A 57671-nucleotide genomic window follows, 5' to 3' on the forward strand; every position below is an offset into this window, starting at 1 on the left:
ATGTCCTCAGACACCCTGGCCGGATCGGCCCCACCCGCAGACCCGGAACAGCCGCGTGACGCGGCGCTGCCGCCGGCTCTTGTCATCGTCGGGGCCGGTCCGCGGGGGACCGGCCTCCTGGAGCGGATCGTGGCCAACGCGTCCGAGCTGTACGGGGAATCGGGCCTCGACATCCACCTTGTCGACCCCTATCCGCCGGGCGGCGGCCGGATCTGGCGCGAGGAGCAGTCCCCGCTGCTGTGGATGAACTCGCAGGCCCAGGACGTCACCATGTTCACCGACGAGACGGTGGCCATGGCGGGCCCGGTGCGCCCCGGCCCCACGCTGCACGAGTGGGCGGACATCGACGGCCGTGTCTTCTCGGACCGCCGGCGCCTCGGCGCCTACCTGAACTGGGTGTACGAGGACACGCTGGCCGCCCTGCCGCCCGGCATCCGCGTCCAGCACCACGTCGGGCGTGCCCTGCGGGTCGGCGGGCCGCGTGAGGGACGCCAGCAGGTGTGGCTGGAGGGGCGCGCCCGGCCACTGCACGCCGACCTCGTCGTACTGACACTCGGGCACCTCGACGCCGAACTCGACGACGAGCAGAGCGAGTTGGCCGCCTATGCGCGGGCCAACGAGCTGGTTCACCTGCCGCCCGACTTCACCGCCGACAGTGACCTGTCCGCGCTGCGGCCCGGTGAACCCGTCCTCGTGCGGGGTTTCGGGCTCGCCTTCGTCGACCTGATGGTGCTCCTCACGGAGGGGCGCGGCGGGCGCTATGAAGAAGATGCCGAGGGGGAGTTGGTCTACCGGCCGTCCGGGCGGGAGCCCGTGCTGTACGTGGGCTCTCGGCGCGGGGTGCCGTACCACTCGAAGATCGGCTACGACTGGACCGGTGAACGGCCGCCCCTGCCACGGTTCTTCGGGCCAGGCGAGGTGGACGCCCTGCTCGCGCGTCCGGACGGCTTCGACTTCAGGCGGGACGTATGGCCGCTGGTGGAGAAGGAGTTGGGGTTCGCGCACTACCACCGGCTGTTCACCGTCCACCCGGAGCGCACCAGCGGCACCTGGACGGACTTCGAGGAGAGGTACGCCGCCGCTGACCGGGCGGAGCGCGAGGTGCTGGTCGCCTCCACCGTGCCCGATCCGGCCGACCGGCTCGACCTCGGTGCCCTCGACCGTCCGCTGGAGGGGGTGCGCTATCCGTCGTACGAAGCGCTCCAGGAGGGGTTGCGAGGGTACATACGGGACGATCTGACCCGGCGTCACGATCCTTCGTACAGCCCGGACCTGGCTGTCTTTCTCGGGCTGCTCTCCGTCTACGGGCAGCTGGTGCGGCTCGGTGACATCGGGTCCTGGTGGCACGGTTTCTTCAGCTATCTCGCCTCCGGGCCGCCCGGGCCGCGGATGCGGCAGATGCTCGCGCTGTCCCGGGCCGGCATCCTCAACTTCCTGGGCGCCGACGCGACCGTCACCGCCGAGGGCGGGGTCTTCCGGGCGAGCGGTGCCAGTGTGCCCGGTGCCTCGGTGGAGGCCCGCGCGCTTGTCGAGGCTCGGCTGCCGGAACCCACCCTGGAGCGCGCCCGCGACACCCTGTTGCGCGAGCTGTACAACGACGGGACCGGTGTGACCCCCGAGGGGCTGCTCGCCGTGGACCCCGGTGACGGGCGGCTCCTGGACCGGGACGGGCGGCCGCATCCACGCCGCTTCGCCCTCGGGCCGCACACCGAGGCGCGGGGCTCCGGCGCGTTCACCCGGCCGCGCACGGGCGGTCCCGCCTTCCGGCAGAACGACGCGACCGCGCGCGCCGCGCTGACCTTTCTGGGCGCGCTGGACGTTCGCCGGCGCGATGCCGAACACCGTGAGTACGGCGAACACCGTGAGTACGGCGAGTACGGCGAACACCGTGAGTACGGCGAGTACGGCGAACACCGTGAGTACGGCGAGTACGGCGAGGACCGTGATGCCGGACACCTCGACGATCGCGATGCCGGGCACCTCGACGCGCGGGTTGCCGATCGTGTTTCCGAGCGCGTTGCCGAACCGGTGGCCGATCACGGCACCGCCGCATGAAGCCTCCCTTGCGACGCGGGTGCTGTGACGCACCGACGAAAGGTTCACCCTCATGACCTCAACGCACGGCCGGGGGCTGCTGCACCTGGCCGCCGCCGTCGATCAGACCGTGGCCGGCCAACAGGCCCTGTACGACGCCGACCGGTACGTCGAGTCGGCGCGGCTCGCCGAGAGTGGCGGCCTCGACTTCGTGACGCTCGGTGACTCCTTCGCGCGCCCCGGCCCTGACGCGCTCGGCGTGCTCGCCAGGGTCGCGCCCGCCACCGCGCGGATCGGTCTGGTCCCCACCGTGACCACCACGCACACCGAGCCCTTCCACGTCCAGGCGGCGGTGGCGACCCTCGACTGGGTCAGCGGCGGCCGGGCGGGCTGGCAGCTCGACGTGTCGGCGACCGAGGACGAGGCCCGGCTCTTCGGCCGCCGCCGCACCGCACCCGGCGACGAGCTGTGGCGGGAGGCCGGTGAAGTCGCCGACGTGGCGGCCCGGTTGTGGGACAGCAGGGAGGACGACGCCGAGACATGGGACGTGGCGGCCGGCCGCTTCGTCGACCGGGACAAGCTGCACCACGTCGACTTCGAGGGTGCCACCTTCTCCGTCAAGGGCCCGTCCGTCGTGCCCCGGCCGCCGCAGGGCCACCCCGTCCGCGTCGTCGACGCCACCGAGGGACAGGCCCGGCAGACCGCGGCCCGGTACGCCGACGTGGTGCTCGTCCGGGCGGTGAGCGCCGAGCAGGCGGGGGCCGTACGGGACGAACTGCGGGTTGCCGCGAAGGACTTGGGGCGTGACCCGGACGAGCTGCGGGTCCTCGCGAGCCTTGTCGTCGACCTGGGCGGCGGCGAGCACGCGGCCGAGCCGGGGCACGGGGGCGGTGGTCCCCGGCCGAGCGCGCACGGGCCGCTGTACCGGGGCGGGCCCGTCGACCTCGCCGACCTGATCACCGCCTGGCACACGTCCGGTGCCGTCGACGGTTTCCATCTCGTCCCGGTCGAGCCGCGCCGCGACCTGGAGCGGCTCGTCAACGGAACGGTGGCGCTGCTCCAGCACCGAAGCCTGTTCCGCGCCTTCTACCCGGGCCGCACCCTCCGGGAGCACCTGGGGCTGGCCCGGCCGGCCAACCAGTACGCGGGCCGGTCGTGACCGCTGGGGGCGCGTCATGACCGTACGGGCGCCAGGGCGTGGGCAGATGCACCTCGCGGCGTGTTTTCCGGGTGTCGACGGCACAGCCGTGCGGGCCGGTCGGAGGGCGGGTTCGCAGGGCGGGTTCTCCTCCTGCGAGCGGCTCGCCCGGACCGCCGAGCGCGGGCTGTTCGACTTCTTCCTCCTCGCGGAGGGGCTGTGGCCGCACGACCACCTGGGCCGGGTCCATGACCTGGACGTGGTCGGGCAGCCCGAGCCGATCACTGTCCTGGACGCGCTCGCCGCCGTCACCGAGCGGATCGGGCTCGCCGCCACGGTCGACGCGACCTTCAGCGAACCGTACGAACTGGCCCGTGGATTCGCCACGTTGGACCATCTCAGCGGTGGCCGGGCGGCCTGGCACGTGGTGACCTCCTCCGACGCCTCCACCGGCGAGAACTTCCGGCGCGGCGGCTTTCTCGACCCGGCCGATCGGTACCCGCGCGCGGCCGAATTCCTCGACGCGGTACGAGAGTTGTGGGACTCCTGGACACCGGACGGGGTGTCCAGGCCCTTCGCGTACCGAGGCCGGCACTTCGACATCGCGGGCGAGTTCGGCGTACCGCGCTCACCGCAGGTGCATCCGGTGGTGATCCGGACGGGGGACTCGGAACAGGGGCGGGAGTTCGCCGCGTCGAGGGCCGACGTGGTCCTCACGCGGTACGGGAGCCCGGAAGCCGGGCGCGCCTTCCGCGCCGACGTCAAGGGGCGGCTCGCGAAGTACGGGCGGGCGCCCGGGGACCTGAAGATCATGCCCGGGGTGACCTTCGTGCTCGGGGACACCGCCGCCGAGGCGCGGGAGAAGGCCGCCTGGATCCGACGGCAACGGGTCTCGCCGCAGCAGGCCATCCTCGCCGTTGAGCAGATCTGGGGCACCGATCTCTCCTCCTACGACCCCGACGGTCCGCTTCCCGACTTCGACCCGGTGCCGGAGCCCGCGCTCGCGCAGGGGTGGGTCAGGGCCGCCGACCCGGTGAAGGTGGCCGAACAGTGGCGGGCCCTGTCCCGGACCAGGGGGCTGTCGATCCGGCAGACCGTCGCCGAGGCGAGCGGCCGGCACTCCTTCGTCGGCACCCCGCAATCGGTCGCCGACGCCATCGAGGCCTTCGTACGGGAGGGCGCGGCCGACGGGTTCGTCCTCGTCCCGTATCTCACCCCGGGCGCCCTGGACGAGTTCGTGGACCGGGTCGTGCCGCTGCTCCAGGAACGTGGCGCGTTCCGTACGGAATACGCGGGGACCACGCTGCGCTCGCACCTCGGGCTGGGCGAACCCGTATGGACGGGCTGACTGAGCGCCGCACTTACAAAGATGACATACAGGTTGTGTACGGGCCGCGCGCGGAACGCGTGGTCCGGGGCGTGTGCCGAAGGCGGCGCGCGGTGGGTTTCCAGGGAGTGAGCCGGCGTGGGTTCTGGAGTGGGTTCATGACGGCGGACGGGTCCGAGGCGTGGCAGAAGTGGCACGAACGGCGCATCGAGACGGTGTCGGCGCCCTACGGACCCCTCGCACTCGTCGGTACGCACTGGCTCGAGGACTTTCCGGACGGTCGGCTTCCGGCCATCCCCGGCCGGTGGACGGCCGACGGTGACGTGATCGTCCTGGCCGCCGGGGCCGAGGACGGGCTGACGCTCGACGGCGAGCCCTTCGCCGGGGAGGCCCGGCTGACCGCCGACGCCGGTCCGGCGGGCGCGGCCCGGGTCGGTTTCGGCGAACGGCGCCTGGTCGTACTGGTGCGCGAGGGCAGCTGGGGTGTGCGCGACTTCGACCCCGACGCCCAGACGCGCACGGCGTTCAAGGGCGTCGAGGTGACCCCGTACGACCCGCGCTGGTCGGTACCCGGCCGGTTCACGCCGTACGACGGGCGGCGCACTGTGCGTGTCGCGAACGCGGACGGGCGGGAGCGCGGGCTCGGGCTCGGCGGTGAACTGGCGTTCTCGCTCGACGGGCAGGAGCAGACGCTGCGCGTGGCCGTCGAGGAGGGCGGCACGCTGTGGGCCGTCTTCGCCGACTCGACCAGCGGTGACGGCAGTTACCGCTTCCGGTTCCTGCGCCCCGGGGCCCCGGATGCCGAGGGGCGCACAACGGTGGACTTCAACCGGTCCCTGCTCCCACCGTGTGCGTTCGCCGACCATTTCGTCTGCCCCTTTCCGCCGCCGGGCAATACCCTGGGCGTCGCGATAGCCGCAGGGGAACGCGACCTTCTCCAGGGCGCCGTGGTTCCTTGATCAACTTCTGCGAGCCGTATGGGGGTTGAACAACGTGAGGCCGAAAGGCGCCCTTGCGTCGACCGGTCGAGCGGCCGAATACTCCCACCCAGCGCTTGTCAGGGTCACAGCATGTTCGGAATTCGGGCGGAGTGGACCCTGACTGCGCCTCACGGGCCCCGACCCCACGCGGGCCCCCGACTTCCCATGTGGAGGAACGACAAGTGAGGATCAAGCGCACCACCCCCCGCAGTGGCATCACGAGACGGACCCGGCTGATCGCCGTCAGCACCGGACTCGTGGCCGCGGCCGCCATCGCGATCCCCAATGCGACCGCCGCCGACGTCAACACCTTCAGCACCGCCCAGCTCACCAAGGCGAGCGGCTCGGTGCTCAAGGCCGACATCCCGGGCACCGCCTGGGCCGTCGACGCCAAGACGAACCGCGTTGTCGTCACCGTCGACAGCACGGTCTCCAAGGCGGAGATCGCGAAGATCAAGCGACAGGCGGGCACCACCGCCGACGCCATCACCATCAAGAAGACCCCGGGCAAGTTCAGCAAACTGATCTCCGGCGGCGACGCGGTCTATGCGAGTAGCTGGCGCTGCTCCCTGGGCTTCAACGTCCGCAGCGGCTCCACCTACTACTTCCTGACCGCCGGTCACTGCACCGACGGCGCGGGCAGCTGGTGGTCCAACTCCGCTCATACGACTCTGCTCGGTGCGACCTACGGCTCCAGCTTCCCGACCAACGACTACGGGATCGTCAAGTACGCGAGCACCTACCCCGTCAGCTCGATCTCGGGCACCGTCGGCAGCGTCGACATCACCAGCGCCGCCACCCCGTCCGTGAACACCACGGTCTACCGCCGCGGTTCCACCACCGGCATCCACAGCGGCCGGGTCACCGCGCTGAACGCGACCGTCAACTACGGCGGCGGCGACGTCGTCTACGGCATGATCCAGACCACGGTCTGCGCCGAGCCCGGCGACTCCGGCGGCCCGCTCTACTCCAACGGCGGCGTCGCCTACGGTCTGACCTCGGGCGGCAGCGGCAACTGCTCCTCCGGTGGTACGACCTTCTTCCAGCCCGTCACGGAGGCACTGAGCGCCTACGGCGTCAGCGTCTTCTAGGGCAGGCCACGGCACCATCGGTTTCCGCACGGTCTGACCTGCAGCCGGCAGCAGCAGGAGAGCCCTCGTACGCAACTCGTGTGCGGGGGCTCGCCCTTGTCCGCCTGGCGGAGTTACCTTCGGAGTACAGGAAGAAGTACGGAAAGTATCGGCAGGACGAGAAGCACCCGCCGAACGAGAAGTACACGCGGTACGGGAAGTACACGCGGTACGGGAAGTCTCCCCTGCATACGCCCACTTCGGACCCTGGGGGGCCGGCATGGTCGAGGAGCTGGTGACGGCGGGAGTCGCTGTCGCGTCCGCCGGAGTGCTGTACGTGGCGGCTGCGGCGCGGGTCGTCAAACAGTACGAGCGGGGCGTGGTGTTCCGGCTCGGGCGGCTCTTGTCGAATGTGCGCGGACCCGGGTTCACCGTGATCGTGCCCTTCGTGGACAAGATCCGAAAAGTCAACATGCAGATCGTGACGATGCCTGTGCCCGCGCAGGAGGGCATCACGCGGGACAACGTCACGGTCCGGGTCGACGCGGTCGTCTACTTCAAGGTGGTCGACGCGGCCGAGGCGGTCGTCCAGGTCGAGGACTACCGGTTCGCGGTCTCGCAGATGGCGCAGACCTCGCTGCGGTCGATCATCGGCAAGAGCGACCTGGACGAGCTGCTGTCCAACCGTGAAAAGCTCAACCAGGGGCTGGAGCTGATGATCGACAGCCCGGCGATCGGCTGGGGTGTGCAGATCGACCGGGTCGAGATCAAGGACGTCTCCCTGCCGGAGACCATGAAGCGCTCGATGGCCCGGCAGGCCGAGGCCGACCGTGAACGCCGGGCGCGGATCATCAACGCGGACGCCGAGTTGCAGGCGTCGAAGAAGCTCGCGGAGGCCGCCGGAGTGATGTCCGAGCAGCCCGCCGCGCTCCAACTCCGGCTGCTCCAGACGGTGGTGGCGGTCGCGGCGGAGAAGAACTCGACGCTCGTCCTGCCCTTCCCGGTGGAACTGCTCCGCTTCCTGGAACGGGCCCAGCAGCCGGCCGCGCCGCCGGTCGCACCAGCGGCGGCACAGCCGGTCGCGCCCTCGGCAGCGCCGGCGCCGGTGGAGATCGCCGAGCGAACCGAGCGATCCGAGCAATCGGTGCGGGAGCAACTGCCGTCCGCCGCATCCCTGTTGGATTCGAACTCCGAAAGGGCGAGTTCAAGGCAGGACTAGACCTCACGGTCCGCTCACTCGTTGCTCACGCGTGGTGTTCGCAGTGCGGGTGTCACCGTGGTGGGTGCGGGCATCACCGTACTCGTCGCCGCGGGAGTGACCTTCCGGAGTGCGAACGCGAGTGAGGCCGTGACCGCGGGACTGCGGCTCGGGCGGGGAGACCTGCTTCCAGCCGGTCACGGAGGCGCTGTCGGCCATCGATAAGCAGATCGACGCAGATCGGCTGAGGCTTCTCCTTCCACGCATCACCCCTTTCCCGGGCCGATTGGTCCGGGACGGTCCCGTCCCTGGTTTCCGGGAGGCGGGATTTCGTCGTTCGCGAGGCCGAACGGAGGGAGCAGGGAGGGGGCAGGGATGGGGCAGGAGCGGGCTGTGGCGGTGCCGACCGCCTCGGGTCGCCCACCGTCGCCCTTGATCAGGTCGCTGACCGGGGCCGATGGGGCTAGAGTGAACGAATCAATCGAACGGAAGTGCGAATCGGTGTGAGTCGATTATCGAACTGGTGATCGATTAAGTGGCTGAAAAGGGGTGGAGTGATGGAGGTGCGGCATGACGGGCTTCGCTCATCTGCACGTCGCGTCCGGTTACTCCGCCCGCTATGGCGCCGCCCACCCCGAGCAGCTCGCCCGGCGGGCCGCCGAACGTGGCATGGGGACGCTGGCCCTCACCGACCGGGACACGGTCACCGGCGCCGTACGGTTCGCCCGGGCCTGTGCGAAGGAAGGGGTGCGGCCGGTCTTCGGCGTCGACCTGGCGGTGGCCGCCCTCGCGCCGCCGCCCCCGGACCGGCGGCGCCGTACCCCGGTGCGCGGCGGCGCCCATGTGGTCGAGCCGCCGCTGCGGTTCACGCTGCTCGCGCAGGACGGGGCCGGATGGGCGCGGCTGTGCCGGATCACGTCGGCCGCGCATGTCGGTACGGCGTCCGGCGCGGCGCCTGTGGTGGTGCCGTGGGAGGCGCTGCGTGAGTACGGCGGCCCCGGTCTGACCGTACTGCTCGGCCCGCTCTCGGAGCCGGTGCGGGCGCTGGCGGTGGGCCGGGAGGATGTCGCGGTGCGGCTGCTGGCGCCGTGGAAGGAGATCTTCGGGAAGGGGGTCCGGTTGGAAGCCGTTGCGCAGAAACGTTTCGCCACGGGTCCGGGATCCCTGCGCCTCGCCGCCCGCACCCTCGCCCTGGCCGACCGCACCCGCACCCCCGCCGTCCTCACCAACGCCGTCCGCTACACCGACCCGGGCCAGCACCGCCTCGCCGACGTCCTGGACGCCGCCCGGCTGCTGCGCCCGATCGACCGGAACCGCCTCGACACCGGACAGCGGTGGCTCAAGGGCGAGAGAGAAATGGCGGTCGTCGCGCGGATGGTCACCGAGTGCGCCGGAGCGGACGTCCGAAGGGCCCGCCGTCTGATGGCGGACACCGTGGACACGGCGGCCTCGTGCCGCCTCGACCCGGCGTCGGACCTCGGGCTCGGCACCCGGCACTTCCCGGAACCCTCGCTCTTCGGCGCCGAGCATCGAGCGCATCAAGGGCATCGAGCGGACGGAGCCGCACAACTGCTGCGCCGGCAGTGCGAGGAGGGCCTGGCCCGACACGGCCTCGACCACGACCGGGAGGCGCTCGACCGGCTGGCCGAAGAGCTCAGGGTGATCTCCGCGCTGGAGTACGACTCGTACTTCCTCGCCGTCGGCCAGGTCGTCGCCGACATCCGGGCCAGGGGCATCCGCGTCGCGGCCCGCGGTTCGGGGGCCGGCTCGCTGGTCTGCCACGCCCTGGACATCGCCACCGCGAACCCGCTCGACCACCGCCTGCTGTTCGAACGCTTCCTGAGCGTGCGCCGCAGGTCGCTGCCCGACATCGACATCGACGTGGAATCCGCCCGGCGCCTGGAGTGCTACGACGCGATCTTCGAACGCTTCGGCAAGGAACGGGTCGCGGTCACCGCGATGCCCGAGACCTACCGGGCACGCAGGGCTCTACGAGACACCGGCCTCGCGCTCGGCATCGCACCCGCGGACGTCGACCGGATCGCCAAGAGCTTCCCGCACCTGCGCGCCTCCGACATCACCGGCGCCCTCGCCGAACTGCCCGAACTGCGTCAACTGGCAGCCGAGGCGCACCGGTTCGGACCACTGTGGGAGCTGGCGGAAGGCCTCGACTCCCTGGTCCACGGCATGGCCATGCACCCCTGCGGCGTGGTCATCAGCGACGCCACCCTGCTGGACCGGCTGCCGGTGCAGCCCACGCCCCAGGGCGACTACCCCATGGCGATGGCGGCGAAGGAGGAGATCGAGGAACTGGGCAACATCAAGCTCGACGTCCTGGGCGTGCGGATGCAGTCCGCGATGGCCCACGCCGTCACCGAGATCGAACGCACCACCGGCAACCACATCGACCTCGACGACCCCCAACAGGTCCCGCTCGACGACGTCTTCGCGTTCAAACTCATCCAGGAGAGCCGGACCCTGGGTCTCTTCCAGCTGGAGTCGCCCGGCCAGCAGGACCTGCTCTCCCGGCTCCAGCCGCGCGACCCGCAGGACGTCATCGCCGACATCAGCCTCTTCCGCCCCGGCCCGGTCGCGGGCGGCATGCCGGAGCGGTACATCGCCGCCCGGCACGGCGGCACACCGGCGTACGCCCACCCGGACCTGGAACCGGTGCTCGCCGACACCTACGGCGTGACCATCTGGCACGAGCAGATCATCGAGACGCTGCATGTGATGACCGGCTGCGACCTGGCCCTCGCGGAGATCGCCCGGCGCGCGCTCGGAGACAAGGACAGGCTGCCCGCGATCAGGGACTGGTTCCACGGCCTGGCACGCCCGCGTGGCTACAGCGCGGCCGTCCGGGACGAGGTCTGGAGGACCGTCGAGGCCTTCGGCGCCTATGGCTTCTGCCGGGCCCACGCGGTCGCCTTCGCCGTGCCTGCACTGCAGAGCGCCTGGCTCAAGGCCCACTATCCGGCGTTCCTGCTGGCCGGCCTGCTCGAACACGACCCCGGTATGTGGCCCAAGCACGTCCTCGTCGCCGACGCCCGCCGGGGCGGCGTACAGGTCCTGCCCGTCGACATCAACCGCTCCCGGGTGAGGCACACCGTGGAGAAGACCGACGGAGAGCGGTGGGGTGTGCGGCTCGCGCTGTCCGGGGTGCACGGCATCGGTGAGGAGGAGTGCGCCAGGATCGAGGAGGGGCAGCCCTACGGATCGCTGTCGGACCTCTGGCAGCGGGGCCGGCCCAGCAGGCCGGTCGCCGAACGCCTCGCCGAGATCGGCGCCCTGAACTGTCTCCACGACGGACGCCTCACCCGGCGCGATCTGCTGCTCCAGATCGCCGAGTTGCACCGGCAGTCCCGCAACCGTTCCGCGCACGAGGGCCAACTGCCCATCGAGGCAGGCGCAGTTGGCGGTGCGGAGCCGAGCGGGTTGCCCGAGATGACCGGACGTGAGGCCCTCAGCGCCGAGTTGAGCACCCTCGGCATCGACGTCTCCAGGCATCTGATGGAGCACCACCACCGGCTGTTGCGGGAGATCGGCGCGACCGACGCGGCCCATCTGACCGGACTGCGCGCCGGTCGGCAGGTGCTGGTCGCCGGGGTGCGGGCCTCCACCCAGACCCCGCCGATCGCCAGCGGCAAGCGGATCATCTTCGTGACGCTTGAGGACGGCTCGGGCCTGGTCGACCTGGCCTTCTTCGAGGATTCGCACCCGGCGTGCGCCTACACCGTCTTCCACAGCGGGCTGCTGCTGGTGCGCGGCACGGTCCAGGTGCGCGGCACCCGCCGTACCGTCGTCGGCTCCATGGCCTGGGACCTCGACGAGATCGCCGCCGCCCGCCGCGACAACGGCCCCCAGGCCGCCCTCGCCCTCCTCGGCGCCGCCCGCCCGCACCCGACCCCCGCCCAGCCGCAGCGCACCCTGGCCAACGGCAGCACCGGCGCCCGGTTGCACCCCTACGCCGACCTCCAGCCCGCCGGCACCCGCTCGGCCGACCTGAAGAAGTTCGGCCACACCAGCCCCGGGAGCGCGGGATGAGCGGGACGGGCGGGACGGCCGCACGGCAGCGGCATATCGCCCACCTCCACCTCCACCTTCATGCCGGACTGTCCGAGGCCGGCCATGACGCCGTAATCGAACTGGTGTCTGGTATCACGCCGCACATCCAGGTCGTCCCGCCGAACGCCGTGCAGCTCGACCTGACCTCGGCGCTCCGCTACTTCGACAAGTCTCCTTACGACGTCGTCCAGATGGTGATGCTCAGGCTCAAGGGCCTGTACGGCATCGACTGCAGTGCCGGGCTCGCGGGCAACCGCATGCTGGCGGCGATGGCGGCCGACGCCTCCGCGCCGGGCGAGACCACCCGGGTGTCCGCCGAGCAGGCCGCCGACTGGCTGGGTCCGCGGCCGGTCACCGCGCTGCCCGGGATCGGCCGCACCACGACGGAGCTGCTCGGCAGGTACGGCCTGCACACCATCGGTCAGGTCGTCGACCTTCCGGCGGGGACCCTGCAGCGACTTCTCGGCGCGGGCCCCGCCCGGCTGCTGGCCGAGCGTGCGCGGGGGCACGACCCCCGCCCGGTCACCCTTTCGGAACCGTCGGCGCATCTCGTCGCCGACCTGGTCCTGGTCCGTGACTGCCTGGATCCGGCGCAGCATCACCGGGCGGTTCTGGGGCTCGCCGACCGGATCGGCGGGCGCCTGCGCGGTGAACGGCGGACCGCCGGCCGGATCACCCTCACGGTGCGGTACGCCGACCGCAGCTCCACCACCCGTACGCGCACGCTGCCGGAGCCGACCAGTCACTCACCCGCCCTCGCCTCGGCCGCCCTGGGTCTGCTGACCGCCCTTGGACTGCAGCGGGCGAGAGTCCGCGCCTTCGTGATCCGCGCCGACGCCCTGGTGCCGGCCGACAGCTCCCACCGCCAGCTCTCCCTGGACCCCGGCGACGCCCGCGCCCACGCCGCCGAAGCCGCCGCGGACCGTGCCCGGCGGCGCTTCGGGCCGGAGGCCGTACGCCCGGCCGCGCTGGCCGTGGCTCCACGGGAGCCCTGGAACATGGCCGCCGGACCGGATCCGGCGGGCGGGTAGCCCCCGGTGCCGGCGCGGCTCATCCCCGGGGAGGGGGTTTCCGGGCCGGGGGATTCCCCGCCCGTCGCCGTCCGCCGTCGCCTCCGTCTGTACGGCGGGTGCCGTCATGGCGCGTTGGGATGTCTCCGGAGCCTCGAATGCAACGGGCCCCACAAGGTGGGATGCGGGTCGAGTTGTGTTTCGAACGGATAACGATGCGTCGAGTGGGGTGTGGCTGCCCATTATCACGGTCTCGGGTTGCTGTGGGAATTTTTTACCGACGCGTAACTTCCCCGTTGCGCTACTCGCCCGTAACTTGACGAGTGAACGACATCCAGTGATCCGGATCACAGGGCGTAGAGCCGTCGCAACTCCCTTGAGCCGCAAGGAGATCACTCGATGCTGCCCTGGAACCGCGCACTCAGACCTCTCGCCGCACTGCTGCTGGCCGCCGCGGCCACCGCAGTGCCCGCCGCCACCGCGCAAGCCGAATCACAGACCGAAACGCAAGCCGAGTCCGCCTCCAGCAGCGGCTGGAACGACTACTCCTGCAAGCCGTCCGCCGCCCATCCCCGCCCCGTCGTCCTCGTCCACGGCACCTTCGCCAACGGAGTGGACAACTGGCTCACCCTCGCGCCGTACCTGGTGAACCGCGGCTACTGCGTCTTCTCGCTCGACTACGGCCAACTGCCCGGCGTACCCCTCTTCTACGCCCTGGGGCCCATCGACAAGTCGGCCGAGCAGCTCGCCGCCTTCGTCGACCAGGTGCTCGCCGCGACCGGCGCCGCCGAGACCGACCTCGTCGGCCACTCGCAGGGCGGCATGATGCCCCGCTACTACCTCAAGTTCCTCGGCGGCGCCGCCGAGGTGCACACCTTCGTCGGTATCGCGCCCAGCAACCACGGCACCACCCTCAACGGCCTCACCAACCTGCTGAAGTACTTCCCCGGGGCTGCCGACCTGCTCACCACGGCCACCCCCGCCCTCGCCGAACAGGTGGCCGGGTCCGCCTTCCTCGCCAAGCTCAACGCGGGCGGTGACACCGTCCCGGGTGTCAGCTACACGGTCCTCGCGACCCGGTACGACGAGGTGGTCACGCCGTACCGGAGCCAGTTCCTGAGCGGCTCCGACGTACACAACGTCCTGATCCAGGACCTGTGCCCGCTGGACCTCTCCGAGCATGCCGCCGTCGGGCTGCTCGACCGGATCGCGTTCCACGAGGTGACGAACGCGCTCGACCCGGCGCACGCCACCGACACCACCTGCCTGTCGGCGGTCGGCTGACACCGGTCGGGGATCGTCCGCCGGGGCCTGACCGGCCTGAGCCGCCAGTCAGGCCCCGGCGAACGGAGTGACAGGTCAGCGGCCGGAATGTCCGCCGCCCACCGCGCGTCGGCGGACCGAGAGGAACAGGGCAGCGGCGCCCAGCGCCAGGGTGCCCGCGCCGCCCACCGCGAGGTACGGGGTGCCGGACGTGCCGCCGGTCTCGGCGAGGTTCACCGCGGCGCCCGCTGCCTTCGGCTGCGCGACCGGCGCGCTGACGGACGTGGCGGAGGGTGTGCCGGAGCTTGCGGCGGGGGATGCCTCGGCGGACGAACCGGCCTGCGCCTCCGCATGCCCCGTGTGCCCGACCGTCGACTCGTCGGCACCGTCCTCGATCTGCTCCTCGGAGGGCGCGGAGGCGCTGCTCGACGGGCCGTCGCCCGCCCCCTCTCCCGCCCCTTCGCCGGCCCCCGAACTCGCGCCGAACGTCACGTCGGAGCACGAGTAGAACGCCTCCGGGCTGTCCGAGCGCTGCCAGATCGCGTACAGGAGCTGTCTGCCGGAACGCTGCGGCAGAGTGCCGGAGAACGTGTAGAAGCCGCCCGCCGCGACCGGGTTCGTCGCCGTCGTGACGGGGTGTTCGAGGTCCAGGCCGGCCCAGGACAAGGGCCGGGCCGGGTCGTAGCCCGCCTTGGTGAGGTACACCACGAAGGTGCCCTTGTGCGGGGCGGTCACGCGGTACCTGAAGGTGTACGGGCCGCCGTGCACGCCGGTCGCCGGCCAGTCGGCGCGGGCCAGGTCGAGGCCCTTGAACTCGTCGTTGCCCGCGCTGCACAGTTCGCCGTCCGGGATCAGCGCCTGGTGCCGTCCGCCCGCGTCACCGATGCGGATGCCGTTCCAGTCGTAGAGCGCCTGTGTACCGCCTGCCGCGACCGCCGCCCGGCACGCGGCCGACGCGGGACGCTCGGGGCCCTCCGCGTAGCACTGGGCGACCCTGCTGACCGGGTCGCCCATGGAGCCGTGCGCGGACGCGGGCGTGGCGCCCAGGGCGAGCGCGGCGACACCGAGGGTGGTGACGGTGGTGATCGCGGCGGCCGTGCGGCGGCGTGCGGGCATGCGGTATCTCCTCGCAACGGTCAATCGGGGGCGCTCAGCAAACTAGCCCCAGGAAACCGCTGAATCGCCTGCTGGAGGCGGGTGAGGGAGATCCTTATGGTCGGCTTAAGGAAGGGTTCGGACTGCGCTCAGGCAGGGCGGCCGACTTCAGCCGTCCGGCCACCAGGTGCGGGCGATGTCCTTGCGGACCTCGGGACGCTCGGTGGTGCGCTCGTCGGCCTCTTTCCGCACCCGCCGGGCGTCGGACTTCTTCAGGGGCTTCTGCACGGTTACGCGGCGCATGGCTGCCTCCTTCGGTCCACCGGGTTCCGCGTTTTCACGGAGACAGACCATTTCCGGGAGGGTGACTCATCGGCGCCGGTCTGTCAGTGGCGGCCGTCACGATTCGATTGTCAGTGGCGGGTGTCACTCTTGGCCCCATGACCGACATTGACTGGGACGCGGAGGCGGCCACCTTCGACGACGAGCCCGACCACGGCCTGCGTGACCCCCTCGTGCGTGAGGCCTGGGCGGCCCGGCTGCGGTCCTGGCTGCCGGACCGCCCGGCCGACGTCCTCGACCTGGGCTGCGGCACCGGCAGCCTGTCGCTCCTCGCGTCCGAACAAGGGCACCGTGTCACCGGTGTGGACGCGTCCGCGGCCATGGTCGAGCACGCCCGGAGCAAGCTGGCCGGCCGCGCCGCGGTGTTCCTCGTCGGCGACGCGGCGGCGCCGCCGGTCGGCGAGGAACGCTTCGACGTCGTGCTCGTACGGCACGTCCTGTGGACGCTGCCCGCCCCCGCGCGCGTGCTGCGCCACTGGCAGGGGCTGCTCAGGGCCGGCGGGCGGCTGGTGCTGGTCGAGGGCGTGTGGGGGACGGTCAGCCCGGTCGGCATACCCGCCGACACACTCACCGCACTGCTCGCGCCCCTCACCACGGACGTCCGCGTGGAGCGGCTCTCCGGCGACGCGCGGCTGTGGGGGCGCGAGGTCGAGGACGAGCGGTACGCGGTGGTCGCGACGGTGTGAGCGGACCTACGCCAGGAGTGCCTCCAGGCCGCCCTCGACGGTTGCGAAGGTCTCCAGCTCGTCCAAGGCGGTCATTGCGGCGACTGCGGCTTCCGGATCCCGCTCCGCCAGCCCGCTCTCCTCGAACTCGTCCTCGTCCAGCCGTCGTACGTCCGTGCCGTCGGCGGAGCGCCACAGGTCCAGGTCGAGATCCTCCACGACCAGCTCGGTGCCGACGAGCGTGGCCGGGCGGGCGATGTCGCAGTACCAGCCCTTCAGCGTGCCCGTCGCGTCACGGACCTTCTTCACGGAGTACCAGCGGTCCCGCCAGTAGTACTCCGTGAACACGTCACCGGGCTCGAAGCGGACGAAGCCGAAGTCGCGCACTCCGTCACCGGCCCAGGGGGCGCGTACGGCGAGGCGGGTGCCGTTGTCGTGGAGCAGCTCGGCGGGGTAACCGATCTTCGTGCGGCCGGCCTTGACCAGGACGACGTTCACCGTGGGCGCGGATGGGGCTGGGACTGGGGATGGGGCTGTGGCCTCAGGCGAGTTCGCGGACATACCGCACCTCCGTCGCGCAGATCTCGTATCCGAACCAGTTGTTGATCGCGATCATCGGGCCGTTCCCGGCGTCGTTGCCCGTCAGGGCCTCCGTGCAGCCTGCGGCGCGGGCTCGGTGCAGGGAGTCGTTCTTGGCGAGCTTCGCGAGGCCGCGGCCACGGAAGTCGCGGGCCGTGCCGGTCATCGCGGTGCCGTAGCGGGTGCCGCCGTCGATACGGGCCGCACTGAAGGCGGCGGGGCGGCCGTCGACGACCGCGACCGAGGTCAGCTCGGGGCTGAACAGGGGGTGCTGCCAGGTCTCGCGGAGCCAGGCCTCGTAGTCCGTGAACTCGTAGTCGACATCGCTCGGTTCGTCCGACGACGCCTCCGCGTCCAGGTCGAACAGCGGGCGCGGGTCGACGGCGTAGTCGGAGGCCGGGCGGATTTCGACGCCGGGCGGGGGGTCCTGGAGCGGGGGCAGCTTGCCGTTGGCCAGGTCCAGACGCAGGAAGTGTGCGCTACGGCCGGAGCGGTAGCCGTGGAGTTCGGCGAAGGCGCGGTTGCCGGGGGCGTCCAGCACCCAGGCGAAGGACTTGGTCGCCCCCGAGGCGGCGAGGTGACGCTCGGCGGTGCGGACGAGGAGCGCGCCGGCGCCACGCCGGGTGTGCTCCGGGTGCACGTACACGTTGACGTATCCCTGGCCGGGCTCCGCGCTGTCGTGGACGACTCCGATCTGGGCGGTGCCGATGACCACGCCGTCCTCCTCGGCGACGAGCGCCTGGTAGTGGGCGTCGGGGTGGGCGATCTCGATGTTGTACGCGACGGACTCCGGCGTGAACAGGAGGTAGGGGAGTGTGATCCGCCGGATGTGGGCGAAGGCCTCGACGCCGGGCCGGTCCTCGGTGTGCAGGGCACGCACGGTCATAGTCATGAGCTCGGACGTTACGCGGGCGGATATGGCGGGTGCCTCTCATTTTCCGGCCGGTACGGGACAATCGCAGCGTGACCTTGAAGATCCGCATCCACGACAGCGCACCGCCCTACGAGCAGGTGCGCGCCCAGATCTCCGAGCAGGCCCGGGCCGGGACACTGCCGGTGGGGTACCGGCTGCCCACCGTGCGAGGGCTCGCCGAGTCGCTCGGTCTTGCCGCGAACACGGTCGCGAAGGCGTACCGGGCGCTGGAGTCGGACGGGGTGATCGAGACGCGGGGGCGCAACGGCACGTACATCGCTGCCGCGGGCTCGGCTGCCGAGCGAGGTGCTGCGCTGGCTGCGCAGGAGTATGCGGAGCGGGTTCGGCGGCTGGGGTTGGGGGAGGGGGCGGCGCTTGACGCCGTCAGGGATGCCCTGCGGGCGGCCTATCAGGGGTGAGAAGGGTGGTTCTTCGGCTGCGGGCGGGGCGGGGGCTTGTCGCGCAGTTCCCCGCGCCCCTGGAAGCCTGCGGTTGCCGGTGTGTCCAACGCGGCGCAATTCCCTGCGCTGCTCAAAAGCCTGCGGTTTGTCGCGCCCCTGTAAACGCCCTCAGCGACTACAAGTACAGGCCCGCGTCCGCTCCCTCTCTCTGGTCCGGGACCGTTGTCGGGCTTGTGCCTCTGCGTAGGGCGTACAGCTCGGCCAGGGTCGCGCCCTCGCGGCCCACCCCCTCCTCCGCGCCCAGCCACGTGGTTGCCTCCCGGCGCGTCAGGGGGCCCACCTCGATGCGGGCCAGGCAGCGGCCGGGGCGGACGACGGCCGGGTGGAGGCGTTCGAGGTCCTCGTTGGTGGTGACGCCCACCAGGACGTTGCGGCCCTGGCCGAGGAGGCCGTCCGTCAGGTTCAGCAGACGGGAGAGGGCCTGGCCCGCCGTGTGCTTCGCCTCGCCCCTGATCAGTTCGTCGCAGTCCTCCAGGAGGAGCAGACGCCAGCGGCCCTTCCCCGTGCCGTCCTCCTCGCCGATCGCGATGTCCATCAGATAGCCGACGTCGGAGAAGAGGCGCTCGGGGTCCAGCACGCAGTCCACCTGGCACCAGTCCCGCCAGGAGCGGGCCAGCGTGCGCAGCGCGGACGTCTTGCCGGTGCCCGGCGGGCCGTGGAGCAGCAGCAGACGGCCCGCGATGTCCTCCGGTGTCGTCTTCATCAGGCCGTCCATCGCGTCCGCGACCGGGGCGGTGTAGTTGGCGCGCACCTCGTCCCAGGTGCCCGCCGAGATCTGGCGGGTCGTGCGGTGCGGGCCCCGGCGCGGGGACACGTACCAGAAGCCCATCGTCACGTTCTCCGGCTGGGGTTCGGGCTCGTCCGCGGCGCCGTCCGTCGCCTGGTCGAGGACCTTCGCGGCCAGCTCGGGGGTGGTCGCCGTCACCGTCACGTCGGCACCCCGGTTCCAGCGGGACACCAGGAGGGTCCAGCCGTCGCCCTCCGCCAGGGTGGCGCTGCGGTCGTCGTCGCGGGCGCTGCGCAGGACGCGGGCGCCCGGCGGGAGGAGCGTCGCACCGGACCGTACGCGGTCGATGTTCGCCGCGTGGGAGTACGGCTGCTCACCCGTCGCGAAGCGGCCGAGGAACAGCGCGTCGACGACGTCGGACGGGGAGTCGCTGTCGTCGACGTTGAGCCGGATCGGCAGCGCGTCGTACGGGTTCGCAGACATGCCGCCATGATCCGGCACCCGGCCGCCGAGTGCACCCGGTTTCCGTAGTGCGCGCCGAGTGTCGCCCAATGCGGTGTCTTCGTCCCGCACGTCCGATACATCCATGTTCTGTTACCCGGCTGTGCGCTGCGGAGGTCTGCCCTCCGCCCGTACCCCGCCGTTACTGTTGCCCTTGATGGGACGTCATGGGTGGAATTCGGGGGCTCGGTGGTGGCAGCTCACCGCCCTGCTCGGGGTGGGGGCCGCCGCACTGGCCCTGGTCCTCACCCTGCTCAACACGCTGCCGTCGAATGGCGGCAGCACCGCCGGCACCTCCCGCGACGGCGACAAGGTGCACGGCACACCGTCCGTGTCCTCGCCCGGGTCGTCGGAGCCGGACGTCGGATGGGGCTTCACCCACACCCAGTTCAGCGCCGACGAGGGCAACGCGTCGGCCGTCGGCCGGGTCGAGGGGCTGCTGTCGAAGGATGCCGGGCTGCCGCAGAACCAGCACATCATGGGCTGGGGCGCCGGCAACCCCGAGCCGGTCAAGGGGCGTTACGACTTCACTGAGATGGACCGCCGCATCGACTTCATGCGCGCCTCCGGCGCCACCCCGGTGGTCACCCTGTGCTGCGCCCCGGACTGGATGAAGGGCGGCAGGTCCGGCTCCGACAAGACCGACTGGAGCCAGTCCGCCCTGGAGACCGCCCCGGAGCGCGCGCACTACAAGGACTTCGCCGCGCTCGCCGCGACCGTCGCCAAGCGCTATCCCGACGTACGCCACTTCATCGTGTGGAACGAGTTCAAGGGCTTCTGGAACAACACCGAGGCGCGCTGGGACTACGAGGGGTACACCGAGCTGTACAACCTGGTCCACAAGGCGCTGAAGGAGGTCGACAAGGACATCATGGTGGGCGGGCCGTATCTCGTCATGGACAGCCTCGACCCACGTCAGAAGCCGGACGCCTCCACGACCGTCAAGGGGCCCTGGGGCGCCATGGACCAGCGGATCCTTGACGCCTTCGACTACTGGAACGCTCACAAGGCGGGCGCCGACTTCGTCGTCGTGGACGGCTCCAGCTACACCAAGGACGACGAGCTGCTGCCCGACGAGTTCGCGGCGACCGACAAGTTCACCGCCGTCGGGAAGTGGGTGCGAGCACGGACGCGAGGGCTGCCGCTGTGGTGGGCCGAGTACTACGTCGAGCCCGCCGACGGCAACGACGACCGCGCGGGCTGGTCCGAGACCCGCCGCGAGGCCGTCCAGGCCGCCGGCCTGATCGCGATGGCCAAGGGCGGTGCCTCCTCCGGCTTCTACTGGAACCCCGAGGAGGAGAAGGGCGCCGGTTGCGCCGGCTGTCTGTGGACTCCCACCTCAAGCGGCAGCGGGGGAGCGGCACTTCCCATGTACGACCTTGTCTCCCGCTTCGGCGCCGCGTTCCCGCCGGGCACGGACTACCGGACCGTCCCGGTGGCCCCGGACGACCGGCCCAACGTGCGTGTGCTCGCCGACGACAAGGCCGTCCTCGTCGTCAACACCCTGGACCGGCCGATCGACGCGCAGGTCGACGGGAAGCGGTTCGCGATGGGCGCGTACGAGGTGAAGTGGCTCAGCCGCTGAGCCGGTCACCGGCCCAGCCACCCCACCCCGCCTCAGGCATCACGCCCCACCGCCGTCACCTCATCGTCAGGAACCGCTGCACCAGCGAGGCCAGCAGCACCGCCAGCAGCGGCAGTGAGAACCAGAAGCTGCTCTGCAGCCACCGGAGTTGCCGGACTCCCGGGCGCACCGCGACCCGTACGGCCTCCCGGGCCGTGAGCAGCAGGATCAGGGCGACGGCCGCCAGGCCGCCCACCACCGACCACGGTATCCACGTCACCTGGGGACCGATCGGGCCGGGATCGGCCTTCGGGACCCCGCCCTCCGGTTGCTGCCGCAGCGCGTACATCGTGACGTCGGAGTTGACGAACACCTTCCTCAACTCGTCCCGGCCGTCCAGGTTCTGGAGCAGCCGGTGCTCCCAGGCGGCCGAGTAGCCCACGTCCAGCCGGAGGTACACGACCTGGCTGCGGTTGACCATCAGGTACGAGTTGGGGCCCGCGTCCTTGAGCGCCTTCACCAGCCCCGACACCAGTACCGGGTCGGCCGGTGCGAGCGTCGGCTCGTACCGCACCTTCTCCATGTCCCGGGCGCCCCACGGCAGGGCCGGCGTCACGTTGTCGACGAGGTCGTTGCTCAGCCACAGCAGCCGTACGGTCGGATCGTCGTGGGCGTACACGTAGTTCATCGCGGCGACCTCGCCGGGGCGGGTCCGTTCGAAGGGCTCGTTGCCCCAACGGGCCACCAGGAAGCCGCCCATGAGGACCAGGCCCGCCATCAGGGCGGCCAGTGGGGCGATGCTGATCCGGTCCCGCTCCTGTTCCTTCGGGGTCACCCCGGTGCGCGGGAAGAGCGCGAGCGCGGCGAGCAGGGCCGCGCCGGGCAGGGCGAACATGAAGACGCGCAGGGCCATCTCGCCGCCGTACGACTGCATACCGAAGCCCAGGAACGGGACGAAGGTGAGGACAAGCAGGGAGCGTTCGCGGTACTTGTGGTCGCGGCGGCGCCACCAGCCGTAGCAGGCGAGGGTCATGACCCCGCCGGCCAGCAGGACGCGCGTGTAGAGGACGAGCTTGTGGCTCGAACTGCCGCCCTCGATACGGCCGGAGACGCTCGACGACACATTGCCGCCCACTCCGCCCAGCCCGCCGAAGAGTTCGTCGAAGTGCCCCGACCAGTACGGCTCGGCCATGAAACCGACCCAGGCCGCGACGATGACGCCGAACAGGATGGGCAGGCCCCGCAGTTCGGACCTGCCGATCAGGACCAGGACCGCCAGCACGCCCAGCATCACGAACGGCGTCAGCTGGTGGGCCGGGACCGTCGCCGCGAACAGGGCGATCAACACGGCCAGCAGCACGGCCTGTTGGCGGCGATTCGTCGGCTCGACCTCCGCCTCGCCCGGCCGTACCTTCGCCCACAGCACCCGCGGCGCCCGGAACCACACCAGCAGGATCGCCACGAAGACCAGATAGAGAAGGTAGGTGAAGCCCTGCGGGGAGAAGTAGTCCTGGCCCACCCAGCCGCTCAGGACGAAGATCCACACGCCGGTCCACTTGGCGCGCCAGCTCGCCCGCAGTGAGCGCGTCAGCAGGAACAGCGGTCCCAGGTAGAGCAGTTGCATGGTCAGCGGCCACCAGCGGATGACCTCGGTGAGATCACTGACCCCGCAGGCCTTCGCCACGAACGCGGCCCCCGCGAAGAAGCCCGGCCAGCTCCAGCGCGCGTCCAGGTCCGGTACGGCGGTCCCGGTCCGGTCGACGTAGTCGATGAACCCGAGGTGCTGCCAGGCCGTCGCGAACCGCGGTTCGGCCTCGATCACCGCGGGCAGCGCGTGCAGCGACACGACGGTCGCGAGCAGCGTGAGCGCCAGCAGCGTGCGGTGTTCGCGGTTGCCCCACAGCAGTGACGAGAACACCACGACCAGCAGCGCGGCCCCGATCAGCGTCGGCAGCGGCAGTACGGAGACCAGCCCGAGCCCACCCATCCGGTCCAGGTCGGCCTCGCCGAGGCGGGACGCGGGCACCCAGTAGAGCAGGAGCGCGGCGATCAGCAGCCCGCCGAGGACCAGTCCGCCCCGGGTGGGCAGCAGACGTGCGCGCAGGGAGAGCGGAGGCGGTGTCGGCGCGGCGGACGGGGTGTGCGGGGTACGCAACTCCCTTACGAGGGAGGCCTGTACGGCGTGTACGAGTTCGGCGTCCGCGCCCGCCGGGACGGCGGCCTTCCGCGGGGCGCCCTCCAGCGGCAGTCCCATGGCCTCAGGCCCCACCTGTTTCAGGGCCCAGGTCGGCCGGCGGTCCGCACGCGGCGCCGGTGTCCCCGTGGGCGGAGTCCCCGGCCCGGGGCGGACGTCCGGGCGGCGTTCCAGGTGGTCGAAGTCGAGGTGGACACCGAGCGCGAGCGTGTCCGGGTCCAGCGCCCAACCCTGTCCGCGCCTGCGGGAGTCGGCCGCCAGGACATCGCGCGTCCCCAGGTCGGCGAGGTCCCCGTCCGGTGCCGGGCCCTCGGGGACGGCGTCGGCCGGCGCCGCCATGACCGTCCGGTACAGCCTGGGCGCGGCGAGCGTGACGATCACCGCGAGGGACGAGATCTCCGCGACGCCCGCGCCGGTCAGCCCCATCCGGGGGAGCAGCAGCAGCGTCAGACCGAGCACCAGGACGCACAACAGGCCCTGCATCCAGGCAAGTGGGCCGGTACGGCTCTGGGCGCGCAGCACCGCGAAGTACGTCTCCATGACGACCCGCAGCACCGCGCCGACCGCGAACCAGCGCAGCAGCGGGGTCGCCGCGTCCGCGTAGCCCGAGCCGAAGACGCTCAGGATCCAGGGTGCGCCGAAGAACAGCACAGCGGCGACCGGCAGCATGATCCGCGCCATGCGTCTGAGGGCGGCCCGGGTGTTGGTGGCCAGCCGGGCCGGATCGTGCGAGCCCTCGACGGTCAGCGAGGCGCCCATGTTGATGGCGAGCAGGTTGACCGTGCCGCCGATGGTGGTGGTGATGTAGAAGTACGCGTTGTCGGTGGAACTGACCTGCGAGGCGACGATCACCGGCACCAGGTAGACCACCGCGAGGGAGAACAGCGACCCGGTGTAGTCGCCGGCCAGGAACCGGCCGATCTCCCTCGGCGTCGGCGGTTTCGTGTGCTCCTCGGTCGCCTTGACGTGCCGGGGCACCAGCCGGCGGAACACCAGCCAGCCCAGCGGCAGTACCGACATGGCGATCGCCGCGACCCACGACACGAAGACACCGCTCGTCGGGATCGCCGCCGCGAAGGCGACCAGCAGCCCCAGCTTGACCGCCGAGAACGCCGTGTTGCCGACCGGCACCCACAGCGCGCTGCGCAGCCCGGTCAGCACCCCGTCCTGGAGGGTGAGCAGGTTCCACAGGACGACGGCGCCGACGAACCCCAGGGCGGGCACCGGCCCGTGCAGGAACCGGTACGACGGCCCCCAGCTGTCCAGCGTGAGCAGGAAGACACCGCCGGCCAGCGCGACGATCACCGAACTGCCCGCGTACGTACGGAAGATGAGCCGTCCGGTGGCGCGGCCCGCGACCGGGATGAAGCGGGCCAGGGCGCCCGTCAGCGTCACCGCCGTGAGACCGGCGAGGAGCTTCATGGCGGCGATCGCGGCGGAGCTCTGGCCGACCGCCGACTCGGTGTAGTAGCGGGCGGCGGCCAGCCAGAAGCCGAGCCCGAGCACGGCGGAGATGCCGGTGTTGAGCATCAGCGCGTAGGCGTTGCGGAACAGCTGGCTGCCGCCCCCCTGGCCCCTGCCCAGGCCGGGCAGCCGCAGCCGCAGCCGCCGCCCAGGACGCTGCTCGGGTGTCTGGGCCTCGGGAGTGTCGACGGCCTCGGTCGCGGGTGTGGTCGTCGTGTCAGACACGGGAACGGATGGCCTTCCGGCGGACCTGACGTGCTCTGCGGGCCAGGGCGTACCCCTTGGTGAGGGCGCGGTCCCCGGCGAAGTTCCGGGCGATCGCACGGCCTTCGATCAGCCGCTCGAACTCCTGGATACTGGTGCTGTGGCGCACGGTGACGCGTTTCAGGGCGTACGGACCCTGCGCCCGGCGTGCCAGACCGTTGCCGACGGCGAGCGCCTGCGCGAACCCCGCCTCGCGGACAGCGGTGCGCACCCGGCGGCTGGAGTAGCCGTAGGGATAGGCGAACGACACGGGCACGGTGCCCAGTTCGTCCGCGACGATCTCCTTGCACCGCGTCAGCTCGAAGCGCAGCGCCTCGTCGTCGAGCTGGTCCAGCTCCGGATGTGTGTGGCTGTGGCCGCCGATCTCGACGCCCGCGCCCGCGAGTTCGCGCACCTGGTCCCAGTCGAGCATCCGGTCGAGCGCGCCACCGGTGCGGTACGCGCCTCGGAGCCAGCCCGTCGAGACGAACAGTGAGGCGGAGAAGCCGTGTTCGGCCAGCACCGGCAGCGCGTGCCGGTGCACCCCCTCGTATCCGTCGTCGAAGGTGATCAGGACCGGCTGCGGGGGCAGCCCTCGCTCCATCGAGAACGGGCGGCGCCAGGAGGCGGCCAGTTGGGCCGTGGTGACCGGATGGAAGTCCCAGTCCGCGAGAAGCGCCATCTGCTCGGCGAACGCCTCGGGCGTCACGGAGAGGGTACGAGTGCGGGGATTGGGCGTCCGGGTGACCGAGTGGTACATCAGGACAGGCACGGGCGCACTCATGCTGTACCCCCTTCGACGCTCCGCTCGATCTCCACCACCGTGAACGTGGCCCCGCCCCGGCGCGCCCGGAGGCTCCCCAGGGCGTACCCGCCCGCCGCCGTCAGCACCCCGGCGACGATCGCGCCCGCCCGGCCCGCACCGCCCGGCCTGGCCAGCAGGGCATCGCGCAGACCGCGCGCGACCCCGGCGGGCAGCACCCGGGTGGTGTACCGGCGTTCCGACTCAAGTCCCTTGTCCGCGCCCACACTTCGGGCGACCAGAGCCTTCGACAGACCCTCGGCGTAGGTGCGGGTGCGGAAGTAGCCGAAGTGTTCGCGGACCTCGGGCACCCGGTGGTGGATCACCGCACGGTCGTCGATCAGCAGCACCGCGTCGGGTCTGGCCCGGGCGAGCCGGATGCACAGCTCCGTCTCCTCGCAGCCCAACGGCCGCTTGTCACCGTCCCGTCCGATACCGGTGGCGAAACCGCCGGCCGCGTCGAAGGCCGTACGCCGGAAGGAGGCGTTCCCGCCGAGCACGTTGCGGACCCTGACGCGTCCCCCGGGCAGCCCCTTGTACGTGCAGCCCACCACCCAGTCGAACTCCTCGGGGAACCAGGCCGGCCGGCGGCCCGACGCCCAGATCGGCATCGTCCGGCCGCCGACGGCCATCACCCGGGGGTCCGCGTACCCCTCGGCGAAGTGGCGCAGCCAGTCGCGTTCGGCCACGGCGTCGTCGTCGAGGAAGGCGATGATCCCGCCGTGCGAGGCGGCGATCCCGGTGTTGCGGCCGGCCGACAGGCCGCGCGGGCCCGCGTTGGCGAGCACCCGTACCTCGTCGGTCTCCTTGTACTCCTTGGCCAGCCGCTCCAGGAGTGCCTGGTTGTGGTCGACGACCAGGAGTGTCTCCAGGGCCGGCCGCGACTGCGCCCGCACCGAGGCGACCGCCGCGAGGATGTCCTCCCAGCGGTCCTCGGTGTAGACGCAGACGACCACCGAGACGTCCGGCTCGTTCAAGACACCTCTCCCCGGCTCGTGCTGAGGATGCGGGAGTGCGAACGGCTGCGCAGGTCACGCCGGTTGGAGCGCTCTCTCAGGATCACCCGCAGAACGCGCAGCCCGTCGCGCACGGCCCGCAGATTGCTCGCGCCGTGGATACGGAGGTACTCGTGGCTCGGGATCTCCTGCACCTTGAGCCCCGCCTTGACCACCCGGATGTTGATCAGGGTCTCGATCTCGAAGCCGGTGCAGTCGAGGTCGATCTTGTCGAGGCAGTGCCGCCAGAACGCGTTGTAGCCGTAGCAGAGATCGGTGTAGCGGGCGCCGAACTTCTTGTTGACGATCGTGCACAGCGCCCAGTTGCCGAGCTTGCGGATCGGCGTCATGTCGTCGGTGCCGCCGCCGTTGGCGAAGCGCGAGCCCTTGGCGAAGTCGGCGCCCGAGACGAGCGCGGAGACGTACGACACGATCTCGTGGCCGTCCGCCGACCCGTCGGCGTCGACCATCACGATGATGTCGCCGGTGCAGGCCTCGAACCCGGTGATCAGGGCATCCCCCTTGCCCTTGCCCTGCTGCTCGACGACCTTGACGTCGGGCCACAGCCCGCGGGCGACCTCGACGGTGTCGTCGGTGGAGTTGCCGTCGACCAGGACCACTTCGTGGATCCAGTCGGGCAGTGTCTTGAAGACGTACGGCAGGTTCTCCGCCTCGTTCATGGCGGGTATCACCACGCTCACCGGTGGCGTGATCGCCAGGTGGGAGGAGATCGGCCGGTACACGTCGGCCGTGATCGGTTGCTGGTCGGCGATCGCGGGCTGCTGGCCCGGTATCGCCGGTCGCAGAACGGAACTCATGAGTCTGGACCCTCTCGTCCGGTAGACCGCCCGCCCCCGGGCAGCCCGGTTTTTTGTCCGGTTCGAAAGGGGGGTTCTCACTTACGGCATGCCGAATTGACTCTCCGTATCGGTCTCTGGCCGTTCTCGTTCATGCCGGGTGAGCTGGCAAAGCTGGCCGAACACCGTGACCCGGTGGTCGGTTTCGCGGCACGGCCCGGCGGGATGTACGTCCACCGAGCACGGCACCCCCCTACCGCGCCCCGCTCCGACGGTCGTCGTGGACCCTGAGCCCTCCCCTGAGTCACAGGACGACGTACCGATGCGGGTGAGATGTATGACGGTATTGACGATTACGCCCTTATGGCAATACCTGAAACGAGGTCTCACGTTTTTGTTGGTTTGACCGTTACGCAACTACTTTGATCGATTTCTGGAACGGAGTTGCCCCATCCGCTTCAGTGCCCTGTCCGCCGGCTCGAAGAGCTCCGGCCGTGACAGCACCACATTGCGCAGCGCCCGCACCGGGGCGCGCCGCGCCCGGTGTCCGGCCGCCACCGGGTGACGACGTGTCACCCACCCCTCGGACACCAGGAGTTCACGTGTCTTCAGGGAGTCCTTGTACTCCTTCTGGCCTCGGCCCAGATCCAGGTACGCGATACCGTCGGCGGCCGCCGCCTCGGCCATCCGCAGATGCAGGATCAGCCCGGGAGAGTACTTCGAGTACGCCGGATCGTACGCCGGGAACCAGCAGGCCAGTACGCGTTCGGTGCGCAGTCCGAAGTGGGCGGCGATCGGCTTTCCGTCGGCGTAGAGCACCGACAGGATGCCCGCGAACGGGTCGGAACGGGTGTGGAAGAGCTGCTGTACGAGCCGGGTGATCCAGGGGTGCGCGAACCGGTCGCTGCGGCCGGTCCTGCGGTACTGGGCGGACTTCCAGGCCATCAGCCTGGTCAGCGCCTCGGGATCGCGCTCGTCGTGCACGTAGCGGACCTCGCCGACGTCCCGGCCGAGTCTGCGCTCCTTGGCGAGCGTCGTACGCGTGAACTTCGGTGACCGCGCCCGGAGCCCGGCCAGGTAGGTCTCGTACCCCTGGTCGACGTCCATCACCGGGGACGGGAAGGTGCCGGAGGCCCCTGCCTCGAACGGCGCCTGGCCCCCCACCAGATGGTCGAACTCCCACACCGAGAGCCCGCAGGCTCGCAGCAACTCCCTTGCGTCCCAGTCGAATCCGGGGCGGTGCACCAGCCCCTGGCAGTCGGAGACACCGAGCCCGATCGCCCGGCCGACGCCGGCGGCGGATCTCTGGAACGGGAAGAACGCGGCCGGTTCCCCGCCCTCGTGGAGCACCGCGATGCGTACGCCGCGTCTGCAGCGGCCGATCGCGAGCGTGAACTCCGGGGACAGGAAGGGGTTCGCCAGTTCGGGCGAGCCGTGCAGATGGGCCTTGGCCTGCAACGCCGTCCAGGCGGCCCGGTCGGCGGCGGTCAGTTCGCCGGGCCGGTGCACGGTGAGGGTCACGTCGGGAGTCAGATTACGAGCCATGTCACGAGCCACGTCAGGGGGTCCGTCTTCTCGCCGTACGGCCGCGCTGTCGCCGTACCAGAACCAGCAGGAGGATCAGCGCGCTGATCACGGTCACGGCCACGACTCCACCGCGGACAGACCACCGGTGCGTCGCCAGCATGCCCTGGGCGACCAGGAGATCGAGTGCGACCGCCGCCGCCACGGATGTGACGATCCGGCCGAGCGGCTCCAGTCCGCGCAGCGCGGCCCCCACGGCGGCCGCCGGCGCGGCGAGGAGGAAGAACAGCGTGAGGGGGCCGCGCAGCGGGGAGGCGGTGTCGGTCAGCGCGAGGGCCGCACCGATGGCCGCGACGGCCACGGCCACGCCCGTGAGCAGCGGTAACAGGTCCTTCCCCGGCCCCTGTTCCGACGGCTCACCGTCGTCCGGTCGACTCCCGGATGAAGGTGGCTTGATACGTATGGTCTGCATTGGCGACTTTGCCCCCCGACGCGCCGGATGCCGGGCTTCAATGTCGCGCAGCGGGCCGGACGAGTCAAGATGCGCAGCCCTTGCGACATCTATCCCGAATGCATACACGACGTTCCCCGGAGGGAACGAAGGGGTGGACGGACGGGTTCCCCGGAGGCGCCGGCTGCCTCCGGGGAACTGTCGTTCGGGTTGGGCGGGTTACCGCTGTGGGACGGGTGTTACGAGACGAGCTTCAGCAGGCGGTTCGGGGAGCCGGTGCCCGGGCTGGTGACCACCCCGGTGGTGGCGCCGCCCGTGAGGGCGGTGGCGACCTGGGCCGGCGTGGCCGAGGTGTGGCCCGCGAGGTAGACGGCCGCCGCACCCGCGACGTGCGGGGTGGCCATCGACGTACCGGAGATCGTGTTCGTCGCGGTGTCGCTGGTGTTCCAGCCCGCCGTGATCGAGGAACCCGGGGCGAAGATGTCCAGGACCGAGCCGTAGTTGGAGTAGCTGGCGCGAGCGTCCGTGCTGGTGGTGGCGCCGACCGTGATGGCCGTCGCGACCCGCGCGGGGGAGTAGGAGGAGGCGTTGGCGCTGCTGTTGCCGGCCGCGACCGCGTAGGTCACGCCGCTGGCTATGGAGTTGGCGACGGCCGTGTCCAGTGAGGTCGAGGCACTGCCGCCGAGCGACATGTTGGCGACCGAGGGGCTGGTGTGGTTCGCGGTCACCCAGTCGATGCCCGCGATGACGCCGGCCGTGGTGCCCGAGCCGGCGTTGTCGAGCACGCGCACCGCCACGATCTTCGCCGCCTTGGCGACACCGTAGGTCGAGCCCGCGATGGTGGTGGCGACGTGCGTGCCGTGGCCGTTGCCGTCCTGTGCGACGGAGTCGCCGTCAACGGCGTCGTAGCCGTTGGTGGCCCGGCCACTGATCTGGGAGTGCGTGATGCGTACGCCCGTGTCGATGACGTACGCGGTCACCCCGGCGCCGGCCGTGTCCGGGTAGGTGTAGGTGCCGGACAGCGGCAGGGCGGCCTGGTCGATGCGGTCGAGGCCCCAGGGGGCGCTGGACTGCGTGGCGTCGACGTGCACCGTCTGGTTCTGCTCGACGGTGGCCACCGCGGGGTCGGCGGCGAGTCTGCGGGCCTCGGCCGCGGAGAGGGTCGCCGTGTAGCCGTTCAGCGCGGTGCTGAACGTCTTCTTCACCGTGCCGCCGTACCCCTTGATCAGACTCTTGCCCGCGCTCGACGCGGACTTGAGGCCCGCCGCCTTCTTGAGCGTGACGATGTAGCTGTCCTTGACGGCTGTGGGGGAGCCGGCGGCCAGCACCTTGCCCTCGGCGGGTGCCGGGGCTGCCTGGGCGGGGAGCGCGGTGAATCCGCCGACGAGAGCGGCGGCTGCCACGACGGTGGTCGCGGCGGTCCTGATCTTCTTGCTGCGCAGTTGTGCCATAACGAGGGAGTCCTCCTCTGAGGCAGCACACGCCTGGGTGGGGGCGTGTCTGTGGGGGGATGCCCGCTGGCGCGGACACAACCCGGAGCGTCGCGTTCCGCCCGGGCTGAGGTAAAGACTCGGTCATGAACGGGAGTTGCTCAAGGGGTTGGACGGCTTGTCACGCCCATGTCACGAATACGCAATCAAACGTAACGTGAATGCGGATGATCCGCTCCGATAGGAGCGGAAAAGTCTTGGCATGGACACTTCCGTTCAACAGGTGTGGTTGGTACGAACGTTGTGGCAGAGATCCTGCTAAGGGAGGTTCCATGAGACGTTTCCGAATTACGGCATACGTGACCTCGCTCCTCCTCGCCACCGTCGCCGCCCTCACCGGGGCAACCTCGGCGCAGGCGTCCCAACTCGCCGCCCCCACCGGCTATGTGGCCCTCGGCGACTCCTACTCCTCGGGAGTCGGCTCGGGCAGCTACATCAGCTCCAGCGGCGACTGCAAGCGCAGCACGAAGGCGTACCCGTACCTCTGGGCCGCCGCCCATTCACCCTCGAGCTTCAACTTCACGGCCTGCTCGGGCGCCCGAACGGGTGATGTTCTGGCGAACCAGCTGACCCCGCTCGGCTCCTCCACGGGCCTCGTCTCGATCAGTGTCGGCGGCAACGACGCGGGCTTCGCCGACGTCATGTCGACCTGTGTGCTCCAGTCCGACAGCTCCTGCCTCGCCCGCATCAACACCGCGCGGGCGTACGTCGACTCGACCCTCCCCGGTCTGCTCGACACCGTGTACGACGCCATCAGCTCCCGGGCGTCCGCCGCCCACGTGGTCGTCCTGGGCTACCCGCGCTTCTACAAGCTCGGCCAGGCCTGCCTCGGACTCTCCGAGACCAAGCGGTCCGCGATCAACGGCGCGTCCGACTACCTGAACAGCGCGCTCGCCAAGAGGGCCGCCGACCACGGCTTCACCTTCGGTGACGTCAAGCCGGCCTTCACCGGTCACGAACTCTGCTCGGGCAGCTCGTGGCTGCACAGCCTCAACCTGCTCAACATCGGCGAGTCCTACCACCCGACGGCCGCCGGCCAGTCGGGCGGCTATCTGCCGGCGTTCACCAGCGCCGCCTGACCACCCGACCTCCGACCAACTGACCCTCCGACCCCCCGGCCAACCGACTGCCCGACCGTTCGACCGGCGTCCGTTCAGGGCGTACCGGACGGAGTGACAGCGGGAGAGGAGACCCCGTCCGTCGGGGTCTCCGTCTCGCAAGTCACCGAGAACGGCACGGAGTTGGACTTCACGCTCACCGGGTCGCGGACCTCCACGCCGATCGCGTTCTCGATCGTCCCGCTCTCGTCGTACGTCGTCACGAAGACCTTGTTCTCCTTGGTCTTCCCGCCGCCCGCCGGGAACGAAAGCGTCCGCCAGCCCTGCTCCGGCGCATCGCCCGTCTCCGTCACCCAGCGGTAGGAGATCTTCGCGGGTACGTTGCCCACCGTGAACGTCGCCGTGAAGCCGGGCGCCTGGGCGTCGGGCGGCGGACAGGCCCCCGAGTAGTCGGTGCCCGAGCCGACCACCTGGACCTCCACGGTCTGCGCCGGCTGCGAGGTCCTGCTGTCACTGCTGCTCGGAGTGGGGCTCGTCTCCTCGTCGCCGGAGTCGCTGGGGCTGCTCTTCGGCGAACTCGCCGCACCCGTACCGGCATTGCTCTGCTGTGTGCTGCTGCCGGCACCGGCATCGGTGCCGTCCCCGCCGTTGTCGTGGTCCAGTAGCGCGTATGTCAGCCCGGCGATCGCCAGTGCGATGGCGACGAGGCCCGCGACCAGGACGACGGCCGCCCGGCGGTTGCGATCCGGTTCGCCCGGGCGAGTGGTCGGACGGGTGTCCGGGGGAGGCGGCACGGGCCTGGTCGCCGCCGTGGGAACGGCCATCGGCTGCGGGGGCGTCGCCGGGTGCTGCGGGAAGGCCGCCGCGATCGGCGGCGTGTACGGGGTCGTCCGGACGGTGTCCGCGCGCAGGGTGCCTCCCGCCCCGATGATCCGCAGCTCGTGCTCGGCCCGCTCGGCGGGGAGACGTTCGGCCGGATCCTTGCGCAGCAGCCCTTCGATGACGGGCGTCAGCGGCCCCGCCCGGAGCGGCGGCGGCAACTCCTCGTCCACGATGGCGCGCAGGGTGCTGAGCGGGGTGTTCTGCCGGAAGGGCGAGTTGCCCTCGACCGCCGCGTACAGCAGCACGCCCAGCGACCACAGGTCGGACTCGGGACCAGGGGTACGCCCCAACGCCCGTTCGGGCGCCAGGAATTCGGGGGAGCCGATGAGCTCGCCGGTCATGGTGAGGGCCGAACTGCCCTCGACCGTCGCGATCCCGAAGTCGGTGAGCACCACCCGGCCGTCGTTGGACAGCAGTACGTTGGCCGGTTTCACGTCCCGGTGCAGCACCCCGGCCTCGTGCGCGGCCCGCAGCGCGGCGAGCACCTCGGCGCCGATGTGCGCGGCCCGCTGCGGGGACATCGGTCCCTCGGCGTCCAGCTGATCGGCGAGCGATAGCCCGCGGACCACCTCCATGACGATCCAGGGCCGGCCCCCGTCGGTCGCCACGTCGTACACCGTCACGACGTTCCGGTTGGAGACGCGGGCCGCGGCCCAGGCCTCGCGCTCCAGTCGGGCGTACAGCCGTTCGACCTCGGAGGTGGCCAGTCCGGCGGGCGCGCGCACCTCCTTGACGGCGACCTCGCGGTGCAGCACCTCGTCGCGGGCCAGCCACACCGTGCCCATACCGCCCTCGCCGAGCGGTGAGAGCAGTCGGTAGCGTCCCGCGATCACACGTTCACTGCCCGGCTCTTCGGACACGGGCGTCCCCCCATCGCAGCCGCACGTTCACGGATTCGGTCTCATTGCACGCCGATTTTCTGCACTCCGCCTGATTTCTTCCCAAAAGTAGCTCAGCCGAGTGCGGATGCCGCCCCCTTGAGCACCAATCCGGCTCCCAGCGCGACAACGAGGAACGCGGACGCCAGCGGCGCGGTACGCCGGACGAACGCGAGCATCGGACCGCCGGCCAGCCCCGGACGCCGGTCCAGCAGCCGGTTGGCCCCGCTGCCCAGCCGTACGACGAGGAATCCGGCCCCGGTGAGGGTGAGCGCGAGCCCGACCCCGTACGCCAGCACGAGCAGGAACCCGAACCACGCCTTCCCCAGCGCGGCGGCCCCGACCAGCACGACCACGGCCGACGGACTCGGCACCAGCCCACCGGCGAACCCGAGCAGGATCGTGCCGCGCAGGGTGGGAGCGATGTCGTGCGTGTGGGTGAAGCCGCCGTGGGTGTGTTCGAGGGTGCTGCGGTCGTGCTTGTGCTTGCCGTCGTGGTGCTCGTGGGTGTGGCCGTGATCGTGCTCATGACCGTGGTCGTGCTGGTGGTCGTGGTCATGGTCGTGCACATGTGCGGGAGCTGCGGCGGGTGCGGGTGCGGGTGCGAGCGCGGTGTCCGAGTGCGCGTGGGTGTGCGATGCGTGGGCGAGGACCAGTTCGCGTTCCGGCGCCTTTTCGGCGGTGTGGGGGTGCTCGTGCCCGTGATCGTGGTCGTGCTGATGAGGGTGCGGCTGGGGAGTGAGGTGCGCGCGCTCGTGTACGCGCTGGCGCCAGGCCCGCCGTGTGAGGGTCAGGCCCGCCCCCGTCACCAGCACACCGCTCGCCACGCCCAGCCAGGCGATCACCGAGGGCGCCGCCGCCGAACCGGCCGTCACCAGCAGGCCCAGGGCGACCACGCCAAGCGTGTGGGTGACCGTCACCGAGGCCGCCAGCGGCATGACGTCGCGCAGACGGGCCTTGCCGCCCCGGGCGGCTGCCGTGGCCGCCATCAGGGTCTTGCCGTGGCCCGGGGCGAGCGCGTGCATCGCGCCGAGGAAGATCGCGATGACCAGGGCCAGTGCGGCGAAACCGACCGTGAGGTCGTGCCGGGCCACCAGGGAGTCCAGCGCGCGGGTCCACCGGTCCGCGCCGCGCGGCAGCACGGAGGACGCCGGTGCCGCCTCCTCGCCGCTCTCGACCAGGGCCGGGCCGCCCGGGCTCACCTGGACGGCGGCCGTCGCGGTGTCGGCCGGCGAGGAGAGCAACTCCTGTGGATAGCTGGTCAGTTCACCCGAGACCGACTTCTGCGGCACGTCGGACTCGGCGAGCGTCATCCGGTCACCGCGTGCGGTGATCTCCCGCCAGCCGGGGCCCGACTCGATGCCCGCACTGTGGAAGCCGAGGGCGACGGTGTCCCCTTCGGCGACCTCGGGGAGAGCGGCCGTGAGCTCGCACTCCACGCGCAGGGTGTCGAGGCCGGCCTGACCGGGCCGCGTGCTTGCCTTGGCGCTGCCGACGGAGAGTGCGACCCTACGGCCCGCGACGGTGACCTTGCTGCCCTGCGCCGCGGTCGCGCATCGCTGTGCGGCCCAGTCGGTCAGGCCCAGCTTCTCGATGTCGGGCTTGGCCTGGGTGGCCGGGATCTCGGCGAGGTCCTCGACATGGGCGACCCGGAGCTGCCCGGGGGCGACGACGAGACCGTCGTACCGGTTGACGGTGAAGTTGCCGAGCGGATGCGCGCTCGCGGCCGAGGCGGGAACCAGTACGAGCGCGCAGGCGGCCGTGAACACGGCGGCACCGGCGGCGGCCGAACGACGGGGCTTCACTTCGCCGCCTCCAGGGACTTGAGAGCCGTACGGGCCTTGCGGGCGCCCAACGGGGAGAAACCGGGGTTGAGTTCGAGGGCGGCGGAGAGCGAGGCGCGGGCTTCCTTCGGGTGGCCCGTGGCCTGCTCGATCATGCCGCGGTGGTAGATGAAGGAGGCGTTGCGGTAGCCGGTCGCGGTGGCGCGGCGGGCGTACGGGAGCGCTTCCTCGTCCTGGCCGTTGACGTGCAGTGCCCACGCGAGGGCGTCGGCCGTGTGCACGGTCTCACGGCGGTCCCACTCGGCGCGGGCCGCGCGCAGCGCCGACTTCCGGTCGCCGTGGTCGGCGGCGGCCAGCGCGGTGTCCAGGTCGGCGTTGACGCCGTTGGCGCGGGCGATGGCCGTCCAGGCGTTGACGAGCGCGTACTGGTCGCGGGCCTTGGCCAGGTCGCCCTCGCCGCCCCGGACTTCGTACAGCTCGCCGAGTTCGACGAGCGGACCGGGCAGCGGATAGCGGGAGACGACGTCCTCCATGCCCAGAATCGCCCCGGCCCGGTCGCCGTCGGCGAACTGGGCGCGGGCGCGGCCCTCGAGCGCCGGAAGGTAGTTGTCGTCGGCGGCGAGGGCGCGGGCGTAGTGCTCCAGGGCGGACTTGTACTCGCCCTGGCTCCAGGCGAGTTGCCCCAGCGCCGTGGACACGTACGCGATGTCCCCGCGGGACGTGGCGGAGTCGAGCGCCTGCTCCAGCACACGCCGGGCGCTGCTGACCTCGCCGCGCAGCTCACGCACGTACGCGTACCGGGTGAAGACAGGCACCCCGGGCCGCTTGGCGTCGGCCTCGTCGGTGGCCTTCAACGCCTCGTCGTAGCGCCCGAGTTCGACCAGAGCGTCGATACGGGTGGACAGGGCGCGCTCGCTGTAGGGGTTCTGCGCGAGGGCCTGGTCCGAGTACTTGAGGGCGCCGGGAAAGGCATGGCGGGCGGCGGCGAGGGCGGCGCGCCCGGCGAGAGCGGGGTCGTTGTCGGGCTCCAGCTCGAGTGACCGGTTCAGGGCCTGCTGGGCCTGCGGATACCGGGAGGGGTCGCCCTTGGTGCGGGCCTGCTCGACATACGCGAGCCCGAGAGTGGCCCAGCTGCCGAAGTCCTTGGGCTGCGCCCGGAGATGGGCCTGCAGAGAGGCGATACTCGCGCCGATGTCCCCACTCGCGAGCAGCGCGGGAGACATCGCGGCCGGCGCCGAGGCGACAGTGGTGGCCCCGCCCCCGTCCCGAACAGCGCCCAGCACCACGGCCCCGGCGGTGAACGCCACCGCCAACGCAGCCGCACAGGCCCCGAGTTGCACGGCCCGCCACCGCCGCGACGACTCCCCGAGCCGCCGGACCGCGGTGACCCGCTCGTCGGGGCCGGACAGGTCGGAGGCGGGGGAGTGGGTGCCGGGGGCGGCGGGGGACGACCGGTCGGGGGAGACATCCGGCGCGTGCTCGGCAGCCATGCTGCCCGCGCCGGCGCCCTCGGGCGAGCCTTCGGGGCTGGGAGCCGCACCTGCCTCGCGGGTGCTGGGGGCGAGGTGGGTTTCCGGCACCTTCCGGGTCCCCGGAGCGGCTTCGGCCGCCGGGGTCTCCCGACCGGCGCCGGACGCGGCGAGGACTCCGGAGTCGTGCTCGGAGCTGTTCGGCTCGGGGGCCGACGTGGTGCTCGGCGCGTGTGCGCGGCCGACGTCCGGCCCTGCCTTGCCTGCCTCGGCGGTGCCGGCCGGTTCGCCTGTGCCCGGCCCGGCCGTGTCCATGGGGACGCCGGCCGGCGCGGTGTTGCCCGGCCCGGCCAGGTCCGTCCCGCCCGGGACGGGCCGCGTCGCGTCGGCGTGTTGATCGGTGCCCCCGGCCTTCACCGTGCCGAGGATCCCGGCCGCCCCCGCCGTGTCGGCCGGCCGGCTGCCGAGCTCACGGCCCGGTCGCGTGAGTGGCGGCTGTGGCGCCTGCTCGCGGTCCGGTGCGTTGTCGTTCGTACGCGGGGGCATGCCCTCTCCTCAAGGTTCCTGGGCGGGTCATCTGCGGGGGAAGCGGGGGTCGACCGCCCGGGTGGGGCCGGGAGTCGACGGGAGTGCGGCGCGGCCCGCGCCGTGGGGATGGAAACGGGCCGCGCCAGTTGGTGGGGGTGAGGACGGAAAGCGGGTCAGTACGCCCGGTTCCCCATGTTCCGGCGCCACCACACGAAGCCGGCGGTGAGCAGCAGGAACCCGGCCGCACCGGCCGCCGCCGAACCGGCGATCAGCATGGTGTCGGTGCCACCGGAGGTGCCGGCGGGCTGCAGCGCGTCACCGAGCTGGCTGCGGACGTCGTTGGTGCCGGTCGTGCCCTTGGCGAGCGGGCCGCGCGAACCCTCGGTCGGCAGAGCCACGTACGGGAAGTACTTCTCGAAGCTCTTGTCGTTCTTGTCGACCGCGTCACCGAGGTCGTTCTTCGCGCCGACCAGCTCACCCTCGACGACCTGGAGCGAGGCGTCGATCACGTCGTCCGTCAGACGACGGCCGTTCGGGAAGCCCGCGTTGTCACCGTCGAGGACACCGAGACGCTTGGGGTGCGCGGACGGGGCGATCGAGGTGTTGAGACGCAGTTCCTCGGCCGGAGTCACGTACGGCGGCTGGTTGAGACCCTTCACACCCTTGAGGAAGACGTCCACCAGGTCGTTGCGCGGCTCCTTGGGCGCCGGGATCTTGTAGATCGCCTCGATGAGCTTCGGCAGCTCGGGGTTGGTCACGTTCTTCAGGAACTGGGCGTCCTCCCACGGCGAGGACGCGTTGAACTTGTCCTTGTCCTTGATGGGGTTGACGACCTCGTTGACCAGCGGCATGCCCAGCCGCGAGACCTGCGCGTAGTAGCCGCTGGCGTTCTTGCGCTGGGTCGTCGACCAGATACCGACGATCGGCTGCTTCGACGACTCCGTGATCATGTGCGTCGGCACCTGGAGCGCGATCGAGTTGACGTTGTAGCCCTTGAGCGTGTCGTTGCCGACCTCGGAGAGGTTCCCGCCGTACAGCAGGTCGAAGACGCGCAGGTCCAGGAAGAACGGGTCGTCGGCCTGCCCGGCGAACGTCGTCGAACCGTTCGTCAGCTTGTGGATGGCCTGGTCGCGCAGCTTCTTGTAGTTCGGCATCGACGCCTTGCCCACGTTCGACGGGGCGACCGGAACGTCGTCGGCGATCTTCGTCTTCGACTTGACGCGCTGGTTCTTGAGCTTGATCAGCTCTATGTCGTACGTCTGCGTGATGTTGAGGTCGGGGTCGTACAGGCTGTCGACCGCACCCGTGTTGTACAGGAACGTCTTCTTGTTCTTCACGTGTGTCTTGAAGGTGTAGCGGAACAGGAGGTCGCCCTGCGCGTCACCGTCGTTGTCGATGTGGAGGTCGTACTGGGCGTCCTCGGCGAACTGGTAGAAGTTCGGGCCGCCGGCCGGCTCCTCGAACGGGATCCAGTTCGCGACGATCGTCGTCGTGTCCTTCTTGTCCGGGCTCACGAACGCGTACACGTCCGTGTTGTCGTACTGCGGTGTGCCGGAGATCAGCGGAGCCTCGCGGTGGCTGGAGGCGGATGCCGTACCCGGTACGAGCGCGGTGACGCCGGCGGCTGCGAGCCCACCGGCGGCCAGCGCACCACAAATGAGGGTCGCGATGCTCCTGCGCCGCGAGCCGCCCTTGGAGATGGTTGTCGTCATACCGTCCGTCCTCACCGTGTCAACTTGCCTGACGACGAGGATTCGGAGCCCTCCCCGATGCGGATTGGTCGAACCTGAAAACTTTCTTGAAAACGTTTGGGCGGCGACCGGCCCGCGTTCCGGGCCCGCAGATCCGTACCCATCCGGACGCGGGTTCGCTTCGAATGCCTAAGGTGACGGTGACAAGCGTGATGGAGCGGGGAGGGGCCGTGTGCGGCCATAGAGAGGGGACGCGGGTGGGAGCGGACGAGCTTCTGGTTCTCGTGGCCGGGGGAGACCAGAAGGCCTTCGAGGAGCTGTACGGGATCGTGTCGGGGCCGGTGTTCGGTCTGGTGCGGCGCGTGGTGCGGGACCCGGCGCAGTCGGAGGAGGTGTCCCAGGAGGTCCTGCTCGAACTCTGGCGCTCCTCACCCCGGTTCGACCCCAGGAAGGGCAGCGCCCTGTCCTGGATACTCACGCTCGCGCACCGCCGGGCCGTCGACCGGGTGCGCAGCGCCCGCGCGGCCGGCGAGCGCGAGCAGCGCGACGCCGAACGCTCCCACCGTCCCGCCTTCGACCATGTGGCCGAGGAGGTCGAGGCCGGGCTCGAACGAGAATGGGTGCGCCACTGTCTGGACCGGCTGACCACCCTGCAACGCCAGTCGGTCACCCTCGCCTACTACGACGGCTACACATACCGTGAAGTGGCGGAGCGGCTCTCGCTCCCGCTGGGCACGGTGAAGACACGGATGCGCGACGGACTGACCCGGCTGCGCGAATGCCTGGGAGGTGTCGCATGAGCGTGCTCGGCAGACTGTTCCGCCGCGAGGATCTCCATTCGCTCGCCGCCCCCTACGCCCTCGACGCCCTGGATCCCGACGAGCGGCGCCGCTTCGACAAGCACCTGGCCCGCTGCGACGCCTGTACCGCCGAGGTGCGCCTGCTGTCCGAGGACACGGTCAGGCTGGCCTGGTCCATAGCCGCGCCGCCCCCGTTCGCCATGCGCGACCGGGTCCTGTCCGCCGTACACGCGACTCCGCAGGAGTTCCCGGGCCAGTCCCCGGTGCGCGCCCCCGGCCGCTCCGCCGAAGCGCCCCGCAGGCGGAGCCATCAGCTGCCGGGGCACGTGTGGGGCACCGAACCGCTGCCGCCGGTCCGCCGTGCGCCCCGCATGCGCCCCATGTTCGCCCCGCTGGCCACACTCACGGCGGCGGCCGCGCTCGTCGTCGCCGCGCTGTTCGCCGTGCAGAACACGCAGACCCAGGACAAGCTGGACACCGCGCAGGCCCAGGCACGTGAGATTGCCGACGTTCTGTCAGCTCCCGACGCGCGGGCGACCGCCGACAGGGACGCGAAGGGCCAGGGAATCACCGCGATCGCCTCCGCTTCCGAGGGGAGCGCCGTGGTGACCCTCAGTGGGTACGGGGAGTTGCCGAGCGACAGCGTGCGCCAACTGTGGCTCATGCGCCCTGATGTGCAACCGCGCTCCCTGGGACTCTTCAAGGGCGACACGCCCTTGGTGGCGACGGGTCTCGACAAGTCGGCCACATCACTCGCTGTGACCGTCGAACCGGACGGGGGCTCGGAGCAGCCCACCAGTGCACCAGTTGTCCAACTCGCCCTGGAATCGGTTGGATTCGGAGAGTAATCGTCAACACCCTTGTGGGGAAGGTGAATCCTGTGACCGAGATACACGAGTGCCCCGGGGGAGCGATAGGGTTAACCTGCCCGGGCCGGGTGGACTTGTACGGGTGGGGAGTGACATGGAACAGATAACGATGCACAGCAGGGCACGTGTCCCTGCGATCACGTGCGGGAGCAATGCGACCAAGGCGCGTCTCGACCGCCATCTCTCGGTGCTGTCGGGACCCGCCGTCCCTCAGCGCGAGACGGCGGAGGCGACCTTGTTGATGCGCGAACTCACCTCACGGGACACCGTGAAGCAGCGCAGCGACCTCGGCACGCGTGTCAGCAGGCTCTCGCTCTTCGCCCCGCTGCGCCGTCTGAGCCGCACCCTTTTCGGCGGGCGCTGAGCGGACCGTATCGGCGTCCCGGCGCCGTCCGTGGTTCACCGGGTCACCGACTCCGTCCACCGTCCGGTCGCTCGTCCAGTTGTTCCATGCCCGCGCTCAGGCGGCCACACCGTCCCGGCGCAGCGCTGCGATCTCCTCGCCCGTCATCCCCACGGCACGCAGCAGCGCCTCGGTGTGCTCCCCGAGCGCGGGCACATCACCCATCCGCGCCTCGACCCCGCCCGGCAGCGTGATCGGGGGCAGCAGCGCCCGCAACGGCCCCACCGGCGAACCCACCTCCCGCCACCGGTCCCGCGCCGCGAACTGCGGATGTTCCGCCACCTCCTGTACGTCCCTCAGCCGCGCGCACGCGATCCCGGCCCCCTCCAGCCGCGCCAGGGCCTCGTCGACATCCAGCTCACCGAGGGCCGCGGCCACGAGAGCGTCGGTCCGCCCCCGGTTCCCGACCCGCGCCGCGTTCGTCGCGTACGCCGGATCGGACCCCAACTCGGGCCGCCCCAGCACCTGTTCGGCCAGCCTTCGCCACTCCCGGTCGTTCTGCACCGACAGCAGCACCCGGCCGCCGCCCGCCGTCGCGTAGGCGTCGTACGGGGCGATGACGGCGTGCGCGAGGCCGGTGCGCGCCGGGGGAGTGCCGTCGTGCATCGCATGGTGGAGGGGGTGTCCCATCCACTCGGCCAGCGCGTCCAGCATCGACACCTCCACCGGCCCGCCCCGCCCGGTCACGCCCCGTCGTACGAGCGCCGCCAGCACCCCGGAGAACGCGTACATGCCGGCCGCGATGTCCGCCGCCGGAATCCCGGCTTTCACCGGCTGCTCGGGCGTCCCGGTCACCGACACCAGCCCGGCCTCGGACTGCACGAGCATGTCGTAGGCCCGCTTGTCTGCGTACGGCCCCGACGGCCCGTATCCCGAGATGTCCACGGCGATCAGCCGGGGGTGCGCGGCGCAGAGGGTGGCCGCGTCGAGGCCGAGGCGGGCGGCGGCGCCGTGGGCGAGGTTCTGTACGAACACGTCGGCGTCGGCGATCAGCCGCCGCACGACGGCGAGTCCGCGAGGATCCTTGACGTCGAGGGCGAGGGACTCCTTCCCGCGGTTGCACCACACGAAGTGCGAGGCGAGTCCGTGGGCGGCGGTGTCGTACGCGCGCGCGAAGTCGCCGCCGTCGACGCGTTCGACCTTGACGACCCGGGCGCCGAGATCGGCGAGCTGGCGGGTGGCGAAAGGGGCGGCGACGGCTTGTTCGAGGGCGATGACTGTGAGGCCGGTGAGAGGGAGGGGTTCCATGCGCGGGATCATGTCGGGTTTTCGCCCCCGCCGCCCCTACCCGTCCCATCCTGTCCCTGGGGGCTGCGCCCCCAGCCCCCCTTCGCGCTGAACCCGCTCGTCCTCAAACGCCGGACGGGCTGACTATCCAGCCCCTCCGGCGTTTGAGGAGCGGGGTCTGGGGCGGAGCCCCAGAAGGATGGGACGGGTAGGGGCGGCGGGGGCGGGAACAACGACCCGAACGGTCAGCCCTCGCCGTCCGCGTACCGACGTACGGCAAGCGGCAGGAACACCGCGATCAGCACCCCGCACCACGCCAGCGACCCCGCGACAGGGTGGACGACCGGCCACGCTCCGTCCGCCGGGACCGGAGCGTTGCCGAACAGACTCCGCATCGCCGTCGTGACCGCGCTGATCGGGTTCCACTCGGCCAGTGTCCGCAACCAGCCCGGCAGACCGTCCGTCGGGATGTACGCGTTCGACAGCAGCGGCAGGATGAAGGTCGCCCCGCCCAGCTGTCCGGCCGCCTCCTCGCTCCGGGACAGCAGCCCGAGGTAGATCCCGATCCACGTCGTGGCGAACCGGAAGAGCAGCAACAGCCCTACCGCACCTGCCGCCCGCAGTGCGGACCCCTCGACGCGCCACCCCACCGCGAGCCCGACGAGGAGCAGGGGCACCGTCCCCGCGGCGGTCACCACGAGGTCGGCGAGAGCCTGCCCCAGCGGTACGGCGGCCCGGCTGATCGGCAACGTACGCAGCCGGTCGGTCACGCCCCGGTGGGTGTCCTGGGCCGCCTGGAACATCCCGGTCATGATGCCGTTGGCGGCGGTCGCCACCAGCAACCCCGGCACCAGGAAGGCGCGGTAGTCGTCCCCGGGCATCGCGAGGGCGCTGCCGAAGACGTACCCGAAGAACAGCAGCATCGTGACCGGCATGGACTGGGTGAGGATCAGCAGCCCCGGGTTGTGCCGCAGCCGCCGCAGATGTCGGCCCAGCATGGCCGTACCGTCGTATGCCAGAGCGGACGTCGCGGATGTCAACGTGCTCACGCGGCAAGCTCCTTACGTTCCGTCAGCCGGAGAAACACGTCGTCGAGGGTCGGCGGGCGCAGGCTCACGTCGAGCAACGCGACGCCCGCGGCGTCGAGTTCGCGCACCAGCCGGGGAAGGGTGACTGTCGGGTCGGTGGTGACCGCGCCGACGGTGAGGCGGTCCCGGTCCAACGCGGGTTCGGAACCGGTGAGTCGGTCGAGGATCCCGGCCGCGCCAAGCAGCGCGCCGGCGTCGGCGACCACGACCTCGGCGTACGAGCCGATGAGCGCCTTGAGTTGGGCCGGCGATCCGGTGTGGGCGACCCGTCCGTGCTCCACGAGGGCGATCTCGTCGGCGAGTTGGTCGGCCTCCTCCAGGTACTGGGTGGTCAGGAGGACCGTTGTGCCCTCGTTCTTCAGCCCGCGCACGGCCGCCCAGATCTGGTTGCGGGCAGCGGGGTCGAGCCCGGTCGTCGGCTCGTCGAGGAAGAGCACCTCGGGCCGCTTCACCAGGCTCGCCGCGAGGTCGAGGCGGCGGCGCATCCCGCCCGAGTAGGTGGATGCGGGCCGGTCGGCGGCCTCCGTCAGCCCGAGGTGGTCGAGCAGCTCGTCGGCGCGCGCGACAGGCCCCCTGACCCGGTGCAGCCGGGCGAAGAGCCGTAGGTTCTCGCGGCCGGTGAGGTCCCCGTCGACCGACGTGTTCTGCCCGGTGACGCCGATCCGGCGCCGTACGGCAGCCCCCTCCCGCACGAGGTCGTGCCCCGCGACGCGGGCCGAACCCGCGTCGGGCCGCAGCAGCGTGGTGAGCAGCCGCACGGCCGTGGTCTTGCCCGCGCCGTTCGGCCCGAGCAGTCCGCACACGGACCCCTCGGCCACGGCCAGGTCCAGCCCGCGCACGGCATGGACCTTCCCGAAGGACTTCTCCAGTCCTTCACTAAGTACAGCGTACGTAGTGGTCATGGGGTGACCATAGCGCACTACGTACGCCGTACGTAACTATGATGGGTGGTCGAGGTGATGATCAATGGCCGGCCGAGCCGTCGTACCCGAAGTGATCTGGACCCGTCCCGAACGTGCGGGCCGGGGCCCGAAGGCCGCGTACAGCCGCGCGGACATCGCGGCTGCCGCGGTACGGATCGCGGACGCGGAGGGGCTCGACGCGGCCTCGATGCGGCACGTCGCGGCCGAACTCGGCTGCGGCACGATGTCGCTTTACAACTACGTCCCCCGAAAGGAGGACCTGTACGAGCTGATGGTTGACGCCATCAGCGGCGAGCACGAGCTGTGGGAGCCGTCGGGCGACTGGCGCGCGGACATGCTCCGGGTGGCCCACCAGACGCGCGCCCTCATGTACCGCCACCCCTGGCTGCCCCGGCTGATGTCCCCTGTCTACGGCTTCAGCCCCAACGCCCTGCGGTATCTCGAACACTGTCTGACCTGCCTCGACTCGTTCGATGCCACCTACGGCACGAAGTTCGAGCTGATCGCGATGCTCAACGGCCTGGTGACGACGTACGTCGGCAACGAGTTGGCGACGTACGAGCGGGCGCGGTCCCTGCCGTGGTCGGAGGAGCAGGAGAACGCGATGCGGATCGGGTATCTCGGGGGGCAGGTGGCGAGCGGGGCGTATCCGCGAATGGCGGCGGCGTTCATGGAGGACGCTGGGCCGATCGATCTGGCGGCCGTGTTCGAGCGGATGCTTCTGCGGTTGCTTGACGGGTTTGCGCCACGGCGGTGAGCTTTCGTTGCCGGACGCGGGCTGTGCGCGGCTGGTCGCGCGCACGCGGCGGAGCCGCACGATGTCACAGTCCCGTACCCCTGAAGCAGGTCGGTCAGAGGAGTGTGAACTGGCCTTCCGGGCCTTCCTCGTGGTGGTCCAGCACCGATGCCGGTCGGCGTGGCCTGTCGGGTACCGGGAGTACGCCCGCAGTCCGTAGCTCGCTCGCCGTGATCGGTTCCTTCATCGTCAACTCGGCCTGCTGTGGGCGTAGTTCCGCCATTAGTGCCAGTGCCGTGATCAGTTCCAGCAGCTCGGAGGTCCAGGACTGCGGCCAGGTCGCCGGCCGGATCGCCTCCAGGGTCCCGGGCTCGTCGGGACCGGACACCCGCACCGCCAGCCACTGCTCCAGCACCCGTACCCCGCCCGCCTCGAAGTCCCAGGCCTCGGGCGGTACCGGGGAGATCCGGCCCTCGTCGACCTGGAGGGTCTCCTCGGCCCGGTCGTAGTGGACGGTGAGCGGGCGGGAGGGCAACGGCGCCCGTACGTACGGGCGCCGTCCGCCGGGCAGCTTGGGTCGCTCTCCGTCCCGTCGCGTCAGCCGCAGCACCCGGCGGCCCAAATCGACGCCCCGGGACCAGAGTTCGGGGTCGGCGGTGAGCGGGACGGTGAGCCCCGGGCGTACGGCGACCAGGGTCCAGGCGAGCATGTCGAGCGGGTCGGGGCGATGGCCGAGCCGGTCGGTGAGGTGGTCCAACAGGCCCGGGGCCAGGTTGGGTTCGGTGCCGCCGGGGCGCCGGTAGAGCGGGCGGATCCGGCCCGGGCGGACCAGCGGCAGGAGGCCCGAGGCGAGCAGCAGGGGCCCGCCGGAGTCCGCCGGCGCGGTCGCCGCCTCGATGACGAAGACCTGCCGTTCGTCCGCCACCCGCCACAGCTCCGGACGCGCCGCGTCGATCAGCCGGTGGTCCGGGATCAGCCACTGCTCGTCGAAGGGCGCGCGGAGGACCCGTACCGGCTCCGCACAGGGGCCGGTGGCGCGGGCGAGCCTCTCCGTGCCGCCGTGCCGGCCGGGCAGCTGTCCGACCGCCGAGTGGGGGGTGCGTGAGCGCGTCGGCTCGAACAGGGCCTCGCGGTCCGGTCCTTCGGCCTTGAGGAGAGCGTCCCAGCGTGCCTTCAGGGATGCCGGGTCGGGGGCCGCCGGCCACCCCCGGCCCAGCCGTGGCGGTGCGACGGACCACGGCATGAGGTCCGCGAGCGGCGGAGCGTCGTCGTCGGGCGTCACGCTCGGCATCGTACGACGCCGCCTCCCTCCCCAGTCCTAGGTCGCGTCGAGAGTCACCGTGAAGGAGAAGCGGTCGCCGCGGTAGTGGATGACGGCGACGTCCAGGACCCGGCCCGTCCCGTCGTACGCGACACCCGTGTAGTGCAGGATCGGGCTGAGCAGCGGGACCCGGAGCAGCCGGGCCGTCTCCGGGTCCGCGAGGCGGGCCTGGACGGTGTCAGTGATCCGGCTGATGTCCGCGCCGACGACGTCCCGCAGCACCTTGGTCATCGGCCAGCGGAGCAGGTCCCGCCGGTCGATGCGCTCGGCGAGTTCCGGACGGACGTAGTTGCGGGCGTGGTTGGTCGGTTCGCCGGTCTCCTCGTCGCCGCGCAGCCGGTGGTACGTGGCCACCTCCACGAGATCCGGGAAGTACTCGGCGAGTTCGGTGGGCACGGGCGCGCTGCCGTGGCCGAGGAGGTCGGTGGTCATGCCGGACTGCTGCGCGACGATCGCGTCGACCGACCCCAGGAGCCGTACGGGAACGCCTCGTCGGGCGTCCGGCTCGATGAACGTGCCGCGCCTGCGGTGGCGGCTGATCAGCCCCTCGTCCTCCAGCTCCTTGAGCGCCTGCCGCATGGTCAGCACACTCACGCCGTAGTGCCCCGCCAACTGCTCCTCGGTGGGCAGCCGCAGCGGGTCCCGCGCCGAGCGGCCGAGGATCGAGGCGCGCAGGGACTGCGAAACCTGGTACCAGAGCGGCAGTTTGCGGTTCAGGACGATCGAGTCCGGCGCGAAGGAGGTCACGGAGGTATCCGTACCGGTCGGCAACGCTCAGTGCAACGGGCGGAAGTGCCGCTGGAGGCCCGACCACACGTCGTCGTACCCAGGTTGCAGATGCTCGGCCCGCGCCGCCTGTGCCGTCAGGGTCATCGGCCACCGTGTCTCGAACATGAACGCCAGCCCGTCGTCGATCCGTTGTGGCCGCAGCTCGGCCCCGCTCGCCCGGTCGAAGGTCTCCCGGTCGGGCCCGTGCGCGGACATCATGTTGTGCAGCGAGCCGCCCCCGGGCAGAAACCCTTCCGCCTTCGCGTCGTACGCGCCGTCGATCAGCCCCATGTACTCGCTCATCACGTTCCGGTGGAAGTACGGCGGCCGGAAGGTGTCCTCGCCCACCAGCCAGCGGGGTGCGAAGACGACGAAGTCGATGCCCGCGAGCCCCGGTGTGTCCGACGGCGACGTCAGTACCGTGAAGATCGACGGGTCCGGGTGGTCGTACGAGAGGCTGCCGAGGACGTTGAAACGGCGCAGGTCGTAGGCGTACGGGACATGGTTGCCGTGCCAGGCGACGACGTCGAGCGGGGAGTGGTCGTACACGGCCGTCCAGAGGTTGCCGCAGAACTTGTTGACCACCTCCACCGGACCCTCGACGTCCTCGTACGCGGCGACCGGTGCCCGGAAGTCCCGTGCGTTGGCAAGCCCGTTGGCGCCGATCGGGCCGAGGTCGGGGAGCCGGAAAGGGGTGCCGTAGTTCTCGCACACGTAACCCCGGGCGGTGGCGTCGAGCAGCTCCACCCGGAAGCGCACCCCGCGAGGGACGAGCGCGACATGGCCGGGCTCGACGAACAACTGCCCGAACTCGGTGCGCAGCAGCAGCCCGCCGGTCTCCGGGACGATCAGCAGCTCCCCGTCGGCGTCGCTGAACACCCGCTCCATCGAGGAGTCGGCGTGGTAGAGGTGCACGGCCATGCCGCTGCGCTGAGCGGCGTCGCCGTTGCCGCCGAGGGTCCACAGGCCCGCCAGGAAGTCCGTCCCGGCCGGGGGCTCGGGCAGCGGGTCCCAGCGCAGCCGGTTCGGATCGGGCACGGATTCCGTGAAGGGTGCCGTGCGGATCGAGCCCCCGCCGGTGGGTGTGAACGGGGGATGCGCGGCCGAGGGGCGGATGCGGTACAGCCAGGAGCGGCGGTTGTGGGCGCGGGGCTCGGTGAACGCCGTACCGCTGAGCTGCTCGGCGTACAGGCCGAGAGGAGCGCGCTGCGGCGAGTTGCGGCCCTCGGGTAGGGCGCCGGGGACGGCCTCCGAGCTGTGCTCATTGCCGAAACCGGTGAGGTACGCAAGCCCCTCGGCCGCCTTCCGTGCGTCCCCGCTCATCCGTGCTCCTCGCTCTCTGACGTTCATTCCTATGCTTCACCGTAGGATTCGGCGTTCGCGGGCGCAAGAGGGGGAAAGTCAGGGGGGAGGTTCACCGGATCGTCGTGGAACGGCATGATGAATCCTGTGCCCCAAGCGACCTCGCTACGTCGTGCGCCCGTACAGCGGCGCAGTGCCGAACGGCTGACCAGAATCCTCGACGCCTGCGCCGACCTTCTCGACGAGGTCGGCTACGACGCCCTGAGCACTCGGGCGGTGGCGATACGCGCCGGCGTCCCCATAGGCTCCGTGTACCGCTTCTTCGGCAACAAGCGCGCCATGGCGGACGCGCTGGCCCAGCGGAACCTGGAGCGGTACATCACGCGTGTCACCGAGCGCCTGGGGCAGCAGACCGGGGGCGGCTGGCGCGAGGCCATGGACGCCGTGCTCGACGAGTACCTGGCCATGAAACGGACCGCGCCGGGGTTCTCGCTCGTCGACTTCGGCAACCAGATCCCGGTCGGCAAACGCGACGCCGGACCCAACCACCGCGTCGCCGACACCCTCACCGCCCTCCTCTCCGGCGTCCTCGACCGCGAACCGGACGACGACCTGCGCCGTATGTTCCTGATCGCCGTCGAGACCGCCGACACCCTGGTCCACCTTGCCTTCCGGGTCGCCCCGGAGGGGGACGAGCGGATCATCGCGGAGGCGCGGGAGCTGCTGCGGGCGTATCTGGCGCGGGTGCTCGACTGAGGTTCCAGGCCAACTCGCCCGGCTCTCCCGGACCGGCCGAGGCGGGTGTGCGAAACCCCTCCCTTCCATCCGTACCGGTCGGTATGCTCGACTCCATCCGTGCGTCACCGTTGCCGCCACCCCCCATCCGGGAGGACCCGTGTCCAGCCCCACCGACTCCCGTACCGAATCCCGCGCCGAGTCCCGCACCGCCCTGCGTGTCTGCCCCCTGTGCGAGGCCACCTGCGGACTGACGCTCACCATCGAGAGCGGCCGGGTCACCGGGGCCCGTGGTGACCGCGACGACGTCTTCAGCCAGGGGTTCATCTGCCCCAAGGGCGCTTCCTTCGGAGCCCTCGACAGCGACCCCGACCGGCTGCGTACGCCCCTCGTGCGACGGGACGGCGAGTTGCGCGAGGCGAGCTGGGCGGAGGCCTTCGACGCCGTCGCCGCCGGCATCCGGGGCGCGGTCGAGCGGTACGGGCCGAACTCCGTCGGAGCCGTCTTCGGGAACCCGAACGTGCACACCATGGCCGGGGCGCTCTACCCGCCGGTCCTGCTCGCCGGTCTCGGCACCCGCAGCGTCTTCACCGCCTCCACGGTCGACCAGATGCCCAAGCACGTCTCCAGCGGGCTGCTCTACGGCGACGCCAACGCGATCCCCGTACCCGACCTCGACCACACCGACCATCTGCTGCTCATCGGCGCCAACCCTCTTGAGTCCAACGGGAGTCTGTGCACGGCACCCGACTTCCCCGGCAAGCTCAAGGCCCTCAGGGCGCGCGGCGGCACGCTCACGGTCATCGACCCGCGCCGCACCCGCACCGCCAAACTCGCCGACCGGCACATCGCGATCCGCCCCGGGACGGACGCCCTGCTGCTCGCCGCGATGACCCACGTCCTCTTCGACGAACACCTCGTCGACCTGGGAGAGTTGGCGCCGCACGTCCAAGGCGTCGACGAAGTGCAGGCGGCCGTACGGGACTTCACGCCCGAGGCCGTCGCCGAGGCCTGTGACGTGGACGCCGGCGCCATCCGTGCCCTCGCCCGTGAACTCGCCGCCGCGCCCACCGCCGCCGTCTACGGCCGTATGGGCAGTTGCACCGTCCTGCACGGCACCCTCGCCAGCTGGCTGGTCGACGTCCTCGACATCCTCACCGGCAACCTCGACCGGCCCGGCGGCGCCCTCTTCCCGCAGGCGGCGACGGACCGGACGCCCCGGCCGGCCGGACCCGGTCACGGGTTCACGCTGGGCCGCTGGCACTCGCGGGTCGGTCAACACCCGGAGGCGAAAGGCGAGTTGCCGCTCTCCGCGCTCGCCGAGGAGATCGACACCGCCACGGCCGAGGGCGAGCCGATCCACGCCCTCATCGTCGTCGCCGCCAACCCCGTCCTCTCCGCACCCGACGGCAACCGGCTCGACAGGGCGCTGGACTCGCTCGACTTCATGGTCAGCGTCGACCCCTACCTGAACGAGACCTCACGCCACGCGCACGTCGTGCTGCCCCCGCCCCCGCCCTCGCAGAGCCCGCACCACGACTTCGCCTTCAACACCCTCGCCGTCCGCAACCAGGTCCGCTACAACCGGCCCGCAGTCCCCCTGGAACCGGGACTGATGGCCGAGACCGAGATCCTCGCGCGGCTGATCCTGGCCGCGACCGGTATGCACGGTGCCGACCCCGCCGCCGTGGACGCCATGGTCATCGACCAGACCCTCGGCAAGGCCGTCAGGGAACCCCACTCCCCGGTCCACGGCCGCGATCCGCAGCAGCTCGCCAAGGAACTCGACGGCGACACCGGTCCCGAGCGCCGCCTCGACCTGATGCTGCGCCTGGGCCCGTACGGCGACGGCTTCGGCGTACGGCCGGACGGTCTGAGCCTCGCCGAAGTGCTCGCCCACCCGCACGGCATCGACCTCGGGCCGCTCCGGTCGCGTCTGCCGCAGCCGCTGAAGACACGCAGCGGGAAGATCGAACTGCTGCCGCAGCCCATCGCCGACGACCTGCCGCGCCTGCGCCAGGCCCTGCGTGAGCGCCCCGCCGGGATCGTGCTGATCGGGCGCCGGCATCTTCGCTCCAACAACAGCTGGATGCACAACATCCCCGCGCTCACCGGCGGCACCAACCGCTGCACCCTGCACATCCACCCCGAGGACGCCGCCCGCCTCGGCGTGCTCGACGGAGCCCCCGTGCGGATCAAGGGCGCCGGGGGAGAGGTGGTCGCCCCCGCCGAGATCACCGACGTCGTACGGCGCGGGGTCGTCAGCCTGCCCCACGGGTGGGGGCACGACCGGTCCGGGACCCGGCTCGCGCACGCCGCCGTCGACCCCGGTGTCAACGTCAACCAGCTCCTCGACGGCAGTCTTCTCGACCCGCTGTCGGGCAACGCCGTACTGAATGGTGTACCCATCGATCTCGCCCCAGCAGGCACAACGCTGTGACCTGGAGTTTTGCGCTTATTGCTCGCACGTCAACATCTTGTTAAGACTTGCGTGGCCGACCTAACGTCAACGCACTGCCGACTCCGGTGGGAGTTCAAGGGCGAACGTTAGGTAACCCACTCATGTTGACCATTCTGGGCTTCACGATGATCGCGACCTTCCTGGTCCTGATCATGCTGAAGAGGATGTCGCCGATCGCGGCGCTCGTACTGATCCCGGCACTGTTCTGCGTCTTCGTCGGGAAGGGCGCCAAGCTCGGTGACTACGTCATCGACGGCGTCACCAGCCTCGCCCCCACCGCGGCGATGCTCATGTTCGCGATCGTCTACTTCGGTGTGATGATCGACGTCGGTCTCTTCGACCCGATCGTCCGGGGCATCCTGAAGTTCGCCAAGGCCGACCCGCTGCGCATAGTCGTCGGCACGGCGATCCTCGCGGCGATCGTGTCCCTCGACGGCGACGGCTCGACCACCTTCATGATCACGGTCTCGGCGATGTACCCCCTGTACAAGCGCCTCAAGATGAGCCTCGTCGTGATGACCGGCGTCGCAGCGATGGCCAACGGTGTGATGAACACCCTGCCCTGGGGCGGCCCGACGGCCCGTGCCGCGACGGCCCTGAAGCTGGACGCCAGCGACATCTTCGTCCCGATGATCCCGGCACTCGCCGTCGGCCTGGCCTTCGTCATCGCCCTCTCGTACGTCCTCGGCCGCCGCGAGCGCAAGCGGCTCGGCGTGCTCACGCTGGACGCGGTCCTGGTGGAGGAGCGGGAACCGGACCAGGAGTCGGAGACCGTGCTCGTCGGCGCCGGTTCGGGCGCGAAGTCGGCCGTGGGATCCGGCGCGGGCAACCCGGCGGCACCCACGGGCGGTTCGGGTGCCGAGGCCACCAGTGACGGCAGCACCGACGATGACGACGACGACCGGATGCTGAAGGTCCTCGACCCGAACCGCACCACCCTGCGCCCCAAGCTCTACTGGTTCAACGCGCTCCTCACGGTCACCCTGCTCACCTCCATGATCATGGAGTGGCTGCCGATCCCGGTGCTGTTCCTGCTCGGCGCCGCGCTCGCCCTCACGGTCAACTTCCCGCACATGCCCGACCAGAAGGCCCGCCTCGGCGCCCACGCCGAGAACGTCCTCAACGTCTCCGGCATGGTCTTCGCCGCCGCCGTCTTCACCGGCGTCCTCAAGGGCACCGGCATGGTCGACCACATGGCCCGCTGGCTCGTCGAGAACATCCCCGACGGCATGGGCCCGCACATGGCCTTCGTCACCGGCCTGCTCAGCATCCCGCTCACCTACTTCATGTCCAACGACGGCTTCTACTTCGGCGTCCTGCCGGTCCTCGCCGAGGCCGGCGCGGCCCACGGCGTCTCCCCCCTGGAGATCGCCCGCGCCTCCCTCATCGCCCAGCCCCTGCACATGTCCAGCCCGCTCGTCCCGGCCGTGTACGTCCTCGTCGGCATGGCGAAGGTCGAGTTCGGCGACCACACGAAGTTCGTGGTCAAGTGGGCCGTGCTGACCTCGCTGGCCATCCTCGGGTCGGGCATCCTGTTCGGCATCATCTGACCGGCATCCCAACCACAACTGATCCGCGCATCCGTCCGGAAGGACAACACCATGAGGCCCGGTGGGAACCGCGGCTGGCTGCTCCGCCTCGTCATCGCCTTCAGCTTCACGCAGGGGGCGGTGTCGATGGCCCGGCCCGCCGTCTCCTACCGGGCCCTCGCGCTGGGCGCCGACGAGCGGGCCATCGGCGTGATCGCCGCCGCATACGCCCTGCTCCCGCTCTTCGCCGCCGTACCACTGGGCCGCCGCACCGACCACGGCCGCTGCGCACCCCTGCTGACTGTCGGCGCCGTCCTGATCTCCGGCGGCTGCGCCCTCGGCGCCACCGCCAACTCCCTTGCCGCGATGGCCGCGTGGAGCGGGGTGATGGGCCTCGGCCACCTCTGCTTCGTCATCGGCGGGCAGTCACTCGTCGCCCGCCGGTCCGCCCCGCACGAACAGGACCGCAACTTCGGCCACTTCACCATCGGCGTCTCGCTGGGCCAGTTCATCGGCCCGATCGCGGCGGGCGCGCTGATCGGCGGCCACGACATGGCGGCCACCAGCGCCCGCGCACTGCTGGTCGCGGGCGGGGTCGCCGCGTTGTCGTTCACGTCGTTGTGGCGCGTCGAGGACCGTACGGCCGTCAAGTCCCGTACGGAGCAGGGTGATCGCGTCCCCGTGCACCGCATCCTGCGCACCCGGGGTGTGCCCGCGGGCATCTTCGTCAGCCTCGCCGTGCTGTCCGCGACCGACATCCTCACCGCCTACCTTCCGGTGGTCGGCGAGCACCGGGGCATCGCGCCGGCGCTGATCGGCGTACTGCTCGGACTGCGCGCCGCGGCCACCATCGCGTGCCGTCTGGTGCTGACGCCCCTGCTGAGACTGCTCGGCCGGCGCCTGCTGCTCACCGTGACCTGTCTGCTGGCGGCGGTGCTGTGCGCGGGGATCGCGCTGCCGGTGCCGGTGTGGGGGCTGGCCCTCATGCTCGCGGCACTCGGCTTCTGCCTGGGTGTCGGACAGCCGCTGTCGATGACGACGGTCGTCCAGGCCGCCCCGGCCGACGCCCGCTCCACCGCACTCGCGCTGCGCCTGACCGGCAACCGGCTCGGCCAGGTCGCCGCGCCCGCCACGGCCGGTCTGGTCGCCGGGGTCACGGGCGTGGCGGCACCGTTCGTGATGCTGGGCGCGCTGCTGTTGCTGGCGGCGGGGACAGCGGTGCGCTCGTCGGTCCCACAGGAGCCGGCGGAGAAGCGGGAGAGGGCCGGAAGGGTGATGTCCGACGGGGCGTAGGGCGGTGCTTCCGCCTTTGCGGGTGCTTGTGTGAAAGAGAGTCAGAAGAAGCGTGATTTGTATGAAAATCATCTGACTCGGAGGAACCGCGCATGACCACCTCTCTCCGTCCACGCCGGACCGGCGCCCGTACCGCCGCGCTCGCGGCCCTCACCCTCGCGGGCACCACCCTCATCGGGGCCACCGCCGCCGTCGCCGCCCCCGCAGCGCCCGGCGACAACGGAGACGTCAAGATCCACAAGGTGGGTACGCCCTTCACCGACCAGCGCAACGAGCCGAAGGTCTGCGACTTCTACCTCGCCGCGTTCAACTTCGACGCCGACCAGGACATCGAGTGGTCCATCGAGACCCAGCCCCTGGAGGCGAACGGCGCCACCCTCGGCGACACCCTCGACCTGGAGCCGGACGGCACCGGCCACACCCTGCCCCTCGCGCTGCCGGACGGCCAGTACAAGCTGACGTGGAACATCGTCGGCGGCCAGGGCGCGGGCAAGCACAAGGTGTTCCAGGTCGACTGTCCGATCGGCGACCCGACCGGGACTCCGACCCCGCCCAGCACAGTGCCCCCGACCGGTGGTCCGGGTGGCCCCGGCGGTGGACCCGGAGGTCCCGGCGGTGGCCCGGGCGGTCCGCACGGCGGGGTTCCCGCGGGCGGCGGCGGGGTCGCGCGGGCGGAGGCCTTCTCACCGGTCGCCGGTGCGGCTGCCGTGGGCCTGATCGTGGTCGGGGGAGTGGTCTGCTTCCGGACGCGCCGACGTACCGATGGCGCTGCCTGACCGCGCCCGCCGGCCCCGGCCGTGGCGCCGGACGCGCGCCTACCGCCTGACCCGCACGGTCGTCCTGACCGTCACCCTGGCGGTGGGCGGCGTCTGGTGGGCCCGGGTCGACGAGCCCACCCCCGCACCCGTCACCGCCACCGACGGCACGCCGGTCGCACCGTCCACAGGGAACGGCGGGAACGCCGGGACGGGGAGGGCGGCACGGGAGCGAAGCCCGGCGCCGACCACGCCGACACCGGTGGCCGGACCCGCGAAGGGACGGTCGGAGCCCGCTGGGCCGGGACCGCACACCAGGCCGACCCGGGCGGCCGGACCTACTGAGGGGCGTTCGGAGCCCGACGGGCCGGCACTCCCGGCCGCACCGACACCGGCGGCCGGACCAGCGAAGGGACGACCAGGGTCCGCCGGACGAACTCCACCCACCGCCCACCCGAGCGCGCCGGCCACGCCCCGGGCGCCCGCCCTCCTCCCGCGCTCCCGCCCCACCAGGCTCGGCCTCCCCTACCTCGATGTCGAGGCGCCGGTCGTGGATCTGCGTCTCGACCGCCACGGGCAGCTCAGTGCGCCTCCGGACAACAACTCCAACCTGGTCGGCTGGTACGCGGACGGACCGTCCCCCGGGGAGAACGGCACGGTGATCGTCGTAGGGCACCGCGACACCCGTGCCGGGCCCGCCGTGTTCGTCGGCCTCGACGAAGTCACGCCCGGACGGCGGGTCGAACTCCGGCGCGCGGACGGGCGTACGGCCGTCTACACCGTCTACGCCGTGAAGACGTACGACAAGGCGAACTTCCCCAGCCGGGAGGTGTACGGCGCCCGCGCCCGCCCCGAGTTGCGGCTCATCACCTGCGGCGGAGGCTACGACCGACGGACGGGCTACACCGGCAACATCGTCGTGTACGCGCATCTGACGGCGACGTAGGCCCGTTCACGTCGACTCACCGGCCTTCTCGGGCCGTGGCTGCGGTTCCGCGCCCTCTTCCGCGCTCTCCTCCGTGGCCACGGACCCCGCCACCCGCGCCCGGGACCGTGACACCGCCACCCCCGCGAGACACAGCCCGCCGCCCGCCAGGGTGAGCAGCCCCGGCACCTCGCCCAGGGCCAGCCAGGACATCAGGACGACCAGGGCGGGGACGGCGTACGTGGTCGCGCCCATGCGGCTGGCCGTCGTACGGGCCAGGGCGTAGGCCCAGGTCGTGAAGGCCAGCGCGGTGGGGAAGACGCCCAGGTAGATCATGTTGAGGGTGGCGGAGAGCGGCGCGTCGGCCACGTCGCCGACCAGTTGCCCGGCGAACGGCAGACAGGTCACCGCCCCGATCAGGCAGCCGAACGTCGTCGCCTGGAGGGCGCTCGCCCGGCCGAGAGCAGGCTTCTGCGCGACGACACCCGCAGCCCACGAGGCCGCGGCGAGCAGACACAGCGCCACCCCGAGCACCGACGTGCCGCCCCCGCTCGACATCGACAGCCCGACGGTCACCGCTCCCGCGAACGACACCGCCATGCCCGCGAGCAGCCGGGGCGGCATCGGGTCGCCGAGCAGCCGGGTGCCGAGCAGGGCGATGAGGATCGGGCCGACGTTCACGAGCAGGGCGGCGGTCCCCGCGTCCACCTGCTGCTCGCCCCAGTTCAGGGCGACCATGTACACCCCGAACCACAGCACGCCCGAGATCGCGATCCCCCGCCAGGCCGACCGGGGCGGCAACCCCTCCCGCCGTACGAGACAGATCGCCCCCAGCGTCACGAACCCGGCGAGCATCCGCCCGAGTGCCAGCGCGCCCGGCGAGTACGCGGCCCCCGCACTGCGGATCGAGACGAACGCGGAGGCCCACAGCACCACGGTCACACAGGCCGCGACGGCGGCGAGCACCTCCGCACGAGGAGCCCGGCGGGAGGACGGGGAGGAGGTCATCATGCTCCAGAGGCTAGGCAGGACCGACGGCAAGGGCTCGCGATTTTCGGATGTACGGATGTACGGATGTACGTATGCACGAGGGTTCAGCGCAGGTCCGTCGCCTCGATGCCGAGGAGCTGAGCGAAGCGGTGTTCCCCTTCCGGGGTCACCCTGACCGCCCGTTCCGAGCCGATGCGTACGCACCAGCGCGCGTCCAGGGCGTGCCGGCACAGGGCGGCGCCCGCGGTGCCCGCGAGGTGGGGGCGGCGTTCGGTCCAGTCGAGGCAGGCGCGGGTGAGGGGGCGGCGTCCGGTGCGGTCGAGGCCGATGCCCGCGGTGGCGAACCAGCGCAGCCCGGCGTCCG

47 protein-coding genes (1 of these 47 only partly in view) are annotated in these 57671 nt (G+C 71.2%); 23 read left to right on the forward strand and 24 right to left on the reverse strand.

Annotated elements, in window-relative coordinates:
- The first annotated feature begins 66 nt into the window (after positions 1-66).
- The 9 genes from G3I71_RS25850 to G3I71_RS25890 all read left to right on the forward strand — a co-directional run bounded on the left by G3I71_RS25850 (position 67) and on the right by G3I71_RS25890 (position 14106).
- Positions 67-2055, forward strand: a complete 1989-nt coding sequence (locus G3I71_RS25850) for an FAD/NAD(P)-binding domain-containing protein (RefSeq protein WP_239149359.1) — start codon at positions 67-69, stop codon at positions 2053-2055.
- A gap of 52 nt (positions 2056-2107) precedes the next feature.
- Positions 2108-3193, forward strand: a complete 1086-nt coding sequence (locus G3I71_RS25855) for an LLM class flavin-dependent oxidoreductase (protein WP_164317780.1) — start codon at positions 2108-2110, stop codon at positions 3191-3193.
- Positions 3194-3209: 16 nt separating this feature from the next.
- Positions 3210-4520: an NtaA/DmoA family FMN-dependent monooxygenase gene (locus tag G3I71_RS25860; protein WP_164317783.1), complete on the forward strand. Its 1311-nt coding sequence runs from the start codon at positions 3210-3212 to the stop codon at positions 4518-4520.
- A 137-nt stretch (positions 4521-4657) separates the two neighbouring features.
- On the forward strand, positions 4658-5458 hold the full coding sequence (locus tag G3I71_RS25865; RefSeq protein ID WP_164317785.1) for a DUF1684 domain-containing protein: 801 nt from the start codon (positions 4658-4660) through the stop codon (positions 5456-5458).
- Between the two features lie 203 nt (positions 5459-5661).
- Positions 5662-6570 carry a S1 family peptidase gene (locus G3I71_RS25870; RefSeq protein ID WP_164317787.1) on the forward strand — a complete coding sequence of 303 codons (909 nt, stop codon included), beginning with the start codon at positions 5662-5664 and terminating at the stop codon, positions 6568-6570.
- 259 nt (positions 6571-6829) lie between these two features.
- On the forward strand, positions 6830-7768 hold the full coding sequence (locus G3I71_RS25875) for a slipin family protein (RefSeq protein ID WP_164317789.1): 939 nt from the start codon (positions 6830-6832) through the stop codon (positions 7766-7768).
- 549 nt (positions 7769-8317) lie between these two features.
- On the forward strand, positions 8318-11791 hold the full coding sequence (locus G3I71_RS25880; RefSeq protein WP_164317791.1) for a DNA polymerase III subunit alpha: 3474 nt from the start codon (positions 8318-8320) through the stop codon (positions 11789-11791).
- Positions 11788-12843, forward strand: a complete 1056-nt coding sequence (locus G3I71_RS25885) for an ImpB/MucB/SamB family protein (protein ID WP_164317793.1) — start codon at positions 11788-11790, stop codon at positions 12841-12843. Before G3I71_RS25880 ends, G3I71_RS25885 begins: the two co-directional genes overlap by 4 nt.
- Positions 12844-13221: 378 nt before the next feature.
- Positions 13222-14106, forward strand: coding sequence for a triacylglycerol lipase (locus G3I71_RS25890; RefSeq protein WP_164317795.1), 885 nt, complete (start codon positions 13222-13224; stop codon positions 14104-14106).
- Between the two features lie 75 nt (positions 14107-14181).
- On the opposite strand, the gene G3I71_RS25895 is transcribed toward G3I71_RS25890, so the two are convergent.
- Together G3I71_RS25895 and G3I71_RS52325 are read right to left on the reverse strand one after the other, a co-directional pair.
- Complete coding sequence (locus tag G3I71_RS25895) at positions 14182-15201, reverse strand: lytic polysaccharide monooxygenase (RefSeq protein WP_164317797.1); 1020 nt, start codon at positions 15199-15201, stop codon at positions 14182-14184.
- Positions 15202-15348: 147 nt separating this feature from the next.
- Positions 15349-15483 carry a hypothetical protein gene (locus G3I71_RS52325; RefSeq protein WP_275409267.1) on the reverse strand — a complete coding sequence of 45 codons (135 nt, stop codon included), beginning with the start codon at positions 15481-15483 and terminating at the stop codon, positions 15349-15351.
- A 137-nt stretch (positions 15484-15620) separates the two neighbouring features.
- Here G3I71_RS52325 and G3I71_RS25900 point away from each other — a divergent pair, with 137 nt between their 5' ends.
- On the forward strand, positions 15621-16208 hold the full coding sequence (locus G3I71_RS25900) for a bifunctional 2-polyprenyl-6-hydroxyphenol methylase/3-demethylubiquinol 3-O-methyltransferase UbiG (RefSeq protein ID WP_164317800.1): 588 nt from the start codon (positions 15621-15623) through the stop codon (positions 16206-16208).
- Positions 16209-16214: 6 nt separating this feature from the next.
- Here G3I71_RS25900 and G3I71_RS25905 read toward each other — a convergent pair whose 3' ends face one another.
- Together G3I71_RS25905 and G3I71_RS25910 are read right to left on the reverse strand one after the other, a co-directional pair.
- Positions 16215-16748 (reverse strand): DUF402 domain-containing protein, encoded by a 534-nt coding sequence (locus G3I71_RS25905; RefSeq protein WP_164317801.1) that lies wholly within the window; start codon positions 16746-16748, stop codon positions 16215-16217.
- Positions 16729-17658 carry a GNAT family N-acetyltransferase gene (locus tag G3I71_RS25910; RefSeq protein WP_164317803.1) on the reverse strand — a complete coding sequence of 310 codons (930 nt, stop codon included), beginning with the start codon at positions 17656-17658 and terminating at the stop codon, positions 16729-16731. The genes G3I71_RS25905 and G3I71_RS25910 overlap by 20 nt, the downstream gene beginning before the upstream one ends.
- 71 nt (positions 17659-17729) lie before the next feature.
- Here G3I71_RS25910 and G3I71_RS25915 point away from each other — a divergent pair, with 71 nt between their 5' ends.
- Positions 17730-18098: a GntR family transcriptional regulator gene (locus G3I71_RS25915; protein WP_343243079.1), complete on the forward strand. Its 369-nt coding sequence runs from the start codon at positions 17730-17732 to the stop codon at positions 18096-18098.
- 157 nt (positions 18099-18255) lie between these two features.
- Here the strand turns inward: G3I71_RS25915 and G3I71_RS25920 are convergent, their stop codons facing one another.
- Positions 18256-19350 (reverse strand): DUF5925 domain-containing protein, encoded by a 1095-nt coding sequence (locus G3I71_RS25920; protein WP_164317807.1) that lies wholly within the window; start codon positions 19348-19350, stop codon positions 18256-18258.
- A gap of 175 nt (positions 19351-19525) precedes the next feature.
- Between G3I71_RS25920 and G3I71_RS25925 the strand changes: the two genes are divergently transcribed.
- Positions 19526-20953, forward strand: a complete 1428-nt coding sequence (locus G3I71_RS25925; RefSeq protein ID WP_164317809.1) for a xylan 1,4-beta-xylosidase — start codon at positions 19526-19528, stop codon at positions 20951-20953.
- Between the two features lie 55 nt (positions 20954-21008).
- Here the strand turns inward: G3I71_RS25925 and G3I71_RS25930 are convergent, their stop codons facing one another.
- The 7 genes from G3I71_RS25930 to G3I71_RS25960 form a co-directional block, all read right to left on the reverse strand.
- A complete protein-coding gene (locus G3I71_RS25930) occupies positions 21009-24815 on the reverse strand; it encodes a lipopolysaccharide biosynthesis protein (RefSeq protein ID WP_164317811.1) in 3807 nt (1268 codons plus the stop codon).
- Entirely contained in the window at positions 24808-25617 is an 810-nt protein-coding gene (locus G3I71_RS25935; RefSeq protein WP_164317813.1) for a polysaccharide deacetylase family protein, read from the reverse strand. Before G3I71_RS25935 ends, G3I71_RS25930 begins: the two co-directional genes overlap by 8 nt.
- Positions 25614-26612, reverse strand: a complete 999-nt coding sequence (locus G3I71_RS25940; protein ID WP_164317815.1) for a glycosyltransferase family 2 protein — start codon at positions 26610-26612, stop codon at positions 25614-25616. The genes G3I71_RS25935 and G3I71_RS25940 overlap by 4 nt, the downstream gene beginning before the upstream one ends.
- Complete coding sequence (locus tag G3I71_RS25945; protein ID WP_164317817.1) at positions 26609-27448, reverse strand: glycosyltransferase family 2 protein; 840 nt, start codon at positions 27446-27448, stop codon at positions 26609-26611. The genes G3I71_RS25940 and G3I71_RS25945 overlap by 4 nt, the downstream gene beginning before the upstream one ends.
- 396 nt (positions 27449-27844) lie before the next feature.
- Positions 27845-28948, reverse strand: coding sequence for a GNAT family N-acetyltransferase (locus tag G3I71_RS25950; protein WP_164317955.1), 1104 nt, complete (start codon positions 28946-28948; stop codon positions 27845-27847).
- Positions 28949-28985: 37 nt separating this feature from the next.
- On the reverse strand, positions 28986-29423 hold the full coding sequence (locus G3I71_RS25955; protein ID WP_164317818.1) for a hypothetical protein: 438 nt from the start codon (positions 29421-29423) through the stop codon (positions 28986-28988).
- Positions 29424-29641: 218 nt separating this feature from the next.
- A complete protein-coding gene (locus tag G3I71_RS25960) occupies positions 29642-30853 on the reverse strand; it encodes a S8 family peptidase (protein ID WP_164317827.1) in 1212 nt (403 codons plus the stop codon).
- A gap of 311 nt (positions 30854-31164) precedes the next feature.
- On the opposite strand from G3I71_RS25960, the gene G3I71_RS25965 reads away from it, so the two are divergent.
- A complete protein-coding gene (locus G3I71_RS25965) occupies positions 31165-31971 on the forward strand; it encodes an SGNH/GDSL hydrolase family protein (protein WP_164317829.1) in 807 nt (268 codons plus the stop codon).
- A 74-nt stretch (positions 31972-32045) separates the two neighbouring features.
- Here G3I71_RS25965 and G3I71_RS25970 read toward each other — a convergent pair whose 3' ends face one another.
- From G3I71_RS25970 to G3I71_RS25985, 4 genes are all read right to left on the reverse strand, one after another.
- The gene (locus G3I71_RS25970) at positions 32046-33692 is read right to left on the reverse strand and encodes a serine/threonine-protein kinase (RefSeq protein ID WP_343243080.1); all 1647 of its coding nucleotides are present in this window, start codon (positions 33690-33692) and stop codon (positions 32046-32048) included.
- 92 nt (positions 33693-33784) lie between these two features.
- Complete coding sequence (locus G3I71_RS25975) at positions 33785-35515, reverse strand: sulfite exporter TauE/SafE family protein (RefSeq protein ID WP_164317831.1); 1731 nt, start codon at positions 35513-35515, stop codon at positions 33785-33787.
- The gene (locus tag G3I71_RS25980; RefSeq protein WP_164317833.1) at positions 35512-37509 is read right to left on the reverse strand and encodes a hypothetical protein; all 1998 of its coding nucleotides are present in this window, start codon (positions 37507-37509) and stop codon (positions 35512-35514) included. The genes G3I71_RS25975 and G3I71_RS25980 overlap by 4 nt, the downstream gene beginning before the upstream one ends.
- Before the next feature lie 155 nt (positions 37510-37664).
- Positions 37665-39203, reverse strand: coding sequence for a DUF4331 domain-containing protein (locus G3I71_RS25985; RefSeq protein ID WP_203731386.1), 1539 nt, complete (start codon positions 39201-39203; stop codon positions 37665-37667).
- A 236-nt stretch (positions 39204-39439) separates the two neighbouring features.
- Between G3I71_RS25985 and G3I71_RS25990 the strand changes: the two genes are divergently transcribed.
- The 3 genes from G3I71_RS25990 to G3I71_RS26000 all read left to right on the forward strand — a co-directional run bounded on the left by G3I71_RS25990 (position 39440) and on the right by G3I71_RS26000 (position 41215).
- Positions 39440-39982, forward strand: coding sequence for a sigma-70 family RNA polymerase sigma factor (locus tag G3I71_RS25990; protein ID WP_164317835.1), 543 nt, complete (start codon positions 39440-39442; stop codon positions 39980-39982).
- Positions 39979-40830 (forward strand): anti-sigma factor, encoded by an 852-nt coding sequence (locus tag G3I71_RS25995; protein ID WP_164317838.1) that lies wholly within the window; start codon positions 39979-39981, stop codon positions 40828-40830. Before G3I71_RS25990 ends, G3I71_RS25995 begins: the two co-directional genes overlap by 4 nt.
- A 115-nt stretch (positions 40831-40945) precedes the next feature.
- Positions 40946-41215 carry a hypothetical protein gene (locus G3I71_RS26000; protein ID WP_164317840.1) on the forward strand — a complete coding sequence of 90 codons (270 nt, stop codon included), beginning with the start codon at positions 40946-40948 and terminating at the stop codon, positions 41213-41215.
- Positions 41216-41311: 96 nt separating this feature from the next.
- Here G3I71_RS26000 and G3I71_RS26005 read toward each other — a convergent pair whose 3' ends face one another.
- The 3 genes from G3I71_RS26005 to G3I71_RS26015 form a co-directional block, all read right to left on the reverse strand.
- Positions 41312-42514: a CaiB/BaiF CoA-transferase family protein gene (locus G3I71_RS26005; protein WP_203731388.1), complete on the reverse strand. Its 1203-nt coding sequence runs from the start codon at positions 42512-42514 to the stop codon at positions 41312-41314.
- Positions 42515-42726: 212 nt separating this feature from the next.
- Positions 42727-43479: an ABC transporter permease gene (locus G3I71_RS26010; RefSeq protein WP_203731429.1), complete on the reverse strand. Its 753-nt coding sequence runs from the start codon at positions 43477-43479 to the stop codon at positions 42727-42729.
- Between the two features lie 47 nt (positions 43480-43526).
- Positions 43527-44471, reverse strand: coding sequence for an ATP-binding cassette domain-containing protein (locus tag G3I71_RS26015; RefSeq protein WP_164317844.1), 945 nt, complete (start codon positions 44469-44471; stop codon positions 43527-43529).
- 64 nt (positions 44472-44535) lie between these two features.
- On the opposite strand from G3I71_RS26015, the gene G3I71_RS26020 reads away from it, so the two are divergent.
- A complete protein-coding gene (locus G3I71_RS26020) occupies positions 44536-45249 on the forward strand; it encodes a TetR/AcrR family transcriptional regulator (protein WP_164317846.1) in 714 nt (237 codons plus the stop codon).
- Between the two features lie 94 nt (positions 45250-45343).
- Here G3I71_RS26020 and G3I71_RS26025 read toward each other — a convergent pair whose 3' ends face one another.
- Genes G3I71_RS26025 through hmgA form a run of 3 tightly spaced genes read right to left on the reverse strand, consistent with a single transcriptional unit; the run spans position 45344 to position 48640 of the window.
- The gene (locus tag G3I71_RS26025; protein ID WP_164317848.1) at positions 45344-46519 is read right to left on the reverse strand and encodes a type ISP restriction/modification enzyme; all 1176 of its coding nucleotides are present in this window, start codon (positions 46517-46519) and stop codon (positions 45344-45346) included.
- A 27-nt stretch (positions 46520-46546) separates the two neighbouring features.
- The gene (locus tag G3I71_RS26030) at positions 46547-47296 is read right to left on the reverse strand and encodes a GntR family transcriptional regulator (RefSeq protein ID WP_164317850.1); all 750 of its coding nucleotides are present in this window, start codon (positions 47294-47296) and stop codon (positions 46547-46549) included.
- Positions 47297-47323: 27 nt separating this feature from the next.
- Positions 47324-48640: a homogentisate 1,2-dioxygenase gene (gene hmgA / locus G3I71_RS26035; protein ID WP_164317852.1), complete on the reverse strand. Its 1317-nt coding sequence runs from the start codon at positions 48638-48640 to the stop codon at positions 47324-47326.
- A gap of 117 nt (positions 48641-48757) precedes the next feature.
- On the opposite strand from hmgA, the gene G3I71_RS26040 reads away from it, so the two are divergent.
- The 6 genes from G3I71_RS26040 to G3I71_RS52745 all read left to right on the forward strand — a co-directional run bounded on the left by G3I71_RS26040 (position 48758) and on the right by G3I71_RS52745 (position 56338).
- Positions 48758-49375, forward strand: coding sequence for a TetR/AcrR family transcriptional regulator (locus G3I71_RS26040; RefSeq protein WP_164317963.1), 618 nt, complete (start codon positions 48758-48760; stop codon positions 49373-49375).
- 139 nt (positions 49376-49514) lie between these two features.
- On the forward strand, positions 49515-51794 hold the full coding sequence (locus G3I71_RS26045) for a molybdopterin oxidoreductase family protein (protein WP_164317854.1): 2280 nt from the start codon (positions 49515-49517) through the stop codon (positions 51792-51794).
- 122 nt (positions 51795-51916) lie between these two features.
- Positions 51917-53365 (forward strand): CitMHS family transporter, encoded by a 1449-nt coding sequence (locus G3I71_RS26050; RefSeq protein ID WP_164317856.1) that lies wholly within the window; start codon positions 51917-51919, stop codon positions 53363-53365.
- Between the two features lie 51 nt (positions 53366-53416).
- Complete coding sequence (locus G3I71_RS26055; protein ID WP_164317858.1) at positions 53417-54637, forward strand: MFS transporter; 1221 nt, start codon at positions 53417-53419, stop codon at positions 54635-54637.
- A 92-nt stretch (positions 54638-54729) separates the two neighbouring features.
- Positions 54730-55413, forward strand: coding sequence for a hypothetical protein (locus tag G3I71_RS26060; protein WP_164317860.1), 684 nt, complete (start codon positions 54730-54732; stop codon positions 55411-55413).
- The gene (locus tag G3I71_RS52745; RefSeq protein ID WP_164317863.1) at positions 55400-56338 is read left to right on the forward strand and encodes a class F sortase; all 939 of its coding nucleotides are present in this window, start codon (positions 55400-55402) and stop codon (positions 56336-56338) included. Before G3I71_RS26060 ends, G3I71_RS52745 begins: the two co-directional genes overlap by 14 nt.
- A gap of 6 nt (positions 56339-56344) precedes the next feature.
- On the opposite strand, the gene G3I71_RS26070 is transcribed toward G3I71_RS52745, so the two are convergent.
- Entirely contained in the window at positions 56345-57328 is a 984-nt protein-coding gene (locus G3I71_RS26070; protein WP_164317865.1) for a DMT family transporter, read from the reverse strand.
- 83 nt (positions 57329-57411) lie between these two features.
- Positions 57412-57671, reverse strand: partial view of a helix-turn-helix transcriptional regulator gene (locus G3I71_RS26075; protein ID WP_164317965.1) — the 3' end only. It continues 466 nt past the right edge of the window; the window shows 260 of its 726 coding nt (coding positions 467-726); its start codon lies off the right edge, out of view — the gene reads right to left on this strand; the stop codon is at positions 57412-57414.

Origin of the sequence: Streptomyces sp. SID12501 (assembly GCF_010550245.1) — a bacterium.
Lineage (GTDB): Bacteria > Actinomycetota > Actinomycetes > Streptomycetales > Streptomycetaceae > Streptomyces.

Excerpts from the sequence above, each read along its gene's own strand:
- G3I71_RS25855 (WP_164317780.1), top strand. The coding sequence starts at position 2,108 with ATGACCTCAACGCACGGCCGGGGGCTGCTGCACCTGGCCGCCGCCGTC.
- G3I71_RS25860 (WP_164317783.1), top strand. The coding sequence starts at position 3,210 with ATGACCGTACGGGCGCCAGGGCGTGGGCAGATGCACCTCGCGGCGTGT.
- G3I71_RS25865 (WP_164317785.1), top strand. The coding sequence starts at position 4,658 with ATGACGGCGGACGGGTCCGAGGCGTGGCAGAAGTGGCACGAACGGCGC.
- G3I71_RS25875 (WP_164317789.1), top strand. The coding sequence starts at position 6,830 with ATGGTCGAGGAGCTGGTGACGGCGGGAGTCGCTGTCGCGTCCGCCGGA.
- G3I71_RS25880 (WP_164317791.1), top strand. The coding sequence starts at position 8,318 with ATGACGGGCTTCGCTCATCTGCACGTCGCGTCCGGTTACTCCGCCCGC.
- G3I71_RS25885 (WP_164317793.1), top strand. The coding sequence starts at position 11,788 with ATGAGCGGGACGGGCGGGACGGCCGCACGGCAGCGGCATATCGCCCAC.
- G3I71_RS25890 (WP_164317795.1), top strand. The coding sequence starts at position 13,222 with ATGCTGCCCTGGAACCGCGCACTCAGACCTCTCGCCGCACTGCTGCTG.
- G3I71_RS25895 (WP_164317797.1), bottom strand. The coding sequence starts at position 15,201 with ATGCCCGCACGCCGCCGCACGGCCGCCGCGATCACCACCGTCACCACC.
- G3I71_RS52325 (WP_275409267.1), bottom strand. The coding sequence starts at position 15,483 with ATGCGCCGCGTAACCGTGCAGAAGCCCCTGAAGAAGTCCGACGCCCGG.
- G3I71_RS25900 (WP_164317800.1), top strand. The coding sequence starts at position 15,621 with ATGACCGACATTGACTGGGACGCGGAGGCGGCCACCTTCGACGACGAG.
- G3I71_RS25905 (WP_164317801.1), bottom strand. The coding sequence starts at position 16,748 with ATGTCCGCGAACTCGCCTGAGGCCACAGCCCCATCCCCAGTCCCAGCC.
- G3I71_RS25910 (WP_164317803.1), bottom strand. The coding sequence starts at position 17,658 with ATGACTATGACCGTGCGTGCCCTGCACACCGAGGACCGGCCCGGCGTC.
- G3I71_RS25920 (WP_164317807.1), bottom strand. The coding sequence starts at position 19,350 with ATGTCTGCGAACCCGTACGACGCGCTGCCGATCCGGCTCAACGTCGAC.
- G3I71_RS25925 (WP_164317809.1), top strand. The coding sequence starts at position 19,526 with ATGGGACGTCATGGGTGGAATTCGGGGGCTCGGTGGTGGCAGCTCACC.
- G3I71_RS25935 (WP_164317813.1), bottom strand. The coding sequence starts at position 25,617 with ATGAGTGCGCCCGTGCCTGTCCTGATGTACCACTCGGTCACCCGGACG.
- G3I71_RS25945 (WP_164317817.1), bottom strand. The coding sequence starts at position 27,448 with ATGAGTTCCGTTCTGCGACCGGCGATACCGGGCCAGCAGCCCGCGATC.
- G3I71_RS25955 (WP_164317818.1), bottom strand. The coding sequence starts at position 29,423 with ATGCAGACCATACGTATCAAGCCACCTTCATCCGGGAGTCGACCGGAC.
- G3I71_RS25960 (WP_164317827.1), bottom strand. The coding sequence starts at position 30,853 with ATGGCACAACTGCGCAGCAAGAAGATCAGGACCGCCGCGACCACCGTC.
- G3I71_RS25965 (WP_164317829.1), top strand. The coding sequence starts at position 31,165 with ATGAGACGTTTCCGAATTACGGCATACGTGACCTCGCTCCTCCTCGCC.
- G3I71_RS25980 (WP_164317833.1), bottom strand. The coding sequence starts at position 37,509 with ATGCCCCCGCGTACGAACGACAACGCACCGGACCGCGAGCAGGCGCCA.
- G3I71_RS25985 (WP_203731386.1), bottom strand. The coding sequence starts at position 39,203 with ATGACGACAACCATCTCCAAGGGCGGCTCGCGGCGCAGGAGCATCGCG.
- G3I71_RS25995 (WP_164317838.1), top strand. The coding sequence starts at position 39,979 with ATGAGCGTGCTCGGCAGACTGTTCCGCCGCGAGGATCTCCATTCGCTC.
- G3I71_RS26000 (WP_164317840.1), top strand. The coding sequence starts at position 40,946 with ATGGAACAGATAACGATGCACAGCAGGGCACGTGTCCCTGCGATCACG.
- G3I71_RS26005 (WP_203731388.1), bottom strand. The coding sequence starts at position 42,514 with ATGATCCCGCGCATGGAACCCCTCCCTCTCACCGGCCTCACAGTCATC.
- G3I71_RS26010 (WP_203731429.1), bottom strand. The coding sequence starts at position 43,479 with ATGCTGGGCCGACATCTGCGGCGGCTGCGGCACAACCCGGGGCTGCTG.
- G3I71_RS26015 (WP_164317844.1), bottom strand. The coding sequence starts at position 44,471 with ATGACCACTACGTACGCTGTACTTAGTGAAGGACTGGAGAAGTCCTTC.
- G3I71_RS26020 (WP_164317846.1), top strand. The coding sequence starts at position 44,536 with ATGGCCGGCCGAGCCGTCGTACCCGAAGTGATCTGGACCCGTCCCGAA.
- G3I71_RS26025 (WP_164317848.1), bottom strand. The coding sequence starts at position 46,519 with ATGCCGAGCGTGACGCCCGACGACGACGCTCCGCCGCTCGCGGACCTC.
- hmgA (WP_164317852.1), bottom strand. The coding sequence starts at position 48,640 with ATGAGCGGGGACGCACGGAAGGCGGCCGAGGGGCTTGCGTACCTCACC.
- G3I71_RS26040 (WP_164317963.1), top strand. The coding sequence starts at position 48,758 with ATGAATCCTGTGCCCCAAGCGACCTCGCTACGTCGTGCGCCCGTACAG.
- G3I71_RS26050 (WP_164317856.1), top strand. The coding sequence starts at position 51,917 with ATGTTGACCATTCTGGGCTTCACGATGATCGCGACCTTCCTGGTCCTG.
- G3I71_RS26055 (WP_164317858.1), top strand. The coding sequence starts at position 53,417 with ATGAGGCCCGGTGGGAACCGCGGCTGGCTGCTCCGCCTCGTCATCGCC.
- G3I71_RS26060 (WP_164317860.1), top strand. The coding sequence starts at position 54,730 with ATGACCACCTCTCTCCGTCCACGCCGGACCGGCGCCCGTACCGCCGCG.
- G3I71_RS52745 (WP_164317863.1), top strand. The coding sequence starts at position 55,400 with ATGGCGCTGCCTGACCGCGCCCGCCGGCCCCGGCCGTGGCGCCGGACG.
- G3I71_RS26070 (WP_164317865.1), bottom strand. The coding sequence starts at position 57,328 with ATGATGACCTCCTCCCCGTCCTCCCGCCGGGCTCCTCGTGCGGAGGTG.